The following is a 52,726-nucleotide window of genomic DNA, read 5'->3' as shown; positions in this document are numbered from 1 at the left end:
GTGGGCCGCCGAGCAGCTGGAGCGCAAGATTCTGGAGGTGGGCGAAAACAACGTCGCAGCCTTCATCGCCGAGCCGATCCAGGGTGCCGGGGGCGTGATCATTGCGCCGGACACTTATTGGCCGAAGGTCAAGCAGATCCTTGCCAAGTACGACATCCTGTTCGTGGCCGATGAAGTGATCTGCGGCTTTGGCCGTACCGGGCAGTGGTTCGGTACTGACTACTATGACCTCGAGCCCGACCTGATGACCATCGCCAAGGGCTTGACTTCGGGCTACATCCCGATGGGCGGCGTGATCGTGCGTGACGAGGTGGCGCGGGTCGTCAGCGAAGGTGGCGACTTCAACCACGGCTTTACCTATTCCGGCCACCCTGTGGCCGCGGCGGTGGCGCTTGAGAACCTGCGCATCCTGCGCGACGAGCAGATCATCACGCAGGTGCAGGAACAGACTGCGCCATACCTGCAGCAGCGCCTGCGTGAGCTGGCCGACCACCCGTTGGTCGGTGAGGTGCGTGGCCTGGGCATGCTGGGCGCGATCGAGTTGGTAAAAGACAAGGCCAGCCGCACCCGCTACCCAGGCAAAGGCGTGGGGATGATCTGCCGCCAGCACTGCTTCGACAACGGCCTGATCATGCGCGCGGTGGGCGACACCATGATCATCGCGCCGCCTTTGGTGATCAGCCTTGCCGAGATCGACGAGCTGGTGGCAAAGGCGCGCAAATGCCTCGACCTCACGTATGAGGCTGTTCGCTGAGCGGCAGGTAGCCTCAGCGGGGCTGCAAAGCGGCCCCGGTTTGCCTGGCTGGCACGCAGCAAGGCCTGGAAGCATTTTGCTTTGCTGGTTGAATCCTGTACTTTTCAGGGCATTGTTTTTCCGTCCGAACGTCGCGATTCAACTATGAAAGTGCACGAAGAAATCGAAGGCCTGGCAGTACTGATTCGCGACCTGCGTAAGTTCAAGGGCCTGACCCTTGGCGAGCTGGCCCAGCGTATCGGCCGCTCGGTGGGGTTCCTGTCCCAGGTCGAGCGCGGTGTTTCGCGCCCGACCGTCGCCGACTTGACGGCCATCAGCGAAGAGCTCGGTGTGTCGACTGCCTACTTCTACAAGCTGGCCAAGCCCCGCGAGCTCGACTGGGTCACCCGCCCGCACGAGCGCCGCACCTTGCACCTGGCCGGTGGCATCACCGATGTGCTGGCATCCCCCAGCATCAGTGGCGCATTCTCCATGCTCGACAGCCACCTTGAACCTGGGGCGAGCAGTGGCGAGGAGTACCTGAACGACAGCTCGGAGCAGGGGTGTTTCGTGCTCGAAGGCGAATTGACCGTGTGGCTCGACGGCGGTGAGCCCGTTACCCTGCGCGCCAATGACAGTTTCCAGCTGCAGCCACATGCCAGCTTTCGTTATGCCAACCTGACCGGCAAACCAACGCGGGTGCTGTGGGTGTTCAGCTGATGGAAAGATGACCTGCAAACACTGGGGTGGCTGCATGGGTTATCCTTGCAGCCCGCAATCAACCACAAGCAGTGAATTGAACGATGGGTTTTGAACAACTAGCAGAGCTACGCGACCGCCTGCGGGCGGAGAAACAGCAGGTAAAGGCCGAAAGCGCGAAACAGCCAAAGCGCAAGCCGTCCCCGCAGGCGAAGCCGCGCGAACAGGATCCGGCGGTCGCTGCGATCTGGCCTTTGCAGAAGCATTTTCCCCTGGCCTTCCCGGTCAACCCGGCCCCCAAGGTGCCGCTCAAGGAAGGCATCTTCAAGGATGCCGAGCAACACCTGGAGCTGCTCGGCCTGACCCGTGAACAGCTGAAGCTGGGTATTTCCACTTGGTGCCGCGGCGCCCGGTACTGGGCCAGCATGGTCGAAAATGCACCGCGCCTGGACCTCAGCGGCCAAGCCGCGGGTACCGTGACTGCTGCACAGGCACTGCATGCCAAGCAGCAGGCTGCGCGGCACCGCAGCCAGGAACGCCGTAACCGGGCGAAGGCCAAGGCACAGGCTGCAGCCCCTGCCGCCGAGCCTGCTGCCGAGCAGCCTGAGGCCTGACCCAGCAGCCCCTCGCCAACCTGGCGAACCTACTGATCACCTCCGTGCATCGGTGCCTGGGACTGCCCTGCTGGCCAGCCCCGGGCACAACGTCAACCGCGACCGCGAGCGTTGATTGACATGTGCCTGCAACTGATTCCTGCCACCACCAGTCACTGCACCTTCGCCCGCGACCTGACTCGTCGCGCCATGCTGCCTTATTACGGCCAATACGGCCTGCTATGGGTGGAAGACGCCTTCGACCAGGCCTGGGGCTGGCGCGAACAGTGGCTGGTGGCAGATGGCCCCGCGGTGCTGGGTTACTGCAGCCTCAGCCAGGACCGCCAGGCCCTGTTCATCCGCGAGTTGCATTTGCTCCCCGAGCACCGCGGGCGCGGTGTTGGCAGTTGGGTGCTGGAGCAGTTGGCACTGTGGGCCAGGCAGCGGCAGTTGCCGCTGCTCAGGCTGATGGTGTTTCGCAGCAATCCGGCACGCCGCCTTTACCAGCGCCATGCGTTTATCGAGATGGGCGAAGACGATTGCTTCGTGCGTATGCAGCGCGCTATCGAGTGATCGTCAGGCGCTGGCGTGTCCAGCGCGAACGGCGTAGGCATCAAGGATCCATATCGATGATCAGCTGGCGCGTTGCCCACCTGTTGGCGCGCTTGACGGGTCATGTTAAACCCCGGTAAACAGTATGGATTCTCACAGCTGAGTGTCGGACGTTTCTGACGGAAGTAATGCGTTAGGCCCACTGTGAAAAATTTTGTTAAGGTGGCGGGATCCAATCGCCCTGCTGATGAGGTGTGTGCTTGATTAGGGTCTTAGTCGTCGATGATCACGATCTGGTACGAACCGGTATTACGCGCATGTTGGCCGACATTGACGGCCTGCAGGTAGTGGGTGAGGGGGACTCGGGCGAGTCGGCGCTCAAGCTGGCCCGTGAGCTGAAGCCAGACGTGGTGCTGATGGACGTGAAAATGCCCGGCATCGGTGGCCTGGAAGCCACTCGCAAACTGTTGCGCAGCCACCCGGACATCAAAGTGGTTGCAGTCACCGTGTGCGAGGAAGACCCGTTCCCCACGCGCTTGCTGCAGGCCGGCGCTGCCGGTTACCTGACCAAGGGCGCAGGGCTCGATGAAATGGTCCAGGCCATCCGCCTGGCGTTTGCCGGCCAGCGCTACATCAGCCCGCAGATCGCCCAGCAGCTGGCGCTAAAGCCGTTCCAGCCACAAGGCTCGCCGTTCGACGCCTTGTCCGAGCGGGAAATCCAGATTGCCCTGATGATCGTCGGTTGTCAGAAAGTGCAGATCATCTCCGACAAGTTGTGCCTCTCGCCCAAGACCGTCAATACTTACCGTTATCGGATCTTTGAAAAACTCTCGGTCACCAGCGACGTCGAATTGACCTTGCTGGCCGTTCGCCACGGTATGGTTGACGCAAGCCTGTAAACCTCATGTCCCAAGTTTTTGATGCCAGCGCATTCCTGGCGACCTGCAGTGGTCGCCCCGGCGTTTATCGAATGTTCGACGTCGACGCCCGCCTGCTTTATGTGGGCAAGGCCAAGAACCTGAAAAAGCGCCTGGCCAGCTATTTCCGCAAGACCGGCCTGGCCCCCAAGACCGCCGCGCTGGTTGCGCGCATTGCCCAGGTCGAGACCACCATCACCGCCAACGAAACCGAGGCGTTGCTGCTGGAGCAGAACCTGATCAAGGAATGGCGGCCGCCTTACAACATCCTGCTGCGCGACGATAAGTCGTACCCCTACGTGTTCTTGTCTGACGGGGAGTTTCCCCGCCTGGGTATTCATCGGGGCGCGAAAAAGGCCAAGGGCCGTTACTTCGGCCCATACCCCAGCGCCGGCGCCATACGCGAAAGCCTCAGCCTGTTGCAAAAGGCCTTTTCCGTGCGCCAGTGCGAAGACAGCTATTACGCCAACCGCACCCGGCCCTGCCTGCAGTACCAGATCAAGCGCTGCAAAGGGCCGTGCACCGACTTGGTAAGCGCCCAGGAGTATGCCGAGGACGTGCGCCATTCGGTGATGTTTCTGGAAGGGCGCAGCCAGCAGTTGGGCAATGAATTGAATGCCGAAATGGAGAAAGCCGCCATGGCCCTCGATTTCGAAAAGGCCGCCGAACTGCGCGACCAGATCAGCCTGCTGCGCCGCGTGCAGGACCAGCAGTACATCGAAGGTGGCACAGGTGATGTCGATGTCATCGCTGCCTTCGTCAACCCGGGTGGCGCCTGCGTGCACCTGATCAGCGTGCGCGGTGGGCGGGTACTGGGCAGCAAGAACTTCTTCCCGCAGGTGGGCATCGAGGAAGACCTGGCCGAGGTCATGGCCGCCTTTCTTTCCCAGTACTACCTGGGCAATGCAGAGCGCGAACTCCCAGGCGAGTTGATCGTCAACGTTGTGCACGAAGACTTCACCGCCATTACCGAGGCCCTGCACACGTTGCGTGGGCGCGAGCTGACCATCAGCCACCGGGTAAGGGGCACCCGGGCCCGCTGGCAGCAACTGGCCGTGACCAACGCCGAGCAGGCGCTCAATGCTCGGCTGGCCAACCGTCAGCACATGGCGGCCCGCTTCGAGGCCCTGGCCGAGGTCCTGGGCCTGGACGAAGTGCCGCAGCGCCTGGAGTGCTACGACATCAGTCACTCCAGTGGCGAAGCCACCGTAGCCAGCTGCGTGGTGTTCGGCCCCGAGGGGCCGATCAAGTCCGACTACCGCCGCTTCAATATCGAAGGCGTCACCGCTGGCGACGATTACGCCGCCATGCACCAGGCCCTGACCCGCCGCTATGGGCGCATCAAGGACGGCGAGGGCAAACTGCCCGACGTGCTGCTGGTGGACGGTGGCAAAGGCCAGCTGAACATGGCCCGCGATGTGATGCAGGAGCTGGGTTTCAGCGAACTGACCCTGCTGGGTGTCGCCAAGGGCGTCACGCGCAAGGCCGGTTTCGAAACCCTGTACCTGAACGACGTGCACCACGAATTCACCCTCAAGGGCGATTCTGCGGCCTTGCACCTGATCCAGCAGATCCGTGACGAAGCCCACCGCTTTGCCATCACCGGCCATCGCGCCCGGCGTGGCAAGGCGCGGCGGGTGTCCAGCCTGGAAGATGTTGCCGGGGTAGGGCCAAAGCGCCGCCGCGACCTGCTGAAACATTTCGGCGGCCTGCAGGAGCTCAACCGCGCCAGTATCGATGAAATTGCCAAAGCGCCCGGCATCAGCAAAAAGCTTGCCGAATCAATTTATGCCAGCCTGCATAGCGAGTAGAATGCCGGCTCAACTTGCGGCCAGTCGTACCGATGAATATTCCAAACTTGCTCACCGTTCTACGCGTCCTGCTCATCCCGTGCTTCATTCTGCTGTTCTACATGCCGTACCAGTGGAGTTACATGGCCGCCAGCAGCGTGTTCGCGGTTGCCGCTGCCACCGACTGGCTGGACGGCTACCTGGCGCGTCGCCTGCAGCAAAGCACGCCCTTCGGTGCCTTCCTCGACCCGGTGGCCGACAAGCTGATGGTGGCGGTGGCCCTGGTGCTGCTGGTACAGACCCACGCCAATTTCTGGCTTACCCTGCCGGCAGCGGTGATCATCGGCCGTGAAATCGTGGTTTCGGCACTGCGCGAGTGGATGGCCGAGCTGGGCGCGCGGGCACACGTGGCCGTGTCCAACCTGGGCAAGTGGAAAACCGCAGCGCAGATGCTGGCGCTGGTGATCCTGCTGGGCAACCCGCCAGCGGTGACCTTCTGGGTGATTCTCGGCTATGCATTGCTGTTGGTGGCGGCGGGGCTCACGCTGTGGTCGATGGCGCACTATCTGCTGGCGGCCTGGCCGCACCTGCGCGAAGGTTCGGAGCAGAAGTAAAAGTTTTTTTGAATCAAGGGGTTGACGCGGTTTTTGAAACCGCTAGAATGGCCCCCATCACGACGCGGGAATAGCTCAGTTGGTAGAGCACGACCTTGCCAAGGTCGGGGTCGCGAGTTCGAGTCTCGTTTCCCGCTCCAAATATCGGTCTACAGAGTTCCATGGAAGTCTGTAAGTCCTTGAAAATAGACGCTTCGGCGTCTTTTTTCGTTCCAGCGCAGTCTGCCTGAATCCACTAGCAGCCACGAAATTTAAGTACATTTTTAAGTACAGCGATTCCGGGTAGTTGGCGTAGCGGATTGATGGCTGAGCTGGGCTTTGGGCATCGATATACATCTCCTCGACCTTACGAGACCGGGAGATGTACACATGCCACTAACCGACACTGCCGTCCGTCAGGCGAAGCCGACCGGCAAGAACTACACCCTCAAAGACACTGCTGGCCTTGCACTGTTCGTCGGTGCAAAAGGCGCCAAGCAGTGGCACTTCCGTTTCTATTGGTTGGGCAAGCAGGCCCGGATATCGATGGGCGTCTATCCGGCCGTCAGCCTCAAGGAGGCCAGGGAGGCGCGAGACCAGGCGCGCGCCTTGGTGGCCCAGGGCGTCGATCCTCGCGCCGAGCGTCGTGAAAGCCGTCTCGCCGCCTGTGCGGCTTCCGAAAACTCCTTTCTGTCAGTCTTCAACGACTGGAAGGCCTTCAGGGCCCTGAGCCTCAAGCGCGGGCGACAGAGTACGTTGGAGCAGATCGAGCGCCACTTCACCAAGGACATCCTGCCTTGGCTGGGGGATCTGCCGATTGTGGAAGTGTCGCGCCAGCATGTGCTGGAGGTGCTGCGCAAGATCGAGCGGCGTAAGGCGATGACCACGGCCGAGAAGTGTCGGACATGGCTGAACCAGTTGTTCCGCTATGCCATGGTCGAGAAGGGGGTGGCCAGCAATCCGGCCGCAGACCTGGACATCGTGGCCCTGCCCAAGCCCAAGGTGCGACATAACCCCCATCTGTGCATGGATGAGCTGCCGGAGTTTCTGCGGAAGGTCAGCGCGTATCGTGGGCACATCAATACGGTGCGGGGCATTCGCTTGCTGCTGCTAACGGGGGTTCGTACCGGAGAACTGCGTTGTGCCACGCCAGAGCAGTTCGACCTTGAGCGCGGGCTGTGGATCATCCCACCCGAGGTCGTCAAGCAACTGCAGGTACGTGAGCGCCGAGAGAGCGAGGAAATTCCTCCTTACATCGTGCCGCTATCCCGCCAGGCCATTGAAGTCGTGAAAGCGCTGCTAGCCGCCAAGTTGCCGAGCAATCGCCACCTGCTACCTCACCGAAGCCGTCCGAAGGATAGCGTCAGCGAAAATACGCTGAACAATGCGCTGCAACGCATGGGGTACAAGGGTCGGCTGACAGGTCACGGCATCCGCGGCACGCTTTCGACGGCATTGAACGAACTGGGGTATGAGCAGAAGTGGATCGACGCGCAGCTTTCCCATGCCGATCCCAATCAGGTGCGACGCTCCTACAACCACGCCGAGTATGTGGAGCAGCGTCGAGGCATGATGCAGGACTGGGCGGATCGGCTGGACTGCTGGGAGGGTGGGTTGCCCCAGCCTGCTCGGCCGGTGGCGGAAGGTTCGCTGAACATGGAGTTCATCGCGGCACTGTTGCAGTCGCCTGCGGGGCAGAGGCTGGTACAGCTCGGCATGTCCGCGGTGGAGGGGTGAGCGGGAGAGTGCAGAGGCCCCTGGGTGGGGGCTCTGCAGGGTTTCAGAAGATGATGATGACCGCGAAGAGGATCACGTTTGCTATTACGAGTGCAGCTGTAATCAGGTCAGAGATCAGTTCATGCTTGAGTACGGCGAGCTTGCTCATAAACTCAATGCGCAGGCTCTCCATTTCTGCACGCGTGACGTAGGGTTCATACATGGCATTCTCCATGTTCCAATTGCGACAAAAACACAGCGCTGCACCTGTTATGGGCAGCGCTGTGGAGGTTGGCTGGATGGCTTTAGAAAAGCTTGATGAACATAAGCGTCAAGCCTGAGAAAGCGGTGAGCATTGCACCGAGGCGCAGTGTCAGCTTGTTCTCAAGATGAGCCAGGTCAGCTTTGGTCGCAAGTTGAGTGAGCAAGTCATTCTCCAGTGCTTGGATTACAGCCGTGGCTTTGTCGTCTGTAACGTTGATTGATACCAACGCCTGGTACAGAGCGAGTTCCAGTTTCATAGAGGACCTCCAAAAAAGAGAAAGGCCCTCCCTCGACGGGTGGGCCCGTCGAGGGTGTGGATTATGATGCTTCCATCGACCCGGAGGTCGATTGATCGCGGAAGTGGAAGCTAGGCGATCAGGGCTGGACCAGTGCAGTGAACCACCGCACCGCCACCTTGAAGATCCAGATGGCCTGGGCGTGTGCTGAACTAGTCAGCGTCACAGGCAAGACATTCAACCGTACAGGGCATCCTGTCAACGGATGAAAGTGTTTCGCGACACTTCGCTTTGTTGCGTCAGATGACAGACTGCGACGAAGGGGCGTCTTCCGGGTCTGGTGGCAGCAGCTGCAGGTAGGGGTTGTTGAGGGCGATATCGCCCATCAGGTCTTTTGGATCTTTGAGCAGATAGCCGTGCAGGCGCCGGGTTTTACGTGGCCCGGTGACCTGGCAGGTCCAGATGTTCAATCCGTTGGGCTGCTTGCGGTGGGCACGTTGCCGCTCGAACTGGCGTTGCAGCCATTCCCAATCCTGTTGCTGATCCTGCTTGGCTAGGCGCGCGATATCGGGGTGTTCGCGACAGTAGCGCTGGAAGATGCTGGGGGTGACCAGGTACAGGGTGTCAGCCACCGTGTGTACCAGGGCTTTGGCGTCATTGATGATCAGGCGGTGTGAGCGGATGCCTTGTTCCAGCCACTGCAGGAACGCTTGGCCTGTGGCGACTTCTTCCGCGTCATCTACCGCGGGTGGCGCATCGTCGAGAAACACCGGCAGGAAGTCCATCAGGGATTCGTCAGGATCGGGGTATATGGACGGTGCATCAGCTTGAGCAGGCGGTACCGGCTCACTTGGCGCGACTTCTTCGGGCAGCGGATCGACTGTGACAGTGCCCGCGAAAGGCGCAGGGTGTTCATCGTTGTTCCAGATCAGCGCCGGCGAGAGCTTGAGAAAGGTCAGGCTTTGCGACCAGCCGCTTTCGCTGGTGACGGTAGCTTTCCAGATGGCTTTGCCAGCGGGGCTTTCCAGGGCAATGCCGTGGTCCTGCAGGACGTTGAACACCGCCGTGTTGCGTTCTGGTATGCCTTCGATGCCGTGGCTCAGCAGGTGTGCACGCAATTTGTCGGAAACGGTCTTGCTGACCAGCCAGAGGGCGTCGTCGGTGAGCCAGGCATCCGAGGCCTGTGGCTGGTTGAGTTTCAACTCTTCCTTGAGCAGGTAGCGCAGACCATCGATCAGCTTGCGCTGCAACGCCTGCTTCGGCGCGGTGATGGCCTTGCTGGGATCACCGCCCAGCGCTTGCGATGCCGAGGCTTGGTCAGCGCGGGTTACCAGCTCGCCGAGGATGCCTGCGTGCTCGTGCTGTCCAGAGAGTACGAACAGCAGTGACGACCATAATTCCGGGTAGGTGCTTAGGCAGTCGAGGCAAGCGCGCCCGAGCACGCGGGCATACAGCAGACCAGTGGCTGCGTTATGCAGACGGTACTGGCGGTCGGTGCGGTAGCGTAGTCGGTAGGGCTGTGTCAGTGGTCCGTGCCACGGGTGCCAGGTGCTGCCATCCATCAATTCGACATGCAGGTCCACGGCGATCTTGTCGAGGTCGTGCAGCAGCGCGGCGTAGGCGACTGCTGCAGTCCAGGCTTCGGCTTCAGCGGCTTGGGCTTCGGGTGGTGCGCCGACGGGCAGCAGGTGGGACTGGCGCAGCTTGAGGGCGAAGGCCACGGTTTCCAGGCCATGGTCCAGCATGCCGCCAGGGTGGGCGTGGTGATGGCTCTCGGAAGCGGGAAGTTGTTGGACCAGTGCGGCGTAGCGGTGGAGCGGGGCCATGTACAGAACGTCGAATTGTGAGCGGGAGAGTGATGTGCGTTGCCAGATGTTCTCCAGCAGCTTCTGCCGGCGCGGGGTGTCCAGCAGTTCAACGGCAGATTGCGGGGCAGTGAAGCCGCTCGTGATGGGGGAGCCGGCCGCAACGGGAGCTGTCGTTTTTCGCTTGAACCAGGAGAGCATGATTGGCCTCGCGAGCTTGATAGTTGTAGTCCCTTTCCCGTTTTCGAGTAGGGCCTTTCCCCTTCGCCCTCTTGCCCGTGCAGCCCTTCCATTTGCCGTTTACCTTTTGAAGGTGGGCAGACCTCGGTGGCCTTGCTCGGAGTGGAACGGCGATCAACGTCTGGATGAGGTTGGGCGTCGATAGTCCTTTTCAGAGGCAGGAGGCAGCATATGAAACAACAAGAACGCAAGAACATCCCTGAGCGTCTTGGGCGGTGGGCCGGCAAGGTTCGGCGCGGATATGCTCGTCGCGAAGCCAGCACCCTTGGGTGGTTGTGCTCGAAGGGCGTTCCAGTAGCGCTTTCCAGGGTCTTCCTGTGGGCGATCAAGCTGGCTCTCGTTGGCACGCTTTTGTATGCGGCGTTCTGGATAGCAATAGTGGTGCTGTCCGCTGTTGTTGTCATATGGCTTGCCAAAGATGCTCCATCCTATGAACCGCCAGGTGAGTGGCGATCAGGCGATCAGGGATACGGCTATTATGAAGACGGAACGAGAACAGACTGCGGCAGGTTCTTTGACCAAGATGATGATGTAAGTTGAATTGCTCATTTCAGCTTCTGTTTCAAAAGCTCTCCTCCACTGCGGCCTGCGACTTTTGCGTCGGATACGCCATCACCCAGCCCATGTAGGAAGCTGCCTGCACGAACTCCCGCCCAGGTCAGGGCTGTAACCCAAAATGTGGGAAGAACCAAAAACATCGATGCCATGACAAAGTTCAGCAACATGTCACCGAACGAATTGTTGAGCCCCATGAGTAGGTTGAAGTTACTGTGCGGTGAGTCCCATCCGTAGAGTGCATCCAGGATGGTGCTGTCGATCCAGCGCGCCAGTTGGAACCAGAAGTCCACGAAGAACAGCGCGAACTGCACGCAGGTTACGGTCATCAACGTTTTCAGATCGTAGGTGCCGAACAGCATGACCAGTGGGATGCAGATCACCAGGGCCATCTTCAGGAAGGACAACACCATGGGCAGCGCCTGGCGAACAACATCCATCGCTGGAAAGTAGCCAAGTGAGCCCACTGTGAGTCCCAAATCGCTAACGCCGCGTGTAACGATGTTCGGTGCTGTCATCGCCACCTGCCCGCCGTAATCGGTGTATACCGAGCCTTGGTTCAACGCCTGCTGACGCGGAGAGGCGAGGGTGCGGATCATTGCGTCATCGGCTTCGGTCTGGTTGAGGAAACCGGCCCATTTGGCAAGGTTCGACAACAGCCCAGGATCAACCTGATCGATCAAGCGTGCACGCAGTCCGCGCCCGGCATCGTTCCACCATTGGCTGCAGGTTGGATAGCCGCCTGCGCCTTCGATCTGGGCCAGCCCCGCATCGCGCTTGGGGTCATAGTCCCAGGCCTTCATCGGGCTCTTGGCGTGGTAGTAGTCGTAGTAGCCGGGCGTGTTCAGGAAAAACTTCGAACCGATCCAGTTCACCTCGTCCATGTCGGCCTCGGTGAGGTTCGGCCGTTTCATGAACAGCCGCGCCCGTGCATGGCCGTAGCAGGCGTGACTGAAGTCGGCGACTTCCTGAGCCAGCAGGGGATCGCGGATGCGCGTGGCGTCGATGTCCATGCGCATCTGCCGCAGGTCGGTGCCACAGGGGATGGCTGCAACAGCGGCACCTGTGACGGCCTTGGAGGCCGCGTGGACCAGGAACCACCAGATAGGCACCTGAGCGCTCTGGTTGTTGAGCGTGGTGAAACTCTTGGACCAGCGTGTCTGCTGCGGGGTGGCGACTTGCACCTGGCATTGTGTGGAGCGTGAGGTGTCGTACTCCAGGGTGCCCAGGTCAATCGGGATCGCCGGTATGCAGGCGAAATAGATCACGGCCATTGCCACGTAAAGCCGGCCCTCGATGCGCAGGGTGGAGAGCAGCCCCTTGTTGCCTTCGTCAGCGCCTTCGCTACGGGCCTTGAGCCATTCCTGTGTGACCATTACCACGATGGGCAGGGCGACGATCCCGCTGGCCACCAGCACGTCCCAGATGCCATTGCCGATGATCCAGCCGACCAGCGTGAGGTAATACTCCAGGTAGTCGTTGGTGTAGAGCGTCATGGCGTACCTCCGAACGATTGCAGTTCAAGCAGCACCAAGACAGCGATTACTGTGCATTCCAGGCGCAGGAGGCGCTGGTGTTGCCTAGGGTGAAGGGGAAAGGTGCGGCGAAGGTGGATCCAGTAGGCGAGTGCGGCGGCGTATAGGGCCAGGCGCCAGATGCGAAAGGCGCCGGTGTGGTCGGCGAGCCACTGGCGCCACTCGATCACGCCACCGGTCAGTTCGATACCGATCAGGCTGATGCCTGTTCCGATGGCAAGCACCAGCAGGGCCGTCCCGGTGATCAGGGCTACACGCTTCAATGGCTGTCGCAGCTTCATGGCCGTGCCCCCGTTTGCGGGTACTTTTCGATCTGATCCAGGCGATTACGGGTGGAATCCCCTTCATAGACGCCCCGTGAACCGCTGCTGCGGGTGCTGTGCCGTTGGATCAGCACCATCGGTGAGCTGCCGGCCAGGGTCTGACGCAGTTCCAGCTCGGTTTTGAGGTTGTTGATTTCCTGCGTCAGGGTGTCGCTTTCACTGCCAATGGCCTGCTGAGCCAGATCGTTGATGGCGACGTTGGGCTCCTTGCGGCCGGTGAGCAGGGTGCGTTGCAACAGCAGGGCTTTTTCCAGGACGCTGGCCAGGGCCACTTCGGACGCCAGGCGCTGGGTCAGCAGGCCGCTGTCGGCTTCATCGCGCAGGGCTTCGACCACCCCGCGGGTGATGGGCAGGGATTGGCTGCCGGCTTCGGCCAGCTGTTCGGCGGCTGGATCAGCGCTACCCTTGACCAGGGCCTGCAGGGCGTCGAGCTTCTTTTCGTACTCTTCTTGGATCAGCGGGGTGAGCCCAACGCCGGGCGTGGTCTGGGTCTTGCTGCAGCCATCGCAGGTGCGCTGCTCGCGCTCGCCTAGCACGCGGGTAGCGAAGTCGGCCGCAGCTTGCGGCGAGTCCCAGGTTTGGCAACTCAAACTGTTGCCACAGCGATCCCGGCCGATGCTGGAGCGATCGCCAACCTGACGACCGTTGAGCAGGTTGTAGCCGGCGCGGCTGACATCGCTGATCAGCCGAATGGGGGCTTGGCCCTGACCGCCCGCTTGCTGGCCACCGACCCAGGGCACGCCCTTGTTGCCGCGTTCCTGTTCCGACTGTTCGATGGCGGCCACCGCATCGGTGTTCTGACCGGCAGTCGATTGGCCGAGGGCCTGGCCCTGAGCCAGTTGGTCCCAGCCCAGCTGGGCCCCGGCCATGTCGGCCATGCGGTTGGCCATGGCCTGGCAGCTGGCCTTGGAGCGGTCGAAGTCCAGGCGGGCCTGAAGGATGCCGTTATTTAGCAGGTTGTACAGCGCGGGGTCGGCCCGCTGGATGATCATCGCTGGCAGCGAGGCCACGGCGCTGGTGGCGTTCTGGATCACCGAACTCATGATCGACTGAAAGCCGTTGGTCACGCCGTTGAGCTGGTTCTGCAAGGTGGCGCTGAGGTCCATGTTTCCGCAGATCAGGTTGCTGTTCCAGCCCACCCCCACGCCGATGCTGCGCATGTCCGCTGCGCCGCTCATGGACACCGCGCTGCCGCCGCCGATGCTGTAGAGCACGTCGTCGCCCAGCACGCTGCCATTGTTCTCATAGGTGGTTTTGGTCCTAGGGGTGTCGGCTGAGTGCACCGTGCTGGTGACGGCCAGAAGCGCTACCAGCAGGCTGCGCGAGGTAGCGTTCATCGGTCGGCCCCCTCGGTATCGACACTGCCCAGGAAGATCTGTCCAGCCTGCTCACAGCAGCTGTAGGGGCGCCATAGCGCCCAGGCGAAGTCGCTTTGCTCGGCTTGAACCTGCTTTTCCTGACGCGGGAACACGGCACAGTTTGAGGCGGCGGTTGGCGTCAGCTCCTGCCATTTGCCGGTTGAAGCATCCCCTTCTTTCAGCTCGCCTGCCGGCCAGTAGCCATCTTGCTTGTCCGCCAGCAGCGGCTGGTACACGTGCACCTGCCCGCGGCGGGTCACGATGTCGCCGGCACGCTGAGCGACCACGGCGGCGGCCTTGTAATCGTCGGTCTGCTGGACGAAGCCACTTCTTGGATAGAGGTTGCCCCAGAGGTCAGACGCAGTACGGCTGCCGATCTCGCGACGGCCCGGTGTCAGCGACTCGGGGTAAACGGCTTCGGGAATACCGTGCCGCCAGGCCAAGGTATCGAGCGTGCTCAGCAGGTAGGGCATGAAGGCGGTGCCGGCCCCGGCACAGGTGTAGCCGGACTGGCCGGCGAACTGGCTGAAGGCCCAGCCTCCAGGGTGGCCGATTACGTCGGCATTCTTGAAGCGCAGGGCAGGGGATTCGTGACTGTTGCCTGCCGTGTTGGCCGCGCCACTTTGTGCCTGGGCGGTGGCCGGGCTGAAGCGGCGCACCTCGCGCCATGGGGTCTCGCCGGTGTTGGCGTAGCTCGACACCACGGCATCGGGGATGTAGTGGCGAACCTTGGTCGAAGTGCGGACCTGACAGCCATAAGGCGTGCAGAACAGCCAGTAACAGATGCCGACGACGCGGTAGGTCAAACAATCAGGAGAAGCCGTCGAGGCGGTGATGTCAGCAGTGCTGAGCGCCATCGAGGCGGCAGGGAGGCCCAGAAGTCCTGCCAGCACACTGCGGCGAAGGGAGAGAAAGCGAAGCGCGGCCATGATCGAATCCTGCGAGCGTGGATGCTGGCGATTGGATCAGGCATGGAGAATCGAAACCTCAATCAATAGGTACGGAGAGGTTTCGTATTGTTTGCACAGGGCTGGCAGGTGCCCCAGCAAAGCGAGGCACCTGCAGCACAGATACGGCTTACTGGCCGCTAGAAATAGCCTTGTGAATGGTATGGCTCAAGCTATGAGACTTGAGTTGGTCGGGGTCACCTTTCATGTAGGTGAGCAGTTCGGTGCTGGTGGCATAGTCACGGTAGGTATCGGGAAGCCGATCAATGATTTCCTCACTCTCAATTAGAAGTTCGGCCAATGATGGGGTTGCATCAATGTCAACCAGTGCGTCGATACGTCGAGCCAATGCATAGAGCCAGAGGTTCACTTCATGCGCTCGAATGTGCGATTGCCAGCTAATCTGAGCGCTGAAAGGTTGACGAATTGTCCGGGCCAACGCATTGAAGATCTTCCACAGCTCAGTGACGATCGCCTTCTGCTCCTCTGGCGCCAAATAGCGGGTCAGTATGGCAAGTTCGTCAGTGAACGCGCCGTCTGCTTCCAGCTTGAAATACAGGCTGTTGTTGTCTTTCAGTGAGCCACGCCATTGGCTTGCCAGTTCATTGAACCATTCTCTGGAGACCTGAGCCGTGTCTATCGCTCTCTGTTCGAGCATGGGAACAAGCAGTGACTCCAAAATCCAAGGCGTGAAGTGATGCAGCCTTCCGAGACGCCCGCGCACAGGCTGCAGGATGTCTTGAAGTTCTTGATCAGACAGTGGCCCTTGAAGTGATTGGGTCAGCTTGGCAATCAGCTGGTGCTTGACGTCCGATTCATCATAGTTCGCTTCATTGATCAGCCAGCAAAGAATGGTTCGGTGAGCGCTGGCAGGTACTATCTGGTCGATAGCGTCAAGTGTCTCAACGCCCCATGCGCCTTTGTTGATCGCATCCTTGAACGCATGCAACCCCACCCAGGTGACCATGCTTGTCTCGCTGCGCAGGAGGGCTTCTACTTGCATTGGGTGTTTGTCGAAGCCAAGCGACAGGCAAATGTGTTTAAAGGCCTCGATGACCAATATATTGCGACGCAGGCCCTTGACAGGTTGCGCACAAATTTTGCTCAACCAGTCGACCAGTGCTTGTGGTGCATGTGACCAGAGTAGCTTGAGGGCGTAGTAGTCACTCCATGAAGTATCAACTGGCGTGTAGCGGAAGGCCGCGTCGGGATCAGCAGTGGAAAGCAGCAGTTTGGTGAGGTCCTGCAAGCGGTAGTGCTCAAGATCCAGCAGCGCCTTCCGGGCCCTGGGCTGTAAAGCAGCTTCGCGTGCAGGGTCGAGGTGTTCGAGCAAGGCACTCTGCAGCGCCTGCGGGAAAGGCTTGTGCTCTTCTGTGTACAGTTGCCCCCCTTGGCAGTACGCCAGCACATAGCCAAGAGCATCCCAGGCTGAGTGGAAATCTTCGAGAGGCAAACCTTCGGTCCAGAACTTGGCCGGGACACGGTCAAACTGTTCCGGTTTGAGCTTCCCATCCTTGACCTTGCCCTTGGTTTCCAGCTGAGCCATCAACTCAGCACCAGTCAACCCTGCAAGTTCCTGGTCATCGAGCCACCAAGCCAGCACATCGCCCGCCCGAGGGGCATCAGTAAAGCAGGAGCGATGGTTCAAGCCATCCGGCTCTCCGTCTTCATCTTCGGTTCTGACGAATGAGGTCGAGTCGAAGATCAGCTTGGCGGTAGGTGTCTTTTTGCCTTCTCCGTGCAGCATGCTTTGAATGATCTGGTCGCAGTACTCGAAAACGTGCGGCATCACATCCAGAGGGATGGGTGTCGCCAACAGTGGGTAGTTATCATTGGCGCGTTGTATCGAGTTGGACAGCTGATAGCCGGCTAGCGGGCGGCCGCTGGCTGATCGGATCAGGATCATTCGATCATGGATCTTGCTTTCCGGAACAGCGAGCACTTTGAGGCGAACATTGCCGAAATAGCCGTTGCCCCACCCCGTGCACTGGTCGAGCAGGTTCTGAATGCGGTTAGGCTGATCAGCGCCTGCTTTGGCGTCGTCCTTCGATTCCTTCTCGGTCGTGATGATGAGGTAGTCGCCTGCCGCAGTGCCCATACGATGAAGCAGATCGATGCCTACGTCCTCCATGAATGGGTCGAACCAGGCAATCTGAGCGTCATGATGGTTCTCGAAAATCTTACGAAGCCATTCCGTCAGTTGTATCCGGCTGGTACCGCCGCTGTCGGTGAGCGTAAGGAAGAAGCGTCCTTTGGAAGCCTTGGGGCAGAGCTGACTCATGGTTGTTTCGATGGCACTGTTGAGCGTTACCCAGGGATCGTCCGTATGGCCGCCCAACTGTGAGCGCGAGTCTCGTAGCGCACGGCCGACTCGTGCGGTGGCTTGAAGCTTGGCTTGTTCTTTCGGTGGGACGCGTTTCCCTAACCAGCTCAGCTTTTCGTTCGAGTGGATAGGTTCGACCATCATCATGTTCAGGCTCATGCTGCGGACGAAGTAATTGCCGGTCTGGAGCACCAGGAAGGAGTCGCCGAGGTCACTGAGCGCGTAGATTTCCAAGGTAAATGATGTGCAAATCTGTGTCACGAACGCTTCAAGCCTGAAGCTATGCTTCAGTGGGTATTCCTGATGCTTGTCCAGTCGAGCCGTGTGGGTGGCCAGGACACTGTCGGCGCTGTAGGCATTCACCACAATCAAGAGGTCGGCTGCATCCTGAGTCAGTGGCTCGGAAAGTTTGAGAGAGGCGTCGTCACCCTTCAACGTGATGTCGAACTTGCTCTTTTCGGCGCGATTCTGGCCGGGGATACAGATGAACTCAAAGTCCCCTATACGCCAGGCATCCAGCGCCGCGAAGTCCAGTCCGGTATCTGCGTTCAGGCTCTGGCAGGCGGCCTCTGCGATCTTACGATCCAACCCCTCAGCCATGCTGAAAGTTTCAGACTTAGCGTCGGATGAGATCGCGGCGCTGTCCACGCTGGCATAGCTGGTCGGGCTAAGGCGGCTGGTGCGGAACTGAAAGAAATCGCGGGTAGGTAGGTGCATGACCGGGCGGGCGACAGGGCTGCCCCCGAAGAGGGCTGCGCCCACCTTGGCGTTCAGCTTGTCATCGAGCTGGAGGTCGGCCAGTTGGCTGGCGGCCTGCAGTGTCGCGCCGTCAAGGAAATGCTCCAGGAAAATCTTGAGTTGCTGTGTCGAGGTGTGCAGCGCCAAGGCATGGGTTCTGGCGGAGCAGCCATCGTAGACGGACGTCTTGCTGCTGGTGGTTCCGCTCCACTTGTGGGACTGGTAGGTACCTGGCAATGATCGGCCGTAGAGGAATCGCAGTTCGGCGAATCCTGCACGCTCGATCTCCAGAATCCAAACTTGGGTAGCGGTGGCGAGTCGGTCGTCACCAAAAAGCTCGTGGAGCCGGAAGTCGGAGGCAAGTTTGTTGAGAGCATCGGTCATAGCGCGTCCTTTTGCTTGGTTAGAGATCAGGCCTGGAGCGCAACGCTGAAGCCGTAGCGATATAGACCTGTGTCAATTTGACATCACTTTAACCGGGCAAACCATGATCAGGCGCAATGTTGGCTAAGTTTCATAGGGTTCTTAATACCTGTGGAAAATGCGAGGCTCAGCGCCTTCTGCATCAGTAGTTGATCACGCCCACGGGGTAGGGCGTGACAGGAGATCTTTAAGGCGGGTGTTGTCTTGCGCGGGGCGATCAAGCAGCGCAATGAACGACTGGGCCTGGGCATTGTCGAGCAAGACCAGATCGCGATTCGACAGGATCTGTGTGGCTACGCGGCAGGCGCTGTTGAGTACAAAAGAGTCAAGCGAGGTGCCTGCGGCCTCAGCAGCTTGACGAAGTATGTTTTCCTGTTCGACGGTGAGATTCAGGGTCAATCGAGTTGCCTGCGTCATGGCGATGATTCCGGCAGGGGGAGGAAGGTAGAGTTAGCACAATGCCGCGGCATTGTGCTAACGGGGATGAGGCTTACAGGTCGCCATGTTCGGCGAAAGAGTAGGCTTCACCGCTGCCGACGATGAAATGATCCAGCACCTTTACATCCACCTGGCTGAGCAACTGCTTCAGTGACTGGGTGAGGGTCTTGTCCGCTTCACTGGGCAACACCTCACCCGAGGGGTGATTGTGCGCGAGGATCACCGCTGCACTGTTGACTTCCAGGCAGCGCTGCAGGACACGTCGGGGCGGAACCGTGGCGGCGTTGATGGTGCCCTCGAACATGATCTCGAAAGCTAGTACATCATGGCGATTGTCGAGAAAGATCACGGCGAACACCTCGTTCTTGCGGCGGGCCAGCTGCAACTGCAGGTAGCGCTTGGTCACAACCGGGTTGTACATCCGGGGGCCGCGTTGGAACAGGCGTTTTTCCAGGACGTTGATGGCTCGCGACACCAGGCGTTCTTCGGCGACGGACAAGGACGAGACCAGGCATTCATTGCTCGGATAAGACTGCGACATGGAACCTCCAGGGACGAAAAGAAGGTTCCACCCCAAGGGGTCGAAACCCCGTTGGGAAAAGGACGATGTGGCCCGGTGTGGGCGGGGATAACTGCGTTCAACACCACAGCGCGGTGCCGTAGCCGTGACGAACGTGGGCTACCTGGGCATGTCGCTGATCACGTCAGCGGGCATCTCGGAAATCTCGGGTGCACTCAACAGGTCCACCGCTGAAAGCAGGGCGTCGGGCTCGATGGGGCCGTGCAGGATCAGGGTGTGGCGGGTGTGATTGTCGACCAGGCGCAGGATGGGCGTGGCATTCAATCCGTTCTGCACGGCTTCCGCTTTCTGCGCCTCCACCGTTTGGGCCACCTGTTCGCCAGACAGGCAGCGTTGCAGGCTTGGCGTCGAGCCGGGATACGTGGTGTCGGTGGACAACCCCCGTCCATTACCTTGAGTGTGCAGGTAGACCCAGACCACTGCGCCCCAGAAGCCCTCCCGGCCTTCGAGCTGGCCCACGCACTCGACCAGGCGCGCTTCACGGCTGGCGGCAGGTTCGTGCTGAGGTAGAGGCAGGTGATGCCACGCCAGGTTGACGTGATCGTTGGTGACGATCCAGCGCTGCAGCTGCGGCAGGTAGATCCGACAGTGCGGGCATTCGAGGTCGGCATACAGCATGACCGTGAAGCGCGCCTCAGGGTTGCCATAGATCCAGGGTGGGCCGTCATTGGCGGCGGAACGAAAGGGCAGCGGTAGCCACCAGCACAGCGCTAGAACTGCGGCGGCGAGCCAACCACCGGCCCATTTCAGATTGCTCGCCGTTATCCGTTTGCGCATGGTGTTGCTCCTGGCAGTTCCAGATTGAATGGCTCGATCCCGCGGGCACGGTCGATGTCCTGGGCCATGCGGATGGCCGCATCGAGTTCACTGATGCCGTGTTGTTGCATGAGGGTATGACGGGCGGCTTTTTCCTCGGGTTCCGTCATTGCCAAGGCCAGGTACAGGCTCGGCGGCACGGCGCGGAACAGCAGTTCCATCGACTTGGACAGAATCACACCTTCGCAATACTTGCCCGACTCCTTACGTGCCGACAGCATCAGCGCCTTCTGCGCCGGGCTCAGCTCGCGGAAACGGGCGATCTTTTCCACTTCATCCGGAGGCATGCTCAAGCAGATCCACCACTCGATCATATTGAGCATCGGTTCGGCGGCCTTGGGCAGATCGTCGAGGTTCTGCGTGGCCAGCCAGAACCACGCCCCGAGCTTGCGCCACATCTTGGTGATCTTGACCACGTAGGGGGCGAGCAGCGGGTTCTTGGTGATGATGTGGCCTTCGTCGGTGACGTTAATGATTGGCCGGCCGAGCATCTGGTCGCGCTCGGCGATGTTGTTGACGGTGTTGAGCAGGGACAGGTAGGCGATGGACAGCTGGGCGTTGTAGCCCTCGCGGGCGAAGGTGGCCAGGTCCACGATCGTGATATCGGCTTCGGGCCAGGGCGTGCCGGGGCGGTTGAACAGCTCGCCGTCCAGGCCCTGGCAGAACAGGTCCATGGCCTCGGCCATTTCCTGCAGGCGGTTGCGGCGGGCTTCGGGAAGACCTACATCACCACCGCGATCACGCAACGCATCACGCACGTCTTGTGTGAGTACCGGGCGCTCTTCTCCAGCGCATCGCTGCGCGGCGTCTAGAATGCACTGGCGGATCAGGCTGCGGTCGGCTCGGGTCAGGCGCGCTTCCTCCTTGTCCTCGCCGCCCGTGATCATCAGGCGGGCGGTGATCTCCAGTTCGCCGAGGACATCGCGTTGCTCGTCGCCCTCTCCAAGGGCAATCTCTTCTAGGTTATCGGCGTCGAGGGTCTGCACTTGACCGGGTGTCTCGACCAGTCGTCGGGCATCGGCGAACGGTGCTAGGGAGACGCCGGCGCCCGGAGATAGCCTGACCTTGTGCACGCTTATGCCCAGCCGCTTGGCGAAGTCGCCGAACAGGCCGAAGGAGTTGCCCGCTTCGACAATGAACAGCCGGGGCCGGTAGATGGCGGTGACCTGATTGAGCAGGGTGTTGAGGGTTGCTGACTTCCCCGCACCGGTCGGGCCGAACAGGAACAGGTGGGCGTTCATCTGCCGATCCAGGCGGTTCAGCGGGTCGAAGGTGATTGGCCCGCCACCGCGGTTGAAAAAGGTGATGCCGGGATGGCCAGTCCCCTGGCTACGGCCCCACACAGGTGAGAGGTTGGCGATGTGCTGGGCGAACATCAGCTGGCTGTACCACTGGCGCTTGTCCTGGGCGGGATCGAACACGCAGGGCAGCCAGCGCTGGTAGCTGCTGAGCGGGCCCACCTCGTCTTCCTCGCGCACGGGTTGCAGGCCGGCGTTGAGCAGCACATTCGCCAGTTGGACACCGCGAGCATCCAGGTCGGCCAGCGACTCGCCTCGCAGGTAGAACGCCAGGCTGCCGCGATAGAGCTTGTGTGCACTGCCGATCAGGGCACGGGCTTCCTGCACGTCAGCGCGGGTCTGCTCCGAGGCCAGGGTGTCGCCCACCGACTTGCGGCTCAGGTGGTTGAGGTGGGCCTCCAATGCGTCCTGTGGGTTCACCACCAAGGTCAGGCACATCACTGTGCCTTCGGGCAGTTGGTCGAACAGGCTGTTGATGGCATCGCCCTTTTTCGTCTCGCCGGTCAGGTGGCCGGTGAGTGGGGCGGAGCGCAGGCGGTCGAGCACGACAACGCGATGGGGGCGGTTGTCGAAGTTCCACGTCCCGGCATTGGCATCCGACTGCGGCTGGCTGAAGAACAACCGCTGCGAGAAATCGGTGCCGCTGGCCAGTTCCAGCTCATCAGGCTCGCCCGTCTCGGGGTAGCTGGCCAGGCCGTAGAAGCGTGCGCGATCCGATGGATTGGCTCCCAGATGGACGGGGTGCGGATTGAACCAGCGCAGCAGCCAGTCATGAATAGCAGCTCCTTGCATGCGCTGAACACCTACGCCGGCATTGGCGAGCCCGCCGATCAGACGCTCACATACCGTTGTAAGGGCGTCCTCGGGCGTTTGATGCCGACGCCCCGTCTCAGCGCCGCCTACCCGGCGATACACCACCATGCGCACACGCCGATTTTGCCCTCGCCAGGGCAGGCGGGTAAGGGCGGTGTCCTCAAACAAGCCGCCCGGTTTGGCGATAGCTTGCAGGTGATGGGCGAAGCTCTGCAGGTAGAACGCACTGAACGCGCTGCGCTCGGCCCGTGGCTGAAGATAACCGCGCAGCACATTGAGGTAGCTGTCCCAGTCAGTGTCGTCCTGGGCATAGAACTGGACGACCCAGGGGTGTTGGTCCAATTCGTCGAAGCTGTCCTGCAGAGCGTTTTCAACGGCATCGCGGGCCTGTAGCAGCCAGCTGGGTTCCCGGCCTTCCGTACCGACCGGCTTCAGTTCAAAGAAGGCAGCGACGGACTGGCCGTCTTCCAACAGCATGCATTGAGATCCGGGCAGGTATTCGACCCAAGGCAACAGATCCACAAAGGATGGTGCCACCTCGTACAGGGCCTGTTCGTCCTGCGAGGTGGCAGGGCGCCGTGGAAAACTGCCCGGCACGGGAATGCCGTGCTCGGTCAGCCGCGCCAAGTAGCGCTCCCAGGCATCGGGTCCACCGGCTTCACACTCCGCCGTCGGCTGATTCCAAGGCCAACGCATGGTCAGTAGTCCTCGATGCGCTCGCCCGGCAGGGCGTACTGCACGCGCTGGTACAGCGGGAAGACGGTGCTGTAGCCGGGTACCGGTACCGGATCACTGCCCGCCAGGTGCGGGAACACGTACATTACGAGATCAGGATTGGGCAGCCGCTGGAACTGGCGGTAGATCTCGTTCTGGGCGGTGCGTGTGTAGGTTGAGCCAGTGCGATGGTCGTCTGGTTCATCGAGCGGTCGGCGTAGCGCCTGCCGAGCATCGAGCAATTGCCGCTGGGAGGGATCACCACCGGTCTCTTGCTGCCAGACCTGGTCCATACTGCGGCCCCCATGGGTCAGCAGCTTTTCCGAGTTTGTCGCACATCCCGTCATACCGGTGGCAACCACCAGCACCAGAAACTTAGTCGAGCGGCGTGACATGGCGGTTCTCCAGGGTGTGATCGACCTTGCGGCCCGTGGGGTCGTAATCGAGGGTGAGCGGTTGTTCGATGTGCACGGCGACCCTGGCGCCCGGTTCTACGTACACCGCTGCGAAGGCCTGGCCGTACAGTTTGTTCACCCACTGCGACATGTCTTGCACGCCGCTGCTGAGGATGCGGCCCATGGCTTCGTCGCTGGAGATGCCGACCGTGCCCAAGGTGTTGTTGCCGTTGCTGACGAAGGCAGTGCCGTTGTCGGATTTGATCAACGAAGCCGCGCCGGCGCCGGCAGCGGTGATCAGCGCTTGGGAGGTGAGGTACTGCTGAGCGTTGCTGCGGCGCTCACCTGCGACACAAGGGATGCCGTAGGGGTCGCTGATCCAACCCAGCCCGCCGTCGGTGGTGGCACCCAGCGCCTGGCCTTGGCGCTCTTCCGGCAGCGTGCGAATGGTGCCGTCCTGGAACACGAAGGTGATGGAGCGGATCTGCCCGCGAACGCAGGAGAGAGTCCAGTCCCCTGAGGCGCTGCCGCTGACGATGGCCCCGGTCACCTCTGGCAGGTCGATGCCATTGGCGGTGAGGTTGTCGGCGCCGATGACCACCTTGAACGGGTAGGGGTCATTGACCGTGCCATCGACTGGTACCCGGCCGATCAGTGCAGTCATGGCAATCGAGCCCATCAGGGTGCTGTTGGCGGGGACGGTGTAGAACGGTTTGTGGCTGGATACGCCGATGGCTTTGGCGCTGCTTTCAGTCAGCGTGTCAGCAGCGGCTTCGAGTTTGGGCAGGCTGAACCCGCTGCCAGTACTGCCCTTCGCACCGTTGGCCTTGCCATTTTCGCTGGGCCTGCGGTCATCCGGTTCGATCCAGCGCACCTCGTCACGTTTGAACGTTTCGCCATCGCCGTCCTGCAAGCCCAGGCCGATGGGCAGCTCCACATTGCCACCGGGCTGGCCCATCGAATCCAAGCGGCGTTGCAGTTCGTTGAGCAACCCCAGCGTCTGCTGCTGGTCGCCGGCGATCGCACTGCGCTCCTCCCGCAGGCGGTCGCGCTCACCGTCCAGCGCCTGCTGTACCCGCTGATCGATGGCCTGCTCACGCTGACGCAGGCGCTCGTTATCGGCCTTGTGATTCTTGTTGTCATTCAGGGCCGTTTGCAGCTCGTTGCGCAGCTGCTTGACCTGGGCCACCAGGGTCGCCACGGTGTCGCGCGGGGTATCGCCTTCGATGCCGAGGGCTTTCATCTCTTCGGGGGACAGCGTTTCGGGGTGGCCCTTAGCGTTTGGCGCGGCGTCCTCCGCACTCAGTAGTTTGAGCACAACAAAACCCACCACGAGTGCCAGCGGCACCATGAGCCACTTGAGCAGGCGATTACTCTTCATCGGGCACCTCCTCGGTATCGCTCGGCCGTGGCAGGTTGAGGGCGGCATCGATGGGACTGATGCGAGGCAGCAATGCCTTGCTCAGCTCGCGGCCTTGTGTGACTAGGTACAGCACAGAGGTGTCGGTGGCGCGGCCGCGAGGGCCCAGTCGGGGATGCTGGAACGTAGCCGCTGCGAAATCGCCTTGCAGTTCTCGCGGGTCGAGGTCGATCCAGGCCGAAGATTGATTGCGCAGGTGGATGGCGGTGACCCAATGTTGCCCCAACCGCCAGGCGGCGAGTGGCCGGGCCTCGATCAACTGATTGGGTAGCAGGGTATGTAGCTGGAAGTCCGCAGGCAGCCTGGCTCGGCGTACACCGGGCAGCGCTTCGACCGTGCGAAGCGGGGCGTACAAGCTTTGGGCGGCATAGCGGGTCAGGACGACCGGTACTGGAGTTGCAGACGTTGGAACAGCGCTTTCCTCTTCAGTGGTGAGAGTCGAAGTGCTGATGATCTTGATCGGCTCCAGCGCCGCCTTTCCTTCGATGGCGGGTGCCGCAGAAACATCGAGCAGGATCAGCTCGCCCGTTTGGATGTCTTGCAACTGCACACGACTCGGTGCGAGTTCGCTCTGTGGTTGTAGGTACACCGCACCGCCTGCGCTTTGCGCACGCAACGATTCACTGAGCCCGGCCGACAGGCCCACGCGCACATCACGGTCCACGAAGATCACGCGCTCCTGCCCGACCACCAGCGGAATGCTCAGCGGCAGCCGCTCCCAGCGCATGATTTCAGTCGCTTGGCTGCCAGAGGTCCAGCCGAACACTCCACAAATGAGGACAAGCCTCAGGACAGGCTTCATTCGGTTTCTCCAGAGGAAGGGGCGGGAGGGGTTGCCGCTGCCGGCGTCGTGATGCGCTGCGGCGCCTGGCTGTAACAGTCCAAGGCCAAGCCAAACGGATTGCGTTCCGGATCGATATCCAGGCGCACGACCTTCAGCGAGTAGCGCACCAAGGCGCGCTTGACCTGCTCGGCGCCGTAGTACTCGTCGGCGCTGAGGTCCAGGGTCACCCGCCAGTCATCCCGGCTGATCGTCTTCACTCGGCCGGTCGGGTCATCGCCATAACCACGCCCTGGGATCTCGTAGACACCCCGCACACGCTCACGCAGTTCACCAGTGCTACGCCGGTAGTCGTAGTCCTGTTGCAGAAAGGCCTTGCAGCTGGGTGTCAGGTAGGCCGACAGCGCCTGCAGGTTGCGGTCGTAGTCCTGCTCACCATCGGTGGGCCAGCGGTTCAGTTGCTGGAAGATGTAGAAGCTGAAGGCATACACCGACTCGGGCGGCACGTCCCACCACTTGCGGGTGCTGCCCGAACGCAGGTCGGGCGGGATGTGCAGGGTCAGGTCGCGTGGCGCGTTCCACCAGCCTGCGCTCAGGCCGAGGGCCAGCAGGAACAACGCGCCGAGGCCCATACGTAGGGTCCGCACATGCGCCTGCAGGTGCAACACCTCGTTCTTGAAACGGCTCATCGCGCACCCCGACGGGTGGTCCAGAAGCCGGAACGCTGGACCAAGCCAGAAAAGCCCAGACGCTGTGTCAGCCCCGGATACCGCTGGCAGCTCCAGCTGTGCAGGCGGCGGTGCAGCCAAGTGTCCGGGCGGCCTCGCTTCAACCGCCGCAGCATCCCCCCGCCTGCGAACACCCCCACGGCAATGGCTGCAACGATGCAGGTAGGCAGCAGGGCGATGCTGTGCGCCACCCAGGCCAGCCCCAACCCCAGCAAAAACCCCGCCGCGCCCGACAGCCCGGCGCAGATCCACAATTCATCCGCTGTAAGTCCGCGCACCACCACCGGTTGCCGGTTGAGGCGATGCGGCAGAAACGTCACGGTACCGTCAGCCAGGCTGATCATCGAGGAAGCCATGGCGTCACCCTCACAGAATGGTGGTGGCCTTGGTCAGCAACCAGATGCCCACCACCAGCAGCATGGCGCCGACGGCGATGGTCAGGCCGAACTGGCCCCAAGTGGCCCGCCCGGTGTGGATCTCGGAATAGCGAGTGTAGGCGTGGTAGCACACGCCAATGAACATCCCGGCCACCACCAGCAGGGCGATCAGCAGCACGATGTCGTAGCCATAGTTCTGCATGGTCTGGATGATCCCGTTACCTGCCCCGCGGGACGGATCTTCCATGGTCGGCAAACGACCTTGGGCAACGGCCATGGCCGGACTGAAGAGGGCACCGAGCAGCACGGTACGGCGGAAGTGGGCAGGGCAACGGTTCATCACGACAACTCCATCAGGACAGGAGGAAGAACGTCAGCACCAGGTACAGCGCGACGAAGCGGAAAACGACACCGACGAACTGGCGGTTGCTGAGGCGTTGCTCAGCCCAGCCGGTGTAGGCGGTACGGATGGCCCAGGCGCCCCAGAGCAGGGTTACGGCGAACACCAGTGACAGGACCAGAGTGGCCATCTGCGAGGGGGTGAAGCCGCTGTGGGCCTGGAAGGCGGCTTGCTGGGCAGCGGTCATGGCGCGTCGGCCTCGCCGCTGTACTCGCCGAGCAAGGGGGCCGGGTCGCGGGGCTGGGCTCGCTGGGGCGTGAGGTAGTCCTGCACGCCGGTGCGGATGCGCTGGATGTCTTCGCGCAGTCGCAGGTAGTCGAAGTGGTAGCGGGCGGCGATCGGATGGGGGAGGGCGGCGCTGTTGTCGGCGTGCCGTTCCAGGGCATCCAGCTGGCGGAGCACGGCGGCCAGTTGGGCGCGCTCAATATCAGAATCTCTGGCTGGGAGCTTACCGATACCGCCAATTAGCAGAACGCTAAGCAGAAACCACTGCGAAGCGCGGCGCGATGGTGCATTCACTGTCATGGCCCTCCACGTGCTTGGAACGGGCCGATGATGGGGAAGGCAGCTTGTGGATGCTGCAAAGAAACGGGCACAGCAATCCACCGCTTTATTCGCGACAGCGGTTAAGGCAGTCTTGCCGGACTACCTGGCTAGGCCCGACATGGAGCTATGAAGGACTATGGCAAGAATCAGAAAGGTTGAAATTGCGAACTTCCGCGGGATCAAACAGCTGAGTTGGTGCCCGAGCCCCGGCATCAACTGCCTGATCGGCCCAGGCGATAGCGGGAAATCCACGGTTCTGGATGCTATCGACCTCTGTCTGGGGGCGCGCCGAAACGCCCAATTTTCAGATACTGACTTCCATGGTCTAGATATCACCAACCCCATCAGCATTACGCTCACGCTCGGTGAGCTTGACGCGTCCATGATGAGTTTGGATGGGTATGGGCTGTTCCTACGCGGGTACTTCAGTGAGCTGGATCTCCTGGAGGATGAGCCTGAGCACGGTGCCGAAGTGGTGTTGACGCTCAACCTCACGGTTGCCAGTGATCTTGAGCCGTCATGGACGCTGCTGTCGAATCGGGCGGCTCAGCAAGGTGTCACCAAAAGTCTGGCGTGGAAAGACCGGCTGGCGTTGGCGCCTACTCGTATCGGCACCTACTCGGACTACAACTTGAGCTGGCAACGAGGCTCTGTGCTCAACCGTATTTCGGAAGAGCGGCCAGATGCTTCTGTCGTACTGGTTCAGGCTGCCCGCGATGCGCGCCAAACCTTTGGGGATCAGGCCGAACTGCAGCTGGGTGCCGCTCTAGGACTGGTCAAGGCAACTGCGGATGAGCTGGGCGTTACCGTGGGAGCGAAGGCAAGGGCGCTGCTGGATGCCCACTCAGTGTCCTTCGGGGCCGGCACCATTGCGCTTCACAACGAGGCCGGCATTCCTCTGCGAGGGTTGGGCATTGGCTCGACGCGGCTGTTGGTCGCGGGACTCCAACGCAAGGCTGAGGCCGGTGCCAGCATCGTGCTTTCCGATGAGCTGGAATATGGTCTTGAGCCTCACCGGATCACTCGATTTCTGGGATCGCTCGGCGCCAAAGAAGCGGAAAAGCCGCCTATCCAAGCGTTCCTCACCACTCACTCGCCCGTCGCACTGCGCGAACTCAGCGGCGACCAGTTAAGCGTAGTGCGGCCGGTTGATGGCAAGCACGAAGTTCGTCACGTTGGTAGCGCAGACGATATTCAAAGCGCTATCAGGCTGTTCCCGGAAGCCTTTCTGGCCCGGTCCGTGATCATTTGTGAAGGGGCAAGCGAGATAGGCTTGATCCGTGGTCTCGATCTTTACCGGATCGAGCAGGGACGCCCGTCGTTGATGGCACTGGGCGTTGGCCTGGTAGATAGCGGAGGAGGCGATGCCGACCGCCCCTATCAGCGTGCTGCTGCATTCCAAGCGTTGGGCTACCGGGTCATGGTGGTTCGCGATGACGATAAGCAGCCTACGGCTGCGATTGAGCAAGAGTTCTTGCGCAAGGCCGGCCAGTTCGTCGCGTGGGACAACGGACGGGCACTGGAGGATGAGCTTTTCCACAGTCTGTCTGTGAATGGCTGCCTGAACCTCATCACGTTCGCTCATAGTCTTCACGAGGATCTGGTTCGCTCGCATGTCGTGACCGTATCGAACAACGCAGCATCGCTTGATTCCATTTGGGCGGAAGCTCAGGGCGGATCGCTGTCTGTGGATACACGAACATTGCTCGGCAAGGCATCACGTATCCGCAAAGCTGGCTGGTTCAAATCCATCTCGTGGATGGAGGAAGCTGCCCGCACCGTCATTGCGCCTGACCTCATGAATGGCAACCAAGCCTTCACTGCCAAGATGGACCGCATCTTTGGATGGGCAGCCCAATGATAGACGCCGAAGTCAATCTGCTACAGATTAACCGGGGGACCGTCACGGCCCCTGCGGGCTGCGGCAAGACTCAGCTGATCGCCAAGGCGCTGGCGTCCTACCAGGGCACAAAACCCATACTCGTGCTGACGCACACGAATGCGGGCGTCGCTGCGTTGCGTGCCAGGCTCGACCGTGCTGGTGTTCGCGCCTCCGCTTACAGGCTGTCCACCATCGACGGTTGGGCAATGCGCCTCATCTCGACATTCCCCATCCGTAGCGGTCATGACCCTGCGATCTTGGACTTGAGAGCTGCTGCGCGTGACTATCCGGCTATCCGCGAGGCGGCTTGGAAACTGCTCAAAGCAGGACATGCCAGTGATGTGGTCAAGTCCAGCTACGCACAGCTGATTGTCGATGAGTATCAGGATTGTTCGGTGCCTCAGCATGCCATCGTGTATTTCCTGTCGCTTGTCCTGCCAACCTGCGTGCTCGGCGATCCGATGCAGGCCATCTTCGGCTTTCCCGGTAATGCGCTGGCTGACTGGAACCAGCACGTGTGCGCACACTTTCCGGTGGTGCATGAGCTGCAAACACCCTGGCGCTGGAACAATGCGGGTGAACCCATGCTGGGCGCCTGGCTCCTGCAAGCGCGACGTGCGCTGGCAAGTGGCGAGCGTATTGATCTGCGGCAGGCGCCGCCCCAGGTGACATGGGTGCCGCTGGCGGGGGCTGACGATCACCCTAAACGCTTGGCCGCTGCGCGAACTGCCTCGCCGATCGCTGATGGGCGTGTGCTGATCATTGGCGATTCGATCAGCCCGGAAAGCCAGCGGAACATTGCCAGTCAGACGCCGGGAGCGGTTACGGTTGAGGCCGTGGATCTTCGAGACCTATTAGCGTTTGGGCGCAGCTATGTGCCTGCCAGTCAATCGGGCCTGGTAGATCTCATGGCGTTTGCGCAGAGCGTGATGACAAACCTGGCCGTGCCTGCGTTCATGAAACGGCTGGAGTCGTTGGCCAGAGGTACGGCCCGTAATCCAGCTACCAAGGCGGAGATCGCTGCTCAGGACTTCTTGAAACTGCCATCGTTAGAGTCCGCTGCGGATTTGCTCTCGGCGTTGCGGGCGCAACAAGACGTGCGCGTTCATCGTCCCGCGATTCTGTATTCCGCATCGAAGGCCATGCGGCAGGCCGCATCAGGCGCAACGACATTTGAGGCGGCTACACAGCGCGTGCGAGAGGAGAACCGGATGCAGGGCCGGCCGCTGCCCAAGCGTGCTGTCGGCAGCACGTTGTTGCTGAAGGGCTTGGAAGCTGAGGTCGCGGTGATTATGAACGGTGATGGTTTGGACGCTCGTAACCTATATGTAGCCATGAGTCGTGGCTCCATGCGGCTTGTGGTGTGCAGTGTCAACCCAGTATTGGGAGGCTGACTCTGGTCTAAGTGCGGGGCAGGAGGAACTGATGACGCGAGTCATAGGTGTTTCTTGAAACTGGCTGCCGAGATATCCACAGTCACCGCCAACAAGAGCGCTGCCGGCAACAGGATCAGGATTGGGGGTACGCTTATCGGAATCGCCAGGTAGACCACCCACGGCAGCACGGCCAAGGGCACTAGGCAGGCTTTGGCCCGGTGGTAGATGAAGCCCGATTCACGGCCCGCCTCGAAGCGGCGGATGTCCCGCCGCACCAGCCCATCCACCAGCCCGACAAAAGCTGCCAGGGCGAACAGCGGCAGGCTCAGGCACAGCACCAGCAGGCGCAGCAGGAACACCAGCACGGTATAGGCGCTGGCCAGCAGGTAGCTTTCCAGCGAGCGATAGGCTTGCCTCAGGTAAAAGCGAAAATCCGGCTCGGCCGGCAGGCGCTCCCCACGTGCCTGCCGGGCCGCGTCTTCTACCCATTCGATCAGTCCTGATTGCACGAACACCCCGTCGTAGGCGAGCCCTACGATCTGCTGCGCGGTGCGCCCCGGCTCTTGTACCAGCACGCTGCGGGTGAAGTTCTTCGGCAACTGGTCCAGCTCGTAGGTGAGCATGCTCTGCGCATGCCGCCAGCCCTGCTCCGGCCAGAACAGGTGCATGCCTATGCACTCGATCAGAATGCACAGGAACAGCGAGCCGCCGAGCACACCGATAAAGCGAAAGGGCAGGGTGATCAGACTGACCAGGGCACTTTGCTGCTGCGCCTGCTGCCTCTGGGCCGTGACGGCGGGGTCTTTCATGGCACACGCTCCTCCTGTAGATCGCTCGGCAGATCAGCCCCAGGCTCCTGGGCAACCTGTTTCCACCAGTCATCGTCAGGCTCTTGCTGCATGTAGCGGGTCAAGGCCTGCAGATCTGCTGGAATCGTTTCGTCGGCATTTGGCGCCGGCAGCGGCATGCGGATCTTCCACAACTGGCCACCTTCGATTAGCGCAAAGGCCTGCCCCTTGGGCAGGGCGACGATGTGTGCCGGCTCGATCATCGGGACGCTGTGGGTGTTGATGCGGTCCTGGGTGTTGGAGGTGAACGCCGTGGCGCCCTGCGGATCGGAGCTGTCGGTAGCGCCGCTGACTACCGAGGTGCTGTACACGTCGACCGTCGGCAACTGCTTGGTCAGCAGCTCGGCCGTCGCTGTCTCGCGCACGCGCAGCATGATCAGGTTGTTGAAATTGCCCACCACCTGGCCGGCCTTGGCGCGGTTACCCAATCGCGCTTCGATGTCGCTGAGCGTCTGGGTATACGCCGTCACCTGCATGCCGGCGCCGCCGCCCTTGTTGATCAGTGGAATGAACTCGTCTCCCATCAGCTCGTTGAACTCGTCGGCGTGCAGGTTGATCGGCAGCTTGATACCGGGCCCGCCACCTGGCAGGCCGTCATCCACTCCAAATTTGTAAAGGTGACCCGCCACCGACACCAGGTCGGCAAACATGGAGTTGCCCACGGCAGCGGCCACTTCGGGATCGGACAGGGCATCCAGCCCTACATAGACGATGGCCCGTTTGCGGATGATCTGCATCCAGTCGAAGATCGGCCGCGGGTCGTTCAGGTCGTTGTAGTCTGGGGCGAGCAGCTGAGCGATCTTGCCGGTGGTCAGCTTTTCCAGCAGGGGCAGCAGCGAGGCGACGATCTTGTCGAAGTAGGTGCGGTCGTAGCGCACGGCCGAGCGTAGGCCTTCCAGTACGGGGTCGTAGAGCTTGGTGCGGTTCAAATACAACTCGATGGCCACCACGCGCTTGTCCCGCCCGGCCATATGGCGGGGCGTGTTCTTCTCGTTGAGTTTGGCCTCGATTTGCACGATGGCTTCCCAGGCCTTGGGATCGTGCTTAGCAAAGAAGTGCGCGGCGTATTCGACGAACAGCGGGTCGATGTTGACCACATGGCGCTGGATCAACAGGTAGTCCGGGCGCCGGCCCAGCTCGACCAGGGCGCGGGCGATGATGTTGACGAAGCGCCAGGCGAACTCGCGAAAGGCGGCGGAATTGCCTTCGCCGGAAAGCTGCCCGGCAATGCGCGAGGCCACTTCGGTGATGCGGCCAAAGCGGCCGATGGCGTTGTAGCGGGCGGAGGTGTCCGGTTGGCCCAGGTGGAACACGTAGAACTGACCTTCGCGACCGGACCGCTTGGCTTCCAGGTACATGCGCCTGAGCAGCTCTGCATCGCCTTTGGGGTCGAAGACGATGCACACCTCGTGTTGGCCGGCGATCTTGCGGCGGATGTCCTGGGTGATCAGCAGCTCGGCCAGGCGGGTCTTGCCAACTCGCGTGGTGCCCAGCACCAGGGTATGCCCGACGCGCTCAGTCAGCGGCAAGGTGACATCGACCTCATTTGGCTCGATGCCATGCAGGCGGGACAGGCCACCCACAGGAGGCAGTGGGCGTGCAGGGTTGAGCGGGTGATCCCAGCGCGTCAGGCGCGGCAAGTTGCGCAGCGGGTAGGGCGCGAACTCCAGCCGGACTTCCATCTGGCGCACAGCCTGAATCCAAGCGGGCCGTTCGACGTAGCGGCGAAATTCGGGGCGGTAGGTTTGCAGCAGCCGATGCGTGTGCCGTTGGTCCCAGCGAAAGCCCCGGCCGAGAAATAGCCGCTGCTGGCTGACTGGGACCTGGCGACTAGTCAGGGTGTAACGTGGCAAGCGGCGCAGGTTGCGCTGGTAGCGCAATACCTCCCAGGCCTGGCGAAGCCGCAACGCTCCGAAGGCCATAAAGACAATGGCCGATGCCAACCCCAAGGTGTCATTCAACGCCAGCGACCAGGGGGCGAACAGGCACAAGAATGCCGCCGCGAAGCCCACGGCGGCGCTGTACAGTTCGACCGCTGGCCGCAGCAGCACTTCAATGGCATGGGCCTGGCTCATGCTACTGCTCGATGGAGTTGGCGGTGATCAGTACGGGGTAGTGCGACAGTTTCAGGCGTTGGGCCAGGTCATCGGCCGAGGCAGGATAAAGGGATACGCCGGGGGCTAATGCACGCAGGCGCTCCAAGTCGGACACCGATTTCACCCGTACGACCAACCCCACCGCCTTGAGCTGTTGCAGTGCAGGCAGTCGTCGCTGCAGCCATGCCCGTGACATCGCGTCGTCCCCGATCAGGAAGAGTGCCGGCATGCCGGGCGTGGCCTGGCGACGCGAGGCAACCGCACCCGGCGAAAGAACAGTCGTTCGGACCGGCAGCATGTCAGCTTCGCTGTAGGGATGGCTTCGCATCGCCGGCTCATCCGCAGATGCCCAAACCGGGAGCGCCAGTCCAAGCAGCAACAAGAACTTCATGGGGCCATCCTCTCAGCCGCGAGTTGGTTGAGGTGCTTGCTCACGCTGCGGCGGTACTGGGCAGCGGGTAGGCCACCTGCAGGCCGGTGATAGCGGCCAATGGCCGGCATCCAACTTTCACCCGGCCGTCGGTGCTGCCGCAGAATCGAAGCGGCCACCGTCAGGTTGCGTGTCGGGTCCAGCAAATCGCACGGCTGCCGGTAATGGCGCTGCTGATAGCCCAGGTTGAGCTGCATCAGCCCGACATCGATGCGTCTGGCGTTGGTGTGCTGCCGAGCGCTGAGCAACGCCTGGCACGCCTCAATGCGGGTGGCGTAGTAGTGACCTTTGCCGGCCACGTTCAAGGTCCAGGGCCATGGCAAGCGCCGCTTGCGGATCGAGATCCCGCTTTCCTGTAGGGCTACGGCGTACAGTACGTTGGTCGGTACGCCCGCCTGCCGCGCCACCCGTTGATAGGTCTCCGGGATCTGCGCCCAAGCAATGGCAGGCGCCAAGCTGATCCAGAGGGCCAGCCCGTGACGTAGGCTTACTGTCGTTGCCATTGCCCACCCACTTCGCGCACCAGCGCGGGCAGATCACCGGGCAGGCCCAGGGACAACCAGCGGCCACCGTCATGATTGAGGGTGATGCTGCGGTTCTGAACACTGCGGGCAGAGATGTTGGCTGCTCGGGCCCACTGACGCAGATGAGCGTCATCCTGGCGACTGCCCACCAGATACAGGTCAAATGAGGTGCCACTGGCCTGAAGTTGTTGGAGCTGGGCGTTGCATGCAGGGCAGTTGGCTTTGACGAACAGCGCCAGGCGACCGCTCCCAGCGGGCAGTGCAACCTTGGGAAACGCCGATACGCCACCGGTGAGGTTGACCGGCAACACGCCGGGGAACTGCTTTTTCCACGCATCGTCGTAGGCGCGCTGATAGGCCAGTAATTTTTCCACGCGGCGTGCCTCGGCCTGTACCTGCAGGGCCGCATAGCGTTGCCGCTCGGTATCCGACTGCGCTTCGATCCCCAGCGCACTGAGCGGGTCGAGGTTGGGCGAGTAGGTGCCCAAAGGGCCTTGCATCAGCTGTTGATAGCGGCTCCACTCCTCGTCCTTGAGCCCCCAATCGCGGGCCGCCTGTTCGTTCGTGAGCGGGGCGACCGCCGATGCCTTCGCCGTGCTCTGGGTCTCGGTGGGTTGTGCAGCGGACACTGACAAGGGCAGGGCAAATACCAGCGACAGGAGAATTTTCATGGTCGTCTCCTACCTGGTGTCCAGACGACGAATTTCGCCACCAACCCGGAACAACACCGCCTGCGGCTCAATCGCGTCGAGCTGCCAGTCCTGGTAGTGATCGCCAAGGCGCAGCAACTGGATCTGCTCAGGACCGGTACTGCCGCGTGGGCTGACGGCGACGAATCGTTGGCCACCGCGCACTTCGATCGCTTGCACGGTGAAGGGCGGGGCCTTAGGCGTAGATTTGAGCGATGGGCGTTTACTCGATCGCTGCACGACCTTCTCTGCTTCGAGCTTCAGCACCGAAGCACTGACTGCCACCACTTCGTCGTTCAGGGCCTGCAGCTCACTGGCAGTTGCGCGGTCGGCAACCTGCACGCCCAGGGCGGTGACCTGCGCTACCAGCTCACGCCTGAAGTCAGACAGTTGCTCCAGCGTGATGGCTTTGGGCCGCTTCTGTTGGGTGTCGTTGAACTGCTCCAGCGCAGAAAGGCGCTCGCCCAGTGACTGCACCTCAGCGGTGTGTGCACGGGCTTGCACCGATTCAGCCAGCTGCTCCAATGACCGTTGTTGATAGATGAATGCTCCAGCAACCAACAACCCCGCCAGCGTAGGCATCACCCAGGCTGGCCGTGCTCGAATGATCTCAAGGGGCTTCATGGCGGGCCTCCGGATCAACGGCGAGATCCGGGGTGAAGCACACCTGCCGGGCGCGGTCGTCTACCTGCAACGTCCAACGCGACCCTGCCAGCGTCAGCAACGCACTACGCAGCACCATTGGCCCCAGCTGAAAATGGGCGGCCGGCAACGGCAATTCGAAAAGCGATTGCATTTCAGGCCCGCCCTCGCACAACCGATACCCCGAATGTCGCAGTACATAGCGCAAGGCGTCACCCATAGTCAGCGACAGCCCGTTGGGTAGGCGCACATCGATCACCTGCAACAGAAGATCCTGCTGGGCCAAATCGGGCGTCAGTTCCACCAGCGTGTAACGCGACTGTCGCTCGACCCAGGTGGGTTCGGTGGTCAAGGGCTGCGTCGCAATGACCTGCGGGAGTGACGGTTCAGGCCCGGACGCGCAGCCACCGAGGGCGAAAACAAACAACAGGCAAACGACTGAAAGGCGCATGGCACAGACCTCATGGGAGACCGGCACCAGTATTTGCAACCTTTCTGAGCAGAATCAGCCAAGAAACCGGACGTGGTGCATTCCCTGAAGATTGACCCGCGCGTAGAGTCCTGCCTCGATGAAACGGGGAGGGAGATTCATGTCAAACACGACACCATCATCGAACGGTTCAAGCACTGCGCCGGCCATAAGCCTCAGCTGGCTGGAGCGCGCGTGGGAAGTGCAATGGGCACTGCGCCTTGCCTGCGGCGTGCTGTTTCTCGACCTGGCCCAGCTGCTGTGGACCGGGCAAGGCTTGATGGCCTGGAGCAAACATAGCGATGGGTTGCTGCAAGACCTGGCATTCCTGGCCGTGACGTTGGCAGGCTTCGCGCTGGTGATGTCACTGGTGCTGCCCATGCTCGGCGCGATCGTGCGCTGGATCGGCTGGGAGGTGATAACCCTGCTGCCGAGTGTCCAGTTCAGTGCGGAGGAGCATCGCGGGCGGCCGCTCGGCTATGTCGCTGAGCGTGATCTGCTTGAGCTGGCCTTGCGCGAGAACAACAGTTTTCTGCTGGACTGGTACCACCGTCACGTCACGAGGCGTCAAGAACAAGATGCCTTCATGCAGACGCTCGGCGACCTGGTGTTCGGCTGCCTGGTGCTGGCGATGCTAGATGGGGCATTGCCGCTGATTGGTACAGGCGACGATTCGTTGATCGCATCTGCCATGGCCGCGCTGCAAGACCACGTTGCGCCGGTGGTCTTGGCCGTCCTGGCAGGCGGCTTGCTATTGCTCAAGCGCGTTTGGTTTCCGTCGTATACGACGCATTGGATCTACTATCCGCCGCTGGATCTTGAGCTTCGCGAGAAGGTGCGCAAGGCGCGTGATCGCCTGTGAGTGAGGGGATGTCCCGGGTGGCTGCCAGGTGCAGACGCTCACCCAGCCACATGACCCAGGCGGTCTTTTCATAACGCTCGGCGATCGACAGACTGACGTGAGGACGCAACAGCGTCAGGTTGCTGTGAGTGGTGCTGTCGTACAGCGGTTGGATCCAACCGTGCCGCAGGCCGAGTGCATACGCATGGGGCCATAAACTGCTCGCACCCCGAAAGGCGTTTTCGTTCCACAGCACCGGCACGTTCGAATACCGTTGATTGTCTGGTCTGGATCCCAGTGCTACCTGGATCAGCTTCTCGCCATCTGGTGGAAGATTTGCTGTGCTGACCGAGTGGGTAAGGCTGGTGTAGGTGAAACTGTAGTAAGGGAAGCCCAACTCGTTGGCGAGAGCTGGAAGTTCCTTGAGCAGCGCCGGCAGGTCCTGCAGGCGCTGCCAATCGGCCACTGTTCGGTTAATCATCGCACCTCCGTGTAGGATGTTTTCCCTTTCGAGTGGTGGGCTGGTAGACATGGGGTCATCTAGCACGCGGCATTGAGCGCTATGGCCTACGCAAGTAGTCAACTATAGCGATGCTCCACTACCAAAGAAATAAACATAATGTTTAATTGGGTGTCGAGGCGATGAAACATCGTTCATTGATGGAACATGAAGGCCTGCAGTGCTTGAACTCCTTCTTTTGCAGTTATGCACTGAAAGGGATGCTGGCCATCAAGGAAGGGCGAACCCGCGCCAAGGCGACGACCGCCGAGTACTTTACCCAGGCGGTCTACGGCCGAGTGGGCGAGCTGGACAACACACTGGCGTCGCTGCGTTTGGCGCTGGGCTTTCTCAAAGCACTGAGCGAGTCGGCCGACCCTGATCCCGAGGTGTATCGCTACCACTACGAGAACTTCATCTTCCGGGGCATTGGCGCCGTAGACCGGGCGTTCCTGTTGGTGGCGGATGCACTGCAGTTATCAAACAGGACGCGCAAGAGCAATCAGCTGATCGCTGAGCAGGTACAGGGACATCCGCAGGTATATGCAGCACTGCTTGCGGTCAAGGCGACGATGGAGGCCTATCGGAAGTCGCGGAACGTCGTGATTCACGACAGTGCCTATTCCAGCCGCGAACTGGCCGTACTGAGCGGTGTTCGGCAGCTCGATCTGGAGCTGCCCGGCATTGATGTGGCCGAGGTCAGCCGTGAGGCCTTCGCTGCGGGCGTCCAACCGGTTGCCCAGGCGATTGGTGAGCTGGAAGCGAGCCTGAACACGCTGCTGGGCGATCTGAAGCCGGTTTTCGAGTTTGTGGCGAAGTGGGCGAGCGAACGCTATCCGCTTTGCGTGGACATCCACGATTCAACCTCCAAGGGGCCATAGCGTAGCCTCCAGGATTTCAAAGTCTTATTAAGGCTGCCGCTTTTAACCGAAAGGATTTCGCCGGTGTAAGGGTTGCTGTAGTGTTTGATGTCTCGACGCTTCCCCTGTTGTCTGGGCCTTGCAGGCGCCCATGGCTTCAGCTCGGGGACCAGACAGGGGGCGAAAATTGAAAAAACCTCGTGTGTGCTGAAGTTGTAATCAGCGAGCAGGCAGAAAAGCTTTTCCTCGAACTCAATCTCGCGCTGCAGGCCTGGGTGCCTTTTCAGTGCTTCCAACTGACGAAGCTTGCGGGCTAGTTTTCGTTCAAGTCGGCGGTAATCAGCGAGCATCGACATGGCCGGCTCCAGTGATGAAGTGCTTCAGTGTGGCAAAGGGCCGTTGAACCTCGCAAGGCTGGAAATATTTTGACACGCCACGATAGGAGGGCCTGATACGGGCTTGCAGTGCTGAATGCTGCCCGGATTTGACGCAAGCGCGCTTGGTTCGTCAGTAATGAGTTGAGTGTTTGCAGGGTAGCGTGTGGGCGCGCTGTTCGATTGTGGCAGCGTGGCGAATTGTAGGGGCACAAGAAGGAACGGCCTCCGAAGAGGCCGTGATAGGTGATTAGTAATCTTCAGGCAGTAACATCGTGGTGGTGCTCCGATCTGCTTCGGTGATGACCCACACGCGATAGTGCGGCGGCACCTCGTAGGCCGAGAACAGGCGGCAATGTGCGTTCAGTGCATCGTCATTGATTTGCTTGTCCTCATCGTCCATATCGCCCCAGTCGCCGCGTACATGGCGATGCAGCAGGGGTACGGGATCGATCAGGCCTTCGTGAACCAGGCGATTGAAGCCTGCGGAGAACAACAGCGCGCCCAAAGAGAACTTGGGTTTGGTGGTTTTGCAGAGCGTTTTCCAATCCATGTTTTTCTACTCCATGAACCGGCGCCCTGCATCCCAACGGGACAGGGACCCCGGTGGATGAGTGTGTGAAGCATAGGCTTCACGGGGAAAGGGGATCTGTTTCCGGGAAGCTTTCAGCTCGCCATGGCTTCGGCAGATACATCGTGAGGAGTGCAATGCTCATCATCAGGAAGGCTGGCAGCCGTGCTGGCCGGCTCGGCCTTGTAGACCTTCTCGCCTTCGACCTTGATCCAGCTGATGAACAACAGCCTCGCTTTCAGGCTGACGCCATGCTTGCCGGCGTTGGGACCTTTCTCGTAGACAAAGGTATCGGCATACAGATCGCCAAGGCGGAAGCCGATCAGGACCTTGCGCTTGTCATCCACCGCCTGGCGGCAGCGGCGGATCAGCTGCTGAGCCTTGTTACCCGACACGCGAACGTCGAAGCGTCGGTACTCGGCCTTGTCGCTGGGACCATTGAGTGCAGCGATATCGCAGGCGAGAAAGCTGTCGCCCTTCTTGGGCGTGACTTCGCGGATGCGGTTGAGGTAACCCAACCCGGTGATGTGCAGGTCGAAGTAGCTGGCTTCGTGGGAAGTATTGGACATGAAAGATCTCCGATCAGTGACGCGCGGAGACCGCCGCCCGGAGGGGGAGGATGACTCCCCGCAAGGGTGGTTGGAACAGCAATGGATGAAGGAGGTCAGCGCGGTAAGCACAGCGCCGTAGCCTTGAAGACCGAGGCTACCTGGGCATGTTGCTGGCAACGCCAGCGGACATGGGGCAGAGCATGCTCAATCGCGTTCCGCGTGTCGCGCGTGAATCAGCAGCGCAGCCCACCCGGTTTCACTGACGCTCGTGCCGGGACGTCTCACGGATCGCCGTGCACAGATAGCGCAGCGCGATCCGGTCCTGTTCGGACAGGGTACGGAAGTGTTCGAGCAGGCTGGCCTCTTCCTGACTGAGCCGTCGAGGTAAAAGCCGTTGCTTGAGCGTGATGAGTGCGTAGAAGACCCGCACCAGGTCGAGTTGAAACGCCATGCCAACACCTGCACGTAGGACCATCCAAGGGTGACTGCTCTTTGTCCGTGCACAGGCGCAAGGTCCAGGCCAGCAAGCGGCATTGAGCGCAGTGTAGGGATTGGCTGGCCATTTGCTAGAGGGGTGGATTATTGAATTTTTGTACCACTGGCTACGGGTTGATAGAGGGCGGGCTGAACAGGTGAGAGAGCCCTATTCCTCCACGGCGAAGAGGTGACCGAACTGATAAAAATGCCAGTAGCTGCTTGCACGCCCCGGCCTGAGAATAGGGCGTAGCTGGACGATGCCTTGTTATCAGGTTTGCCAGCCAATACGTACCTCAATGATCGAAGGTGAACAGCATGAGCGGCAGCAACAGGCAAACTGGCACAGTGAAGTGGTTCAATGATGAAAAGGGCTTCGGGTTCATTACGCCGCAGGGCGGTGGCGATGACCTTTTCGTTCACTTCAAAGCCATCGAGGCGGATGGTTTCAAGAGTTTGAAGGAAGGGCAGACGGTGACTTTTGTGGCCGAGAAGGGGACAAAAGGTATGCAGGCGGCGCAAGTCCGACCGGAATGAGCTACATCTGCTTTGAATCTATTTTGTCACTGCTCTGATTGGGATGAGTAGATCTATGAGGAGGTTTGGTCATGTCCAAGAAGGATCATGAGTCAGCTTCCTCAGCCGCACCGGACGATAGGGGGGCTGAGGCACCTGACGGAAGCTACAGATTTACATCGGATAACGGAACGTTTTACGCGGAACAACATGTCACCTATGAAGAGTGGGTAAATCCTGAAGACGGCAAGACCTACGCCATTAATGTGCGGCCCAGGTATACGCATTAGCTGAAGATCCAGCACGAAAGAAAAGAGCCCCGAATAGGGGCTCTGCTAGATGAAGTAGAGACGGCTACCAACCTTCATAGCTGAGCAGCAGCGTGGCGATGATCTGCCGGCGCTTCAGGTCGAGCCTGCACAAGTCCGCCAGGCCTTCGACACGCACTTCGGTGAGCATTATGCCGCCGTCGTGAGCGTTGTAGAAACTGCTCAAGGCCGTCAGGAAGGTCAGTTCACCCGAGCTGAGCACGTCCAGCACGTCGTTGATTCGTTCAAGGTTCGGGGCCAGATCGTCGAGGCAGTTGGCACGGTCGTACCCTTCGGCAGTACCGTCACCGAAGTAGTACACACCCGCCAGCTTTACACCCTGGCGCCAGGTAATGAAGAACGCCGTCGGTGCTTGCTGTGCGTGGATCAGTTCGTCGCGTAGGGATTGAGGTGTTTCGGTGGACTGAGACATGGAGTGCTCCTGATAGGCTGCGAAAAGTGAGGACACCGCGTCATCGACGTGGCACAGCCTTGAAGTCCGGGACTGTCTGGGCAGGTGCTGACCGAGGTCAGCGATACCGGCCATCAGCCTCGTCCCATCAAAAAGCATCGTCAGCGATCAATCCGTAGGTCGCCTCGCCCCGATTGCTCCAGCGCCCTGAGCAGCCGTCGCCCAATCCAGGCCATGCACGGCACCGCCATGCTGTTGCCCAGCGCCCTGTAGCGCGGCGCATCCGGGCAGTGCTCAGCGGGCTTGCTGCGCCAAGGTATCCGCGTGTAGTCGCGCCCGAACCCCTGCAGCGCCTCACACTCCACCGGCATTAACCGGCGCACGGCCATGGCCTGCACCAGAATCGGTGCTTCATGGTTGCAGGTCAGCGTCGGTGCGCCATCGACCAACAGTTCGGCACCACCCTGACCATGGGCCAGGCACAGCGGCGGCATCACCGGCTGCAGGCAGCCCAGATCACCGCCAGCATTGCGTGTCGTAAGGGTGCCGGCAATGCCTTGTTGTGCCGTGCGCTGCGGCGCAGAATCCCGGCGCAGGCCTTCGCGCTCAAACAGTACTTCGGCGGGATCGAACCCGGGTCGAGCACTTGCGACAACAAACACACGCTGGCGTCGTTGGGCCAGGCCGAAATATTGGGCATCGAGCACCCGCCACGCGATTGTTCGGCGGGGGCCCAGCACCACACCTGCGTGCGACCAACGCTGGCGTGGCGGGCAAAGCGGATGATCTTCCCCAGCCAGGGCGGCAAGCAGGCCGCCGAACGCGTTGCCGCGGTCGCTGAGCACGCCGGGCACGTTCTCCCAGACGAACACGGCCGGTGGACGCCCTTCATAGGCGCGGATGTGATCGATCGCATCGGCAAGCTCCACATAACAAAGGGTCAGGGCACCGCGCGGGTCGGCCAACCCTTGGCGCAGGCCCGCGAGGCTGAAGGCCTGGCAGGGCGTGCCGCCCACCAGGATGTCCGGGGCTTCCAGCTCGCCGGCGAGCATGCGAAAGGGCAGTTGCAGCAGATCGCCCAGATTGGGCACACGCGGGTAGTGATGGGCCAACAGGGCAGAGGCGAAACGGTCGATGTCCGCGAACCAGGCCACGCTCAATCCGAGCGGCTGCCAAGCCACGCTGACCGCTTCGATGCCGCTACAGACACTGCCGTAGCGCCACGCGGAAGGTGGGGTTTTCATAGGAAGGGAACCTTGATCGGGCACTCGCTCCACAAGCAGGAGCGGCGCAATGGAGGAGGGTGATCAAGGTGCCGAGCGGGAGGACCGTCGGCTGGGACAGCGATACCACCGTGGCGTCGTCGGCAGCGCTGGATGTCGTCATGTCCAGACTGGCGCGATCGGCTCACCCAACCCGTGTCGTGGCGAGGGTTGGAACAACAGGCACACATCCGCGCACAAAAGGCGCCCAGCATTCGCCGGCGGGCCCGGCCAGGATTACGGCTGACCCGAAGGGCCTCCTCACGGCACACAGTTAGGTGTCGTCAGGAGGCCCTTCGGATTGGCGCAGTACAGAGGACTAGCAGGCTGATTGGCGCAGGTGAGCGGCCAAAGGGTTGGTGCAGCCGCTCAGTAGCGGGCAACCTGAAACAGCAGGAGCAGCAGCGAAGCGTGCGCATCGGCAGCTTCGTCATGTGCCGCGCGCGGAACGCGGTGGTCGTCAGTGGACGTGGGACGTAACGAGAACAGCCCCGCAAGCGGGGCTGTAGAACTCAGGTGGCGGCGTGCGCCATAAGATCAGGATTGAATAGCCGGGTGATAGGCGGGTGCTCACGGTGCTCTACCTGCCACAGGTCATAAGCGGCCTGCAGGGCCAGCCACATACGGGCATTGCCCAGCCCGGCCAATTCCAGGCGGTAGGCGAGGTCTGCCGAGATACCGGCGTGACCGTTGATGACCGTGGACAGCTGCCCACGGGAATACCCCAGGTGCTCAGCCAACGAACTGATGGTCATGTTGATGGCCGGCAGAATGTCCTCGCGGAGCGATTCGCCGGGATGGGGAGGATCATACATCGGCATTGAAAGCCTCCTAGTGATAATCGAGGTAATCCACCAGCTCGACATCGGTGCCGCAGAAGCGGAACACCAAGCGCCAGTTGGCGGAGACATTGACGGCCCAGTAACCAGAACGCTGGCCCTGCAGTGTATGCAGGCGCAAGCCGGGCAGTGCCATGTCGGCTGGGGTTTGCGCCTCTTCAAGGTACGCCAGAAGGCGACACAAACGCTCGGTATGATCAGCCCGCACCCCCGAGGCATCGCCTCGCTGGTGCAGCGCCTTCAGGCCTTTGTGCCTGAAGCTGATGATCATGGGACTAGAGTGTAAGGGGTGTCCTTACACGGTTCAAGTGGATGAAATGCCATAGGCATGGCTTGCTCCTGGTAGAGAAGAAAAGACCGACCGTCACGCCAGGGGCACTGGCGCTGCCGCAATCGCGAGATCTCGGGTCGGAGGGGAGTGGTCAACACGAATGCGTCGTGTCGCAGCCTTGAAGGCCTCGGCTGCCTGGGAAGGTGCTGACCTGAGTCAGCGATACCTGAGCCCAGAGTGCGTAGCGTGGGAGGGGCTGTCGCCGAACAAGCCGAACGCGGCAGCACCCGGATTTGTGAGTACGAGTCGCCCAGCGACACCGGGATGAGTCAAAAGCGACTGCAACAGAAGTTTCCTGATGGCTCGCGCGCGGACCTCAGTGGACGTAGGTGGAAGTATCCCCAGGGGATAATTTCAAGCGCCGAGCACCAAGCCTCAGCCGGCGGAGTCGAGCTCGCACAGCCCCAAATCGGAACTACATCCGCCGCCATGTTGCTCATCGAAGAACAGCGCGTACTGCCGCCCGCCGTGGCTGGTCAGGCTCCACTGGACCAGATCGCGGATACGTGAAAAGTTGCCGTCGCCAGCCTCAGTCGGGTCTTTCACAGCAGGGAAGAAGGTCGATGCACCGCGCTTACTCGCCGCCGACACCACCGCCTCCCACCGCTCGATGCGGTCGATATGCGCGGGGAAGCGCTCGGCGATGCTGCGCAGCTCGGCCTTGCGGCAATTGATGCAGGGCATGCAACCGACCCGGCCCATACCCATGGCGTACAGCGGATTGGGTGCAAGGCCGTGCCGACGGTGCTGCTGCCAAACAGCCTCGGCGCTCCAGTGGAATATCGGTCGCCACAGCATCGAGCCGGACTCGTGGTGGTTGAAGCGAGGCTGCCGGGCACGGTGGCGGCTTTCGTCGGCACGGATGCCCAGCCACTGCAGCACCGGCCCATGGCGCAACATCGGACCGACCATCTGGGTAGTGATCGGCACCTCTTTCAGGCTGGACGTACAGAACTGCGCCATCCGCGAAGGAAAGCGTCCCTTGCTGATGCACAGGTCCAGGAACGGGTTACCGGTCGGGTCGTGCAGGGCGGCAGCTTCTTCGATGAGGGCTGCAGCGATGCCTTGCCTGGGCCATTCCCGCAGCAGATAGGACTTGTGCTGCGCCAGTTCTCGGCTGAAGTCGGCCCGCACCACCTCGACCTTCGGGCCACCGGTGCGTTCGTGCAGGCGCTGGATGTATTCGTAGGTCAGCTCATGTTCGTTGCCGGTGTCGGCGAACACCGCACGAAACGGACGGCCTGACTCAAGCGCCAACAGGTAGGTGGCAGTGCTGTCCTTGCCACCGGAGACGTTGACCAGATGCTGGATGCGGGCGTTTCGGGTGGATGTCGGCATGAGGCGGGACGTGTGGCGAGTAGGAGGAAGGAGACAGCTCGCAGACTTCAGTGGACGTTGGCAGGCGTATCCCCTGGGGATAATTGGCGGCAGCGCCGAACCGCCCACGCTGGCGCATGGCGAGCGGCAAACGGTTGGCGCAGCCGCTCGCTGACTTCAGTTCAGTCCTCCACTTCATCTGGCGCAGGCGCCGGAGGTGCAGGTGAAGCAGCCGCTGAACTCGAACCCGCTACCGGCTTGCTACTCAACGAAACAGCCTCCAGCCGATACGGCAGAATGCCCACGCGCCGCGCCTCGACCTTGAACGTCACCCGCGTGTTCTCGTCCTCGTCTTCCCACTCGTCCCGCACGCAGCGCCCCTCGACCAGCACGCGCATGCCTTTCTGGTATAGCTCGCTCCAGCGTTCGGCATCGCGGTGCCACAGTTCGACCGGGGCCCAGAAGCCACCTCGGTCGTCATAGCCATCGCGGGTCGGCACTGGGTTGTCGAAATAGACGTTCAACCGCAGCAGCCGGCGCGGCTCGTCGTTGCCATTGCTGAACGTACGGAACTCAGGCGCGGAACCGATATTGCCCTCGCCATAGAAATGCGTGCTCATGGTTGGTTGTCCTCGAAATTAGCGGTGTGTTGCTGATGGATGGCCTCGGCATGCGCCCATTTCCTGGCGCAGTCCTCGGCCTGGCGCGCCAGGCTGTGGGTCAGGCTGATCTGCAGGTTCAGAACGATGCGCTGCTGCTCCAGCGCCAACAGGTCGTCGCGCAGCACGGCCGGCGTGGCTGGGTCAGCCATCAGCCCCTCCCACAACACCACGCCCATTGAGGTACGCGACACGTTGCGCCAGCGCAGAAAGGTTGTTCCTGCGCCAGTAACCTGAGGGCTGAGCTGCACCGGCAGCCGGTTGAACGGGTAGGCCCTGGCCTGCGCCAGTACCCGATCGCTGGCCAGCGCGATCAGCCCATCTCGCAGGGCAAAACATTGGCTGGCCCAGGTCGCCAAACTCCCCTTACCTTTAAAGGGCTGTAAAAGGCCTTTTAGGTAGGCACTCTGTGCCAGAGCCTGATAGTCGGCATGTGCCAGCGGGATGAAGTAGGGCGCACTCATGGCAAGTCGTCCTCATCGTTCGAGGCGCCATCGTCGGCACTGCTGTCCGCTGCATCAGCGGCCAACGCTTCGTCGGTCTCGCCCGTGCGCAAGCGCCGACCGCCCAGCGGGGTACGTCGAACAATCGGCGGGGCGAAACGCGAACGGCGCGTACCGTCCAACACCTCCTGCGGCAGCTCGCCAAAACGCTCCCGTGCCAGGCGGGCGACGGCGTTGTTGGCGGCGAAGTCGTCACGCTGTGCGCCGGAGAATTTGTATTGCTGCGCCAGGCTGAACAGGCTGCGCAGCGCATGGGCGCCCTCGGTGAGCCAGCGATCTTGGGTTTCGCGGTCGATCAGCGCGGTGTGGTGCGCCAGGATCAGACGCCGGGCTAGGTCGTCGTAGTCGGCCAGCAGGTAGACGGCCATGAAGCCCAGTTGGGCGTTGACGAACAGTGGCAGGTTGACCGGCTGCAGGTTGAGGTTTTCGCCCAAGCTCAAGGCTGCGGGCACATCCGCCAGGACCTGATCCACCTGCTCGCGCAACGCCTGAAGCGTGGCCTTGGTGCTGTTCAACTTGTCTTCGATGCGCAGCATCCAGGCATCGGAGTAGGGATCGTCCTGCTCGGCGCCGCGCTTCATTTTGTTCATGATCGCCACGAAGCCACTGAGGCCGATGATGCCGGGGTGGCTGTCGCTGCGGGTGCGGCCGTGCCAGATGCGTGAGGCGTGATGGGTGTGCAGGGTGAGTTGCATGGCGCTACGCAACGCGCCGAGGTTGAGCTGTAGATCGTTGCTCATGGGAGAACCACTCAAGTGGGAGATTGAGCGGGCAGCTTCGCGGGCGCGTAGGAAGGCTGTCAGTGAAGAAACCGCAGCGCCCTGTGGCCTGATTGCTGAGGGCAAAGGACTGGATCTCAGTAGCCGTTGGCAGCGCTATCCCCCGGGGATATTTTGGCGGGATAGCTTCCGGCTGCGTGTCCGTCAACGGACGATCCAACCTGCTCATTTAAACAATCAGTGAGGCCGGACGAGATGGTGAAATCTACTTGGGTGAAGGGATGGCTGCTGCTGGTGGCGATCGCCGTGACAGGCTGCTCGACACCCTCTCTGCAAAAGCCATCGGGCCGTGTAGCCGATCTGGTGGGAGGGCATTGCGGCGTGGGCTGTCCAACGGGCATCGCGGGCCAGGTGCTGGATCGTGAGGCCTACACGCTGAGCAACAACGCCACCACCAAATTCGCCGATTGGGTGGCCTATCGCATCACCAACGAGACCCCTGCGAGCGGCCGGGACAGATGCTGGTCCGAAGATCCAGACATCGCCGTTGAAGAAACCTTGGATCCCAAGGACTACATCGGTGTGGGCTCGTTGGCGATGGAGCGGGGTCATCAGGCCAACCTGGCATCGATGGGCGCGGTGCGGAACTGGCAGGCGTTGAACTACCTCTCCAACATCACACCGCAGAAGACTGCGTTGAATCAAGGGGCGTGGAAACGCTTGGAAAATCGAGAGCGCGAACTGCGCAACGATCCAGGTGCCGACGGCGTTTATGTGGTCACGGGTCCGCTGTACGAGCGCGATGTCGGTTCATTGCCGAACGCCACCAAGGCCCACACGATCCCGAGCGGCTACTGGAAGGCCATCTATATCGGCAGCAGTCCCGAGCAAGGTCTCTATGCCTCGTTCGTGATGGATCAGGACACGCCGCGTAACGCTGACTTCTGTGCCCAGCAGGTCACGGTTGCGGAAATCGAAAAGCGCTCGGGCCTCACGCTATGGTCGTCGCTCCCTGCCGATGTGCAGGCTACGTTGAAGAAACAACCTGGGCAGTTGGCCCAGCGCTTGGGCTGCCCGTAGCCCTGTGAAATCAGACTTCTATAGCCTTGTGCAGCGTTATCCCCAGGGGATATTTGTGCCTCGGGTCTGCTCGCCGAGTTCAATGGCAAGCCCGATGCGCTGTCATCGTTGCACCGGCTTGATACGCTACGGCGAGCAGACATCCATGGACCCTAGCAGCCTTATCCCCTGGGGATAATTGCTCAAGTACAACAGCAATCAGCGCAGCTCAATGGCGAGCGCATCCATCTGCGTGATTACCGCGTTCCACCCTTGCAGGAAGCCAATCTGTTCATGCCGCTCGCGCACAGCGCTGGTTGGGTGCATGACCCGCACTGTGTAGCGACACCCACCGTCCTCATCCTCCAGCGTGATGACCGCGGTGAATCCAAGGTCAGTGTTGGTCGGTCGCCCGCCGGGCAGCAACAGGTTGGTGAACACCAGCCGCTTCAGCGGAACCACCTCAAGAAAGCAGCCTCGGCTCTCATGGCCGGCACCGTCCGGCCCATGCATGCAAGTGTGAAAGGCGCCACCCGCTTGCAGGTCCAGGGCAATCACTTCAGTGGTCCATGGCAATGGGCACCACCACTGCTTGAGCAGGTCAGGTTCGGCCCACGCCCGCCACAGGGCGGTGCGCGACGCACGCAGTACACGGGTGATGGTCAGGTCGCGTGATTCTTGGTATTCGCTCGGTTCTTCAGGCATCGCACTTGTCCTTGTCGTGAATGTGTCCAAACAGGTTAGCCGCCCAGGCAGAACCTGCGAGAGACAGGGAACTGGACGCTCGCACGCGAGCTAGGCGTTGCCTATCAGGCAATGTGCAAATGTCTTGTGGCTGCTGTGACCAGACTTCCATAGCCCTACACAGCCCTATCCCCTGGGGATAATCGACCTTGATCGGGCTACCCATCAGGGATATGCAGCAGCGCTTTCAATTCGGCGATATGCATCTCGGCTACCGCACTGCGTACCGCATCCGGCCCGGATCGTTTGGGGGGCTTATCGGGCTTCTTGAGCACTTTCGGCGCAGGTGGTGGCTTGGCCCTGGGCGCCTCGGTCTTCTGTTGACCCGGCTGTGCCGCCCACACCTTGAACTGACCCTGCGCCGCCTTCTGGATGATGCCGAACAGGTAGCCGGCGCGGCTGCGCACGCCGTGATCGCGACACCGCGCCGCCCATTCGTCCAGCACACCCTGCCTCAGGCCCTTGTCCACCCGTTGCAGCGCCACCAACGCTCCTGTTCGCTGAGCGGCCGGAAGGGCGGTGAAGTCTTCTGGCAAGCGCAATTCGCACGGTTTTGCAGTACGTACTTCTTTTGTTTTTTGCTGTGAAGTACTTAAGCGCTTCGGATTCCGAAGCGTGCCGGAATCACTGGCTTTCGTGCCCGCTTCGGAATCCGAAGTCGAGGTCGAACCCTTCCGAAGAGGGTGATCCGCACCTTCTTCGGAATCGTGGGCGGTTTTCTGTGGATAACTGGCCGGCGCGAGCGGGTCTTTCGCGACCAGCCGCTCCATCAGCAGTTGGACCCGAGTGGGCAGGGTCTTGCCCTTGAGGTGCGGGTCTTCGGTGAAATCCTTCAGCACCTGCACGGCCACGCGCTGCACACCCTTGTTGGCGTGTTTCAGGCCACGAGCGATCAGGCCCAGGTACTCCGGGTCGAGTTCCATGGCCTCGGAGGGTGTCAGCGGTTCATCGTGCAGCACGTAGATGTTGCCAAGCAGGTAGCCCGTTTTCGGATCACGGCGCCGACGCACCAGGCTCAGCCAGCGCGCCAGGCGCAGCTGGGTCAGCGCCTTGGCCACCGACTCGTGCGAGGCCTTGGCGCCACAGGGCGTGCAGCCGAGGAACGGGCGCAGTTGCTCATAGGTGGGGAAGGCGGTCTGCCCGCGGTCATTGAGCAGCAGGCGAAAGATCTGCCAGGTGTTGCGCTCCAGCGGCGTCAGGCGGGTGTCGAGGAACAGCCGTCGGGGCACGGTTTCGTGGCGGTTGCCGCTGTAGAGGTAGGTGTCACCGACGGCAGGGCTGACCTGGGCCGGCTGCAACGACTGCACGGCCTTGTCGAGCAGACTCGACAAGGCCTCGGAGGGAGACTGTGGCATGGCTCATACCAGGCCCTGGCTGATCCAGCCCCGCAGAATGGCCCAGAGCACCGAGGCGGGGTGACCCAGTGTTTCGGCCAGCTCCAGGGTGAGATGAAGCAGGGCAGTGTCGTCGGTGGGGTTGATGGGGCTGGCCCGTTGATGTGCTTTCCAGTGGTGCCATAGCGCGGTGTCTTCGGCCTCGCTGAGCACCGGGTGCCGGCCCTTGCGCTTGGGCAGACCGAGCATGTCGCGGCGCAGGGCCACTTCCTGATGTGTGAGGCCATAGAACTTGCTGACCATCTCGGTGCTGGCCCCGAGGTGGAGCATGCGGTCCACCATGGCGATTTCGGCGTCCACATCGTCGGCCTGGCTGAGCAGGCGCTGGACCACCTCGTGATTGATGCTCACCGTGCACCACGACACCCGGGCGTTGAGCAGGACGCTGACCAACTGCGGTTGTTTCAGCGCGGCCAAATCGTGCTCGTCGAAGCCCATGGACTTGCAGCGGCGCAGCTGACCGGTGCGCAGGTCGTGCAGGGCCTGGGCGATGACGGCCTGATTCAGTGGATGCGGCATGGGCATGGCTGCCTCCCTGGCGCGGGGTTAGTTGGACGTGGAAGATCTGCTATCGGCCTCCAGCTCATTCAGCCGGCGCACCAGACGCAGCAGGCGGAAAAGCTTGATCAGGCTGGTATCGCTGACCCGCTCGGGCGCGAGCAGCAATGCGCTGAATTCGTGATCACCGTTCAACAGCTGCAGAACCCCGGTATCGGGATTCTCGTCAGCGCGACAGATGAAACCCATGCCCTGGTCCGAAGGCTCGATGGCTGACGCCAGATCGGATTCGGCGGCGATCTCGGTGGCGAACTGGGCAATGAGAGCGCGCAGACATGGAGGTGAGTCCACCGAGGCATCGACATGCCAGAGGTCGGCTACAGGGAGCAGGCTTGCGCCGTTGGGCTGGTCGTCTGCCTGTTCGGCGATCAACTTGTGAATCCCTTGGACGCGGCTTTCAGAACCATCCACAGTTGGCTCAGGTTCGGGTCGTCGAGGCGAATTCTCCACAACAGGGGGAGACGGGGGAGCCAGCGGTGTCTTTGGCGCTGGAGTTCGAGCTAGTGCAATCTGGCGCTGCTCAGTCGCGTCAATGTCCAAGGCCAGGCTGTCGTAGTTGACGTTCAGCAGTTCGCTCATCTGGCCGATCAGCTCGTCCTGCAACCTGGGCAACGAGAACGTGGCCGCTTCGCCATCGAAACCCTGCAGCACCTCCTGAAACAGGGTGGGGTAGTCGGTGTCGACAGCCCGACCCGAGAGGTGCTGGTCCCACGCACGTTCGGCTGCTTTGCGCAGCACGGCCAACCTCTCGACTTGATGTCGGCCCAATCCACCATAGAGCACGCTGGGTATCGCTGGCAGCAGGAATTGCACGGCATCACGCATGCGGCTGATGTGCGACTGCTGCACGGGGTAACCGTCCAGACTGAGACGGCGCGCCAGCTCGGCTTGAGTGAGCGTGGCGCATTCTTCCCGCTCATATAACTCACGGGCTTTCTCAATACCGAGCGCCCGCTCGATAAAGGTCAGCCCACCGCGCAGTTCGTTCTCGGCGAGGTGGCCGGTCAGCGCGACGATTTCCCCACGGGCAGGCCAGGGCCGGAATAAACAGGCCACGCGAAAGAAGCGCTCGTCCTTGGTCTCGGTCCACAGTTCCCGCAAAATCGTCAGGCGCGTGTTGCCCCCGTTGCGAATAATGAAGTGCGGATCGCCCGGACGCCGGGTAATTGACGGTGGTGAGTCCAACCCGCGCTGGCGAATCGAGGCTTTGATTTCATCGAACAGTGGATTTCGTGTCACCCGCGGGTTCAGTTCGTAGGGGCGCAACTGGTCCAGTACGACAACCATGGGGGTATCTACGACCGGATCGCTCAGGGCCTCAGCGGGTGGGCCA

60 protein-coding genes and 1 tRNA gene (2 of these 61 only partly in view) are annotated in these 52,726 nt (G+C 61.4%); 17 read left to right on the top strand and 44 right to left on the bottom strand.

The features are described from left to right. The 9 genes from ACF8SD_RS16920 to ACF8SD_RS16880 all read left to right on the top strand — a co-directional run. Nucleotides 1-754, top strand: the 3' portion of a protein-coding gene (locus tag ACF8SD_RS16920; RefSeq protein WP_392484795.1) for an aspartate aminotransferase family protein. It extends 605 nt beyond the left edge of the window; only the last 754 of its 1,359 coding nucleotides appear in the window; its start codon lies off the left edge, out of view; it ends in the stop codon at nucleotides 752-754. A gap of 144 nt (nucleotides 755-898) precedes the next feature. Next, nucleotides 899-1,453, top strand: a complete 555-nt coding sequence (locus ACF8SD_RS16915) for a helix-turn-helix domain-containing protein (RefSeq protein ID WP_173890336.1) — start codon at nucleotides 899-901, stop codon at nucleotides 1,451-1,453. An 83-nt stretch (nucleotides 1,454-1,536) separates the two neighbouring features. Beyond that, nucleotides 1,537-2,046 carry a ProQ/FinO family protein gene (locus ACF8SD_RS16910; RefSeq protein ID WP_161892663.1) on the top strand — a complete coding sequence of 170 codons (510 nt, stop codon included), beginning with the start codon at nucleotides 1,537-1,539 and terminating at the stop codon, nucleotides 2,044-2,046. Between the two features lie 120 nt (nucleotides 2,047-2,166). Continuing rightward, on the top strand, nucleotides 2,167-2,598 hold the full coding sequence (locus ACF8SD_RS16905) for a GNAT family N-acetyltransferase (RefSeq protein ID WP_392484794.1): 432 nt from the start codon (nucleotides 2,167-2,169) through the stop codon (nucleotides 2,596-2,598). Between the two features lie 239 nt (nucleotides 2,599-2,837). Next, nucleotides 2,838-3,476, top strand: coding sequence for a UvrY/SirA/GacA family response regulator transcription factor (gene uvrY / locus ACF8SD_RS16900; RefSeq protein ID WP_003251380.1), 639 nt, complete (start codon nucleotides 2,838-2,840; stop codon nucleotides 3,474-3,476). Nucleotides 3,477-3,481: 5 nt separating this feature from the next. Beyond that, nucleotides 3,482-5,305, top strand: coding sequence for an excinuclease ABC subunit UvrC (gene uvrC, locus ACF8SD_RS16895; protein WP_392484793.1), 1,824 nt, complete (start codon nucleotides 3,482-3,484; stop codon nucleotides 5,303-5,305). A gap of 32 nt (nucleotides 5,306-5,337) precedes the next feature. Further along, nucleotides 5,338-5,898 (top strand): CDP-diacylglycerol--glycerol-3-phosphate 3-phosphatidyltransferase, encoded by a 561-nt coding sequence (gene pgsA / locus ACF8SD_RS16890; RefSeq protein ID WP_029885978.1) that lies wholly within the window; start codon nucleotides 5,338-5,340, stop codon nucleotides 5,896-5,898. Between the two features lie 64 nt (nucleotides 5,899-5,962). Continuing rightward, nucleotides 5,963-6,038, top strand: a tRNA-Gly gene (locus ACF8SD_RS16885). Between the two features lie 229 nt (nucleotides 6,039-6,267). Beyond that, nucleotides 6,268-7,614, top strand: coding sequence for a tyrosine-type recombinase/integrase (locus ACF8SD_RS16880; RefSeq protein ID WP_392484792.1), 1,347 nt, complete (start codon nucleotides 6,268-6,270; stop codon nucleotides 7,612-7,614). A 43-nt stretch (nucleotides 7,615-7,657) separates the two neighbouring features. Here ACF8SD_RS16880 and ACF8SD_RS16875 read toward each other — a convergent pair whose 3' ends face one another. From ACF8SD_RS16875 to mobH, 3 genes are all read right to left on the bottom strand, one after another. Continuing rightward, on the bottom strand, nucleotides 7,658-7,816 hold the full coding sequence (locus tag ACF8SD_RS16875) for a hypothetical protein (protein WP_392484791.1): 159 nt from the start codon (nucleotides 7,814-7,816) through the stop codon (nucleotides 7,658-7,660). Between the two features lie 82 nt (nucleotides 7,817-7,898). Continuing rightward, nucleotides 7,899-8,114 (bottom strand): hypothetical protein, encoded by a 216-nt coding sequence (locus ACF8SD_RS16870; RefSeq protein WP_392484790.1) that lies wholly within the window; start codon nucleotides 8,112-8,114, stop codon nucleotides 7,899-7,901. A gap of 278 nt (nucleotides 8,115-8,392) precedes the next feature. Continuing rightward, the gene (gene mobH / locus ACF8SD_RS16865; protein WP_392484789.1) at nucleotides 8,393-10,099 is read right to left on the bottom strand and encodes a MobH family relaxase; all 1,707 of its coding nucleotides are present in this window, start codon (nucleotides 10,097-10,099) and stop codon (nucleotides 8,393-8,395) included. Nucleotides 10,100-10,309: 210 nt separating this feature from the next. On the opposite strand from mobH, the gene ACF8SD_RS16860 reads away from it, so the two are divergent. Continuing rightward, nucleotides 10,310-10,678: a DUF3742 family protein gene (locus ACF8SD_RS16860; protein WP_392484788.1), complete on the top strand. Its 369-nt coding sequence runs from the start codon at nucleotides 10,310-10,312 to the stop codon at nucleotides 10,676-10,678. A 5-nt stretch (nucleotides 10,679-10,683) separates the two neighbouring features. Here the strand turns inward: ACF8SD_RS16860 and ACF8SD_RS16855 are convergent, their stop codons facing one another. The 17 genes from ACF8SD_RS16855 to ACF8SD_RS16775 form a co-directional block, all read right to left on the bottom strand. Beyond that, on the bottom strand, nucleotides 10,684-12,189 hold the full coding sequence (locus ACF8SD_RS16855) for a conjugal transfer protein TraG N-terminal domain-containing protein (protein ID WP_392484787.1): 1,506 nt from the start codon (nucleotides 12,187-12,189) through the stop codon (nucleotides 10,684-10,686). Next, a complete protein-coding gene (locus tag ACF8SD_RS16850; protein WP_392484786.1) occupies nucleotides 12,186-12,509 on the bottom strand; it encodes a hypothetical protein in 324 nt (107 codons plus the stop codon). The genes ACF8SD_RS16855 and ACF8SD_RS16850 overlap by 4 nt, the downstream gene beginning before the upstream one ends. Continuing rightward, nucleotides 12,506-13,888, bottom strand: coding sequence for an integrating conjugative element protein (locus ACF8SD_RS16845; RefSeq protein ID WP_392484785.1), 1,383 nt, complete (start codon nucleotides 13,886-13,888; stop codon nucleotides 12,506-12,508). The genes ACF8SD_RS16850 and ACF8SD_RS16845 overlap by 4 nt, the downstream gene beginning before the upstream one ends. Then, entirely contained in the window at nucleotides 13,885-14,838 is a 954-nt protein-coding gene (locus tag ACF8SD_RS16840) for a TIGR03756 family integrating conjugative element protein (protein ID WP_392484784.1), read from the bottom strand. Before ACF8SD_RS16840 ends, ACF8SD_RS16845 begins: the two co-directional genes overlap by 4 nt. 148 nt (nucleotides 14,839-14,986) lie before the next feature. Next, nucleotides 14,987-18,301: a VPA1262 family protein gene (locus ACF8SD_RS16835; protein WP_392484783.1), complete on the bottom strand. Its 3,315-nt coding sequence runs from the start codon at nucleotides 18,299-18,301 to the stop codon at nucleotides 14,987-14,989. Between the two features lie 192 nt (nucleotides 18,302-18,493). Then, complete coding sequence (locus ACF8SD_RS16830; protein ID WP_392484782.1) at nucleotides 18,494-18,757, bottom strand: DUF1778 domain-containing protein; 264 nt, start codon at nucleotides 18,755-18,757, stop codon at nucleotides 18,494-18,496. Between the two features lie 73 nt (nucleotides 18,758-18,830). Next, nucleotides 18,831-19,319 (bottom strand): JAB domain-containing protein, encoded by a 489-nt coding sequence (locus tag ACF8SD_RS16825; protein WP_392484781.1) that lies wholly within the window; start codon nucleotides 19,317-19,319, stop codon nucleotides 18,831-18,833. A 138-nt stretch (nucleotides 19,320-19,457) separates the two neighbouring features. Further along, complete coding sequence (locus ACF8SD_RS16820; RefSeq protein WP_392484780.1) at nucleotides 19,458-20,135, bottom strand: DsbA family protein; 678 nt, start codon at nucleotides 20,133-20,135, stop codon at nucleotides 19,458-19,460. Then, nucleotides 20,120-22,981, bottom strand: a complete 2,862-nt coding sequence (locus ACF8SD_RS16815) for a conjugative transfer ATPase (protein ID WP_392484779.1) — start codon at nucleotides 22,979-22,981, stop codon at nucleotides 20,120-20,122. The genes ACF8SD_RS16820 and ACF8SD_RS16815 overlap by 16 nt, the downstream gene beginning before the upstream one ends. Nucleotides 22,982-22,983: 2 nt before the next feature. Continuing rightward, entirely contained in the window at nucleotides 22,984-23,394 is a 411-nt protein-coding gene (locus tag ACF8SD_RS16810) for a TIGR03751 family conjugal transfer lipoprotein (RefSeq protein ID WP_392484778.1), read from the bottom strand. Further along, nucleotides 23,375-24,775, bottom strand: a complete 1,401-nt coding sequence (locus ACF8SD_RS16805) for a TIGR03752 family integrating conjugative element protein (protein WP_392484777.1) — start codon at nucleotides 24,773-24,775, stop codon at nucleotides 23,375-23,377. Before ACF8SD_RS16805 ends, ACF8SD_RS16810 begins: the two co-directional genes overlap by 20 nt. Continuing rightward, complete coding sequence (locus ACF8SD_RS16800) at nucleotides 24,765-25,616, bottom strand: TIGR03749 family integrating conjugative element protein (protein ID WP_392484776.1); 852 nt, start codon at nucleotides 25,614-25,616, stop codon at nucleotides 24,765-24,767. Before ACF8SD_RS16800 ends, ACF8SD_RS16805 begins: the two co-directional genes overlap by 11 nt. Then, nucleotides 25,613-26,284, bottom strand: a complete 672-nt coding sequence (locus ACF8SD_RS16795; RefSeq protein WP_392484775.1) for a PFL_4703 family integrating conjugative element protein — start codon at nucleotides 26,282-26,284, stop codon at nucleotides 25,613-25,615. Before ACF8SD_RS16795 ends, ACF8SD_RS16800 begins: the two co-directional genes overlap by 4 nt. Further along, a complete protein-coding gene (locus ACF8SD_RS16790) occupies nucleotides 26,281-26,679 on the bottom strand; it encodes a TIGR03750 family conjugal transfer protein (RefSeq protein ID WP_392484774.1) in 399 nt (132 codons plus the stop codon). The genes ACF8SD_RS16795 and ACF8SD_RS16790 overlap by 4 nt, the downstream gene beginning before the upstream one ends. Before the next feature lie 10 nt (nucleotides 26,680-26,689). Then, nucleotides 26,690-27,040 (bottom strand): TIGR03745 family integrating conjugative element membrane protein, encoded by a 351-nt coding sequence (locus tag ACF8SD_RS16785; RefSeq protein WP_392484773.1) that lies wholly within the window; start codon nucleotides 27,038-27,040, stop codon nucleotides 26,690-26,692. A gap of 13 nt (nucleotides 27,041-27,053) precedes the next feature. After that, nucleotides 27,054-27,287 (bottom strand): TIGR03758 family integrating conjugative element protein, encoded by a 234-nt coding sequence (locus ACF8SD_RS16780; protein WP_392484772.1) that lies wholly within the window; start codon nucleotides 27,285-27,287, stop codon nucleotides 27,054-27,056. Next, nucleotides 27,284-27,625: an RAQPRD family integrative conjugative element protein gene (locus ACF8SD_RS16775; protein WP_392484771.1), complete on the bottom strand. Its 342-nt coding sequence runs from the start codon at nucleotides 27,623-27,625 to the stop codon at nucleotides 27,284-27,286. The genes ACF8SD_RS16780 and ACF8SD_RS16775 overlap by 4 nt, the downstream gene beginning before the upstream one ends. A 157-nt stretch (nucleotides 27,626-27,782) precedes the next feature. On the opposite strand from ACF8SD_RS16775, the gene ACF8SD_RS16770 reads away from it, so the two are divergent. Further along, on the top strand, nucleotides 27,783-29,507 hold the full coding sequence (locus ACF8SD_RS16770; protein ID WP_392484770.1) for an ATP-dependent endonuclease: 1,725 nt from the start codon (nucleotides 27,783-27,785) through the stop codon (nucleotides 29,505-29,507). After that, a complete protein-coding gene (locus tag ACF8SD_RS16765; protein WP_392484769.1) occupies nucleotides 29,504-30,922 on the top strand; it encodes a UvrD-helicase domain-containing protein in 1,419 nt (472 codons plus the stop codon). The genes ACF8SD_RS16770 and ACF8SD_RS16765 overlap by 4 nt, the downstream gene beginning before the upstream one ends. A 41-nt stretch (nucleotides 30,923-30,963) precedes the next feature. On the opposite strand, the gene ACF8SD_RS16760 is transcribed toward ACF8SD_RS16765, so the two are convergent. From ACF8SD_RS16760 to ACF8SD_RS16730, 7 genes are read right to left on the bottom strand one after another with little or no spacing between them, the layout of a single operon-like run. Further along, a complete protein-coding gene (locus ACF8SD_RS16760) occupies nucleotides 30,964-31,713 on the bottom strand; it encodes a TIGR03747 family integrating conjugative element membrane protein (RefSeq protein ID WP_392484768.1) in 750 nt (249 codons plus the stop codon). Further along, a complete protein-coding gene (gene traD, locus ACF8SD_RS16755) occupies nucleotides 31,710-33,827 on the bottom strand; it encodes a type IV conjugative transfer system coupling protein TraD (RefSeq protein ID WP_392484767.1) in 2,118 nt (705 codons plus the stop codon). The genes ACF8SD_RS16760 and traD overlap by 4 nt, the downstream gene beginning before the upstream one ends. Nucleotide 33,828: 1 nt before the next feature. Then, entirely contained in the window at nucleotides 33,829-34,239 is a 411-nt protein-coding gene (locus ACF8SD_RS16750; protein ID WP_392484766.1) for an integrating conjugative element protein, read from the bottom strand. Continuing rightward, nucleotides 34,236-34,781, bottom strand: a complete 546-nt coding sequence (locus tag ACF8SD_RS16745) for a transglycosylase SLT domain-containing protein (RefSeq protein WP_392484765.1) — start codon at nucleotides 34,779-34,781, stop codon at nucleotides 34,236-34,238. Before ACF8SD_RS16745 ends, ACF8SD_RS16750 begins: the two co-directional genes overlap by 4 nt. After that, a complete protein-coding gene (locus ACF8SD_RS16740; protein WP_392484764.1) occupies nucleotides 34,766-35,473 on the bottom strand; it encodes a TIGR03759 family integrating conjugative element protein in 708 nt (235 codons plus the stop codon). Before ACF8SD_RS16740 ends, ACF8SD_RS16745 begins: the two co-directional genes overlap by 16 nt. Before the next feature lie 9 nt (nucleotides 35,474-35,482). Continuing rightward, complete coding sequence (locus ACF8SD_RS16735) at nucleotides 35,483-36,115, bottom strand: hypothetical protein (RefSeq protein ID WP_392484763.1); 633 nt, start codon at nucleotides 36,113-36,115, stop codon at nucleotides 35,483-35,485. Beyond that, entirely contained in the window at nucleotides 36,102-36,485 is a 384-nt protein-coding gene (locus ACF8SD_RS16730; RefSeq protein WP_392484762.1) for a hypothetical protein, read from the bottom strand. Before ACF8SD_RS16730 ends, ACF8SD_RS16735 begins: the two co-directional genes overlap by 14 nt. Nucleotides 36,486-36,723: 238 nt before the next feature. Here ACF8SD_RS16730 and ACF8SD_RS16725 point away from each other — a divergent pair, with 238 nt between their 5' ends. Then, nucleotides 36,724-37,464, top strand: coding sequence for a hypothetical protein (locus ACF8SD_RS16725; RefSeq protein ID WP_392484761.1), 741 nt, complete (start codon nucleotides 36,724-36,726; stop codon nucleotides 37,462-37,464). Here the strand turns inward: ACF8SD_RS16725 and ACF8SD_RS16720 are convergent. Further along, a complete protein-coding gene (locus tag ACF8SD_RS16720; RefSeq protein ID WP_392484760.1) occupies nucleotides 37,361-37,924 on the bottom strand; it encodes a hypothetical protein in 564 nt (187 codons plus the stop codon). The two genes, ACF8SD_RS16725 and ACF8SD_RS16720, sit on opposite strands and share 104 nt — an antisense overlap. 161 nt (nucleotides 37,925-38,085) lie before the next feature. Between ACF8SD_RS16720 and ACF8SD_RS16715 the strand changes: the two genes are divergently transcribed. Beyond that, nucleotides 38,086-38,823, top strand: coding sequence for a Cthe_2314 family HEPN domain-containing protein (locus ACF8SD_RS16715; RefSeq protein ID WP_392484759.1), 738 nt, complete (start codon nucleotides 38,086-38,088; stop codon nucleotides 38,821-38,823). On the opposite strand, the gene ACF8SD_RS16710 is transcribed toward ACF8SD_RS16715, so the two are convergent. From ACF8SD_RS16710 to ACF8SD_RS16695, 4 genes are all read right to left on the bottom strand, one after another. Further along, nucleotides 38,775-39,158, bottom strand: a complete 384-nt coding sequence (locus tag ACF8SD_RS16710) for a histone-like nucleoid-structuring protein, MvaT/MvaU family (RefSeq protein ID WP_392484758.1) — start codon at nucleotides 39,156-39,158, stop codon at nucleotides 38,775-38,777. The genes ACF8SD_RS16715 and ACF8SD_RS16710 overlap by 49 nt on opposite strands. 268 nt (nucleotides 39,159-39,426) lie before the next feature. Next, entirely contained in the window at nucleotides 39,427-39,729 is a 303-nt protein-coding gene (locus tag ACF8SD_RS16705; RefSeq protein ID WP_392484757.1) for a plasmid related protein, read from the bottom strand. A gap of 113 nt (nucleotides 39,730-39,842) precedes the next feature. Further along, nucleotides 39,843-40,316, bottom strand: coding sequence for an STY4534 family ICE replication protein (locus tag ACF8SD_RS16700; RefSeq protein ID WP_392484756.1), 474 nt, complete (start codon nucleotides 40,314-40,316; stop codon nucleotides 39,843-39,845). Nucleotides 40,317-40,554: 238 nt separating this feature from the next. After that, nucleotides 40,555-40,749: a hypothetical protein gene (locus ACF8SD_RS16695; RefSeq protein ID WP_392484755.1), complete on the bottom strand. Its 195-nt coding sequence runs from the start codon at nucleotides 40,747-40,749 to the stop codon at nucleotides 40,555-40,557. 341 nt (nucleotides 40,750-41,090) lie between these two features. Between ACF8SD_RS16695 and ACF8SD_RS16690 the strand changes: the two genes are divergently transcribed. Continuing rightward, nucleotides 41,091-41,309, top strand: a complete 219-nt coding sequence (locus tag ACF8SD_RS16690) for a cold-shock protein (protein ID WP_392484754.1) — start codon at nucleotides 41,091-41,093, stop codon at nucleotides 41,307-41,309. 71 nt (nucleotides 41,310-41,380) lie between these two features. Further along, the gene (locus ACF8SD_RS16685) at nucleotides 41,381-41,578 is read left to right on the top strand and encodes a hypothetical protein (protein ID WP_392484753.1); all 198 of its coding nucleotides are present in this window, start codon (nucleotides 41,381-41,383) and stop codon (nucleotides 41,576-41,578) included. A gap of 64 nt (nucleotides 41,579-41,642) precedes the next feature. On the opposite strand, the gene ACF8SD_RS16680 is transcribed toward ACF8SD_RS16685, so the two are convergent. The 8 genes from ACF8SD_RS16680 to ACF8SD_RS16645 all read right to left on the bottom strand — a co-directional run bounded on the left by ACF8SD_RS16680 (nucleotide 41,643) and on the right by ACF8SD_RS16645 (nucleotide 47,659). Next, nucleotides 41,643-42,029 carry a hypothetical protein gene (locus tag ACF8SD_RS16680; RefSeq protein WP_392484752.1) on the bottom strand — a complete coding sequence of 129 codons (387 nt, stop codon included), beginning with the start codon at nucleotides 42,027-42,029 and terminating at the stop codon, nucleotides 41,643-41,645. 140 nt (nucleotides 42,030-42,169) lie between these two features. Then, on the bottom strand, nucleotides 42,170-43,252 hold the full coding sequence (locus ACF8SD_RS16675; RefSeq protein ID WP_392484751.1) for a DNA cytosine methyltransferase: 1,083 nt from the start codon (nucleotides 43,250-43,252) through the stop codon (nucleotides 42,170-42,172). Between the two features lie 530 nt (nucleotides 43,253-43,782). After that, the gene (locus ACF8SD_RS16670; RefSeq protein WP_392484750.1) at nucleotides 43,783-44,091 is read right to left on the bottom strand and encodes a HigA family addiction module antitoxin; all 309 of its coding nucleotides are present in this window, start codon (nucleotides 44,089-44,091) and stop codon (nucleotides 43,783-43,785) included. Nucleotides 44,092-44,101: 10 nt separating this feature from the next. Next, complete coding sequence (locus ACF8SD_RS16665; protein ID WP_392484749.1) at nucleotides 44,102-44,380, bottom strand: type II toxin-antitoxin system RelE/ParE family toxin; 279 nt, start codon at nucleotides 44,378-44,380, stop codon at nucleotides 44,102-44,104. 435 nt (nucleotides 44,381-44,815) lie between these two features. After that, entirely contained in the window at nucleotides 44,816-45,778 is a 963-nt protein-coding gene (locus ACF8SD_RS16660) for a phosphoadenosine phosphosulfate reductase family protein (RefSeq protein ID WP_392484748.1), read from the bottom strand. Nucleotides 45,779-45,939: 161 nt separating this feature from the next. Then, the gene (locus ACF8SD_RS16655; protein ID WP_392484747.1) at nucleotides 45,940-46,377 is read right to left on the bottom strand and encodes a single-stranded DNA-binding protein; all 438 of its coding nucleotides are present in this window, start codon (nucleotides 46,375-46,377) and stop codon (nucleotides 45,940-45,942) included. Continuing rightward, a complete protein-coding gene (locus ACF8SD_RS16650) occupies nucleotides 46,374-46,880 on the bottom strand; it encodes a DUF3158 family protein (protein ID WP_392484746.1) in 507 nt (168 codons plus the stop codon). Before ACF8SD_RS16650 ends, ACF8SD_RS16655 begins: the two co-directional genes overlap by 4 nt. Further along, complete coding sequence (locus tag ACF8SD_RS16645; RefSeq protein ID WP_392484745.1) at nucleotides 46,877-47,659, bottom strand: PFL_4669 family integrating conjugative element protein; 783 nt, start codon at nucleotides 47,657-47,659, stop codon at nucleotides 46,877-46,879. Before ACF8SD_RS16645 ends, ACF8SD_RS16650 begins: the two co-directional genes overlap by 4 nt. Before the next feature lie 237 nt (nucleotides 47,660-47,896). On the opposite strand from ACF8SD_RS16645, the gene ACF8SD_RS16640 reads away from it, so the two are divergent. Beyond that, complete coding sequence (locus tag ACF8SD_RS16640) at nucleotides 47,897-48,718, top strand: DNA/RNA non-specific endonuclease (RefSeq protein ID WP_392484744.1); 822 nt, start codon at nucleotides 47,897-47,899, stop codon at nucleotides 48,716-48,718. 198 nt (nucleotides 48,719-48,916) lie between these two features. Here the strand turns inward: ACF8SD_RS16640 and ACF8SD_RS16635 are convergent, their stop codons facing one another. The 4 genes from ACF8SD_RS16635 to ACF8SD_RS16620 form a co-directional block, all read right to left on the bottom strand. Then, on the bottom strand, nucleotides 48,917-49,402 hold the full coding sequence (locus tag ACF8SD_RS16635; protein WP_392484743.1) for an SRPBCC family protein: 486 nt from the start codon (nucleotides 49,400-49,402) through the stop codon (nucleotides 48,917-48,919). Between the two features lie 197 nt (nucleotides 49,403-49,599). Then, nucleotides 49,600-50,796: an STY4528 family pathogenicity island replication protein gene (locus tag ACF8SD_RS16630; protein WP_392484742.1), complete on the bottom strand. Its 1,197-nt coding sequence runs from the start codon at nucleotides 50,794-50,796 to the stop codon at nucleotides 49,600-49,602. A 3-nt stretch (nucleotides 50,797-50,799) separates the two neighbouring features. Then, nucleotides 50,800-51,360, bottom strand: coding sequence for a DUF2857 domain-containing protein (locus tag ACF8SD_RS16625; RefSeq protein ID WP_392484741.1), 561 nt, complete (start codon nucleotides 51,358-51,360; stop codon nucleotides 50,800-50,802). 21 nt (nucleotides 51,361-51,381) lie between these two features. After that, nucleotides 51,382-52,726: the 3' portion of a ParB family protein gene (locus ACF8SD_RS16620; protein WP_392484740.1), read on the bottom strand. Its footprint extends 56 nt past the window's final position; 1,345 of the gene's 1,401 nt are visible here — the last part of the coding sequence; its start codon lies off the right edge, out of view — the gene reads right to left on this strand; its stop codon occupies nucleotides 51,382-51,384.

The sequence above is a fragment of the Pseudomonas sp. CJQ_9 genome, assembly GCF_043106615.1.
Classification (GTDB): Bacteria; Pseudomonadota; Gammaproteobacteria; order Pseudomonadales; family Pseudomonadaceae; genus Aquipseudomonas; species Aquipseudomonas juntendi.
Note: the sequence above shows the minus strand (reverse complement) of the source record. Positions and strands in the feature narration are given on the sequence as shown.

What these genes read in the sequence shown, in the direction of transcription:
- ACF8SD_RS16830 (WP_392484782.1), bottom strand. Translation starts at nt 18,757, where the DNA reads ATGACGCAGGCAACTCGATTGACCCTGAATCTCACCGTCGAACAGGAA.
- ACF8SD_RS16715 (WP_392484759.1), top strand. Translation starts at nt 38,086, where the DNA reads ATGAAACATCGTTCATTGATGGAACATGAAGGCCTGCAGTGCTTGAAC.
- ACF8SD_RS16820 (WP_392484780.1), bottom strand. Translation starts at nt 20,135, where the DNA reads ATGCGCAAACGGATAACGGCGAGCAATCTGAAATGGGCCGGTGGTTGG.
- ACF8SD_RS16710 (WP_392484758.1), bottom strand. Translation starts at nt 39,158, where the DNA reads ATGTCGATGCTCGCTGATTACCGCCGACTTGAACGAAAACTAGCCCGC.
- ACF8SD_RS16765 (WP_392484769.1), top strand. Translation starts at nt 29,504, where the DNA reads ATGATAGACGCCGAAGTCAATCTGCTACAGATTAACCGGGGGACCGTC.
- ACF8SD_RS16655 (WP_392484747.1), bottom strand. Translation starts at nt 46,377, where the DNA reads ATGAGCACGCATTTCTATGGCGAGGGCAATATCGGTTCCGCGCCTGAG.
- ACF8SD_RS16800 (WP_392484776.1), bottom strand. Translation starts at nt 25,616, where the DNA reads ATGAAGCCTGTCCTGAGGCTTGTCCTCATTTGTGGAGTGTTCGGCTGG.
- ACF8SD_RS16835 (WP_392484783.1), bottom strand. Translation starts at nt 18,301, where the DNA reads ATGACCGATGCTCTCAACAAACTTGCCTCCGACTTCCGGCTCCACGAG.
- ACF8SD_RS16775 (WP_392484771.1), bottom strand. Translation starts at nt 27,625, where the DNA reads ATGACAGTGAATGCACCATCGCGCCGCGCTTCGCAGTGGTTTCTGCTT.
- ACF8SD_RS16810 (WP_392484778.1), bottom strand. Translation starts at nt 23,394, where the DNA reads ATGTCACGCCGCTCGACTAAGTTTCTGGTGCTGGTGGTTGCCACCGGT.
- ACF8SD_RS16680 (WP_392484752.1), bottom strand. Translation starts at nt 42,029, where the DNA reads ATGTCTCAGTCCACCGAAACACCTCAATCCCTACGCGACGAACTGATC.
- ACF8SD_RS16860 (WP_392484788.1), top strand. Translation starts at nt 10,310, where the DNA reads ATGAAACAACAAGAACGCAAGAACATCCCTGAGCGTCTTGGGCGGTGG.
- ACF8SD_RS16915 (WP_173890336.1), top strand. Translation starts at nt 899, where the DNA reads ATGAAAGTGCACGAAGAAATCGAAGGCCTGGCAGTACTGATTCGCGAC.
- ACF8SD_RS16685 (WP_392484753.1), top strand. Translation starts at nt 41,381, where the DNA reads ATGTCCAAGAAGGATCATGAGTCAGCTTCCTCAGCCGCACCGGACGAT.
- ACF8SD_RS16645 (WP_392484745.1), bottom strand. Translation starts at nt 47,659, where the DNA reads ATGAGCAACGATCTACAGCTCAACCTCGGCGCGTTGCGTAGCGCCATG.
- ACF8SD_RS16670 (WP_392484750.1), bottom strand. Translation starts at nt 44,091, where the DNA reads ATGCCGATGTATGATCCTCCCCATCCCGGCGAATCGCTCCGCGAGGAC.
- ACF8SD_RS16745 (WP_392484765.1), bottom strand. Translation starts at nt 34,781, where the DNA reads ATGGCAACGACAGTAAGCCTACGTCACGGGCTGGCCCTCTGGATCAGC.
- ACF8SD_RS16815 (WP_392484779.1), bottom strand. Translation starts at nt 22,981, where the DNA reads ATGCGTTGGCCTTGGAATCAGCCGACGGCGGAGTGTGAAGCCGGTGGA.
- ACF8SD_RS16695 (WP_392484755.1), bottom strand. Translation starts at nt 40,749, where the DNA reads ATGGCGTTTCAACTCGACCTGGTGCGGGTCTTCTACGCACTCATCACG.
- ACF8SD_RS16725 (WP_392484761.1), top strand. Translation starts at nt 36,724, where the DNA reads ATGTCAAACACGACACCATCATCGAACGGTTCAAGCACTGCGCCGGCC.
- ACF8SD_RS16625 (WP_392484741.1), bottom strand. Translation starts at nt 51,360, where the DNA reads ATGCCCATGCCGCATCCACTGAATCAGGCCGTCATCGCCCAGGCCCTG.
- ACF8SD_RS16805 (WP_392484777.1), bottom strand. Translation starts at nt 24,775, where the DNA reads ATGAAGAGTAATCGCCTGCTCAAGTGGCTCATGGTGCCGCTGGCACTC.
- ACF8SD_RS16905 (WP_392484794.1), top strand. Translation starts at nt 2,167, where the DNA reads ATGTGCCTGCAACTGATTCCTGCCACCACCAGTCACTGCACCTTCGCC.
- ACF8SD_RS16740 (WP_392484764.1), bottom strand. Translation starts at nt 35,473, where the DNA reads ATGAAAATTCTCCTGTCGCTGGTATTTGCCCTGCCCTTGTCAGTGTCC.
- pgsA (WP_029885978.1), top strand. Translation starts at nt 5,338, where the DNA reads ATGAATATTCCAAACTTGCTCACCGTTCTACGCGTCCTGCTCATCCCG.
- ACF8SD_RS16635 (WP_392484743.1), bottom strand. Translation starts at nt 49,402, where the DNA reads ATGCCTGAAGAACCGAGCGAATACCAAGAATCACGCGACCTGACCATC.
- ACF8SD_RS16910 (WP_161892663.1), top strand. Translation starts at nt 1,537, where the DNA reads ATGGGTTTTGAACAACTAGCAGAGCTACGCGACCGCCTGCGGGCGGAG.
- ACF8SD_RS16665 (WP_392484749.1), bottom strand. Translation starts at nt 44,380, where the DNA reads ATGATCATCAGCTTCAGGCACAAAGGCCTGAAGGCGCTGCACCAGCGA.
- ACF8SD_RS16780 (WP_392484772.1), bottom strand. Translation starts at nt 27,287, where the DNA reads ATGACCGCTGCCCAGCAAGCCGCCTTCCAGGCCCACAGCGGCTTCACC.
- ACF8SD_RS16880 (WP_392484792.1), top strand. Translation starts at nt 6,268, where the DNA reads ATGCCACTAACCGACACTGCCGTCCGTCAGGCGAAGCCGACCGGCAAG.
- ACF8SD_RS16825 (WP_392484781.1), bottom strand. Translation starts at nt 19,319, where the DNA reads ATGTCGCAGTCTTATCCGAGCAATGAATGCCTGGTCTCGTCCTTGTCC.
- ACF8SD_RS16840 (WP_392484784.1), bottom strand. Translation starts at nt 14,838, where the DNA reads ATGGCCGCGCTTCGCTTTCTCTCCCTTCGCCGCAGTGTGCTGGCAGGA.
- ACF8SD_RS16650 (WP_392484746.1), bottom strand. Translation starts at nt 46,880, where the DNA reads ATGAGTGCGCCCTACTTCATCCCGCTGGCACATGCCGACTATCAGGCT.
- mobH (WP_392484789.1), bottom strand. Translation starts at nt 10,099, where the DNA reads ATGCTCTCCTGGTTCAAGCGAAAAACGACAGCTCCCGTTGCGGCCGGC.
- ACF8SD_RS16785 (WP_392484773.1), bottom strand. Translation starts at nt 27,040, where the DNA reads ATGAACCGTTGCCCTGCCCACTTCCGCCGTACCGTGCTGCTCGGTGCC.
- ACF8SD_RS16795 (WP_392484775.1), bottom strand. Translation starts at nt 26,284, where the DNA reads ATGAGCCGTTTCAAGAACGAGGTGTTGCACCTGCAGGCGCATGTGCGG.
- ACF8SD_RS16845 (WP_392484785.1), bottom strand. Translation starts at nt 13,888, where the DNA reads ATGAACGCTACCTCGCGCAGCCTGCTGGTAGCGCTTCTGGCCGTCACC.
- ACF8SD_RS16760 (WP_392484768.1), bottom strand. Translation starts at nt 31,713, where the DNA reads ATGAAAGACCCCGCCGTCACGGCCCAGAGGCAGCAGGCGCAGCAGCAA.
- ACF8SD_RS16850 (WP_392484786.1), bottom strand. Translation starts at nt 12,509, where the DNA reads ATGAAGCTGCGACAGCCATTGAAGCGTGTAGCCCTGATCACCGGGACG.
- ACF8SD_RS16690 (WP_392484754.1), top strand. Translation starts at nt 41,091, where the DNA reads ATGAGCGGCAGCAACAGGCAAACTGGCACAGTGAAGTGGTTCAATGAT.
- ACF8SD_RS16750 (WP_392484766.1), bottom strand. Translation starts at nt 34,239, where the DNA reads ATGAAGTTCTTGTTGCTGCTTGGACTGGCGCTCCCGGTTTGGGCATCT.
- ACF8SD_RS16875 (WP_392484791.1), bottom strand. Translation starts at nt 7,816, where the DNA reads ATGTATGAACCCTACGTCACGCGTGCAGAAATGGAGAGCCTGCGCATT.
- ACF8SD_RS16630 (WP_392484742.1), bottom strand. Translation starts at nt 50,796, where the DNA reads ATGCCACAGTCTCCCTCCGAGGCCTTGTCGAGTCTGCTCGACAAGGCC.
- ACF8SD_RS16720 (WP_392484760.1), bottom strand. Translation starts at nt 37,924, where the DNA reads ATGATTAACCGAACAGTGGCCGATTGGCAGCGCCTGCAGGACCTGCCG.
- uvrC (WP_392484793.1), top strand. Translation starts at nt 3,482, where the DNA reads ATGTCCCAAGTTTTTGATGCCAGCGCATTCCTGGCGACCTGCAGTGGT.
- ACF8SD_RS16675 (WP_392484751.1), bottom strand. Translation starts at nt 43,252, where the DNA reads ATGAAAACCCCACCTTCCGCGTGGCGCTACGGCAGTGTCTGTAGCGGC.
- ACF8SD_RS16735 (WP_392484763.1), bottom strand. Translation starts at nt 36,115, where the DNA reads ATGAAGCCCCTTGAGATCATTCGAGCACGGCCAGCCTGGGTGATGCCT.
- ACF8SD_RS16770 (WP_392484770.1), top strand. Translation starts at nt 27,783, where the DNA reads ATGGCAAGAATCAGAAAGGTTGAAATTGCGAACTTCCGCGGGATCAAA.
- ACF8SD_RS16855 (WP_392484787.1), bottom strand. Translation starts at nt 12,189, where the DNA reads ATGACGCTCTACACCAACGACTACCTGGAGTATTACCTCACGCTGGTC.
- ACF8SD_RS16790 (WP_392484774.1), bottom strand. Translation starts at nt 26,679, where the DNA reads ATGGCTTCCTCGATGATCAGCCTGGCTGACGGTACCGTGACGTTTCTG.
- traD (WP_392484767.1), bottom strand. Translation starts at nt 33,827, where the DNA reads ATGAGCCAGGCCCATGCCATTGAAGTGCTGCTGCGGCCAGCGGTCGAA.
- ACF8SD_RS16705 (WP_392484757.1), bottom strand. Translation starts at nt 39,729, where the DNA reads ATGGATTGGAAAACGCTCTGCAAAACCACCAAACCCAAGTTCTCTTTG.
- ACF8SD_RS16660 (WP_392484748.1), bottom strand. Translation starts at nt 45,778, where the DNA reads ATGCCGACATCCACCCGAAACGCCCGCATCCAGCATCTGGTCAACGTC.
- ACF8SD_RS16870 (WP_392484790.1), bottom strand. Translation starts at nt 8,114, where the DNA reads ATGAAACTGGAACTCGCTCTGTACCAGGCGTTGGTATCAATCAACGTT.
- ACF8SD_RS16700 (WP_392484756.1), bottom strand. Translation starts at nt 40,316, where the DNA reads ATGTCCAATACTTCCCACGAAGCCAGCTACTTCGACCTGCACATCACC.